The sequence below is a fragment of the Pseudomonadota bacterium genome (assembly GCA_039818985.1).
In the GTDB taxonomy this organism is placed as follows: domain Bacteria; phylum Pseudomonadota; class Alphaproteobacteria; order Sphingomonadales; family Sphingomonadaceae; genus Alterisphingorhabdus.
Genome location: JBCBSU010000001.1, coordinates 2,182,726 through 2,240,396, shown reverse-complemented (window position 1 = coordinate 2,240,396; position 57,671 = coordinate 2,182,726). Strand labels below are relative to the sequence as shown.

General features: G+C 60.0%; 50 protein-coding genes (2 of these 50 only partly in view). 16 read left to right on the top strand and 34 right to left on the bottom strand.

Features of this window, described 5'->3' with window-relative positions:
- The 3 genes in view from AAFX04_10640 to AAFX04_10630 are tightly spaced (each overlapping or abutting the next) and all read right to left on the bottom strand, a layout consistent with a single transcriptional unit that may run on beyond the window.
- Positions 1-411 carry the 5' end (the start) of an EscU/YscU/HrcU family type III secretion system export apparatus switch protein gene (locus AAFX04_10640; protein MEO1045887.1) on the bottom strand. 684 nt of this gene lie to the left of the window's left edge, so the window shows 411 of its 1,095 coding nt (coding positions 1-411); it begins with the start codon at positions 409-411; the stop codon falls past the left edge of the window.
- The gene (locus AAFX04_10635) at positions 411-1,172 is read right to left on the bottom strand and encodes a flagellar biosynthetic protein FliR (GenBank protein MEO1045886.1); all 762 of its coding nucleotides are present in this window, start codon (positions 1,170-1,172) and stop codon (positions 411-413) included. Before AAFX04_10635 ends, AAFX04_10640 begins: the two co-directional genes overlap by 1 nt.
- Positions 1,169-1,447 (bottom strand): flagellar biosynthetic protein FliQ, encoded by a 279-nt coding sequence (locus tag AAFX04_10630; protein ID MEO1045885.1) that lies wholly within the window; start codon positions 1,445-1,447, stop codon positions 1,169-1,171. The genes AAFX04_10635 and AAFX04_10630 overlap by 4 nt, the downstream gene beginning before the upstream one ends.
- A gap of 256 nt (positions 1,448-1,703) precedes the next feature.
- Between AAFX04_10630 and AAFX04_10625 the strand changes: the two genes are divergently transcribed.
- Positions 1,704-14,021, top strand: coding sequence for a hypothetical protein (locus AAFX04_10625; GenBank protein MEO1045884.1), 12,318 nt, complete (start codon positions 1,704-1,706; stop codon positions 14,019-14,021).
- Positions 14,022-14,024: 3 nt separating this feature from the next.
- Here the strand turns inward: AAFX04_10625 and AAFX04_10620 are convergent, their stop codons facing one another.
- The 5 genes from AAFX04_10620 to AAFX04_10600 form a co-directional block, all read right to left on the bottom strand.
- Entirely contained in the window at positions 14,025-15,539 is a 1,515-nt protein-coding gene (locus AAFX04_10620) for a TolC family protein (protein MEO1045883.1), read from the bottom strand.
- Complete coding sequence (locus tag AAFX04_10615) at positions 15,536-18,610, bottom strand: efflux RND transporter permease subunit (protein ID MEO1045882.1); 3,075 nt, start codon at positions 18,608-18,610, stop codon at positions 15,536-15,538. The genes AAFX04_10620 and AAFX04_10615 overlap by 4 nt, the downstream gene beginning before the upstream one ends.
- Before the next feature lie 11 nt (positions 18,611-18,621).
- The gene (locus tag AAFX04_10610) at positions 18,622-19,722 is read right to left on the bottom strand and encodes an efflux RND transporter periplasmic adaptor subunit (GenBank protein ID MEO1045881.1); all 1,101 of its coding nucleotides are present in this window, start codon (positions 19,720-19,722) and stop codon (positions 18,622-18,624) included.
- Between the two features lie 177 nt (positions 19,723-19,899).
- Positions 19,900-21,441 (bottom strand): DUF4403 family protein, encoded by a 1,542-nt coding sequence (locus tag AAFX04_10605; GenBank protein ID MEO1045880.1) that lies wholly within the window; start codon positions 21,439-21,441, stop codon positions 19,900-19,902.
- A 2-nt stretch (positions 21,442-21,443) separates the two neighbouring features.
- Complete coding sequence (locus AAFX04_10600; GenBank protein ID MEO1045879.1) at positions 21,444-22,460, bottom strand: BLUF domain-containing protein; 1,017 nt, start codon at positions 22,458-22,460, stop codon at positions 21,444-21,446.
- Positions 22,461-23,151: 691 nt separating this feature from the next.
- Here AAFX04_10600 and AAFX04_10595 point away from each other — a divergent pair.
- The gene (locus AAFX04_10595) at positions 23,152-24,300 is read left to right on the top strand and encodes a sigma-54 dependent transcriptional regulator (GenBank protein ID MEO1045878.1); all 1,149 of its coding nucleotides are present in this window, start codon (positions 23,152-23,154) and stop codon (positions 24,298-24,300) included.
- A 67-nt stretch (positions 24,301-24,367) separates the two neighbouring features.
- On the opposite strand, the gene AAFX04_10590 is transcribed toward AAFX04_10595, so the two are convergent.
- The 18 genes from AAFX04_10590 to AAFX04_10505 all read right to left on the bottom strand — a co-directional run bounded on the left by AAFX04_10590 (position 24,368) and on the right by AAFX04_10505 (position 40,003).
- Positions 24,368-24,781: a flagellar protein FliS gene (locus AAFX04_10590; GenBank protein ID MEO1045877.1), complete on the bottom strand. Its 414-nt coding sequence runs from the start codon at positions 24,779-24,781 to the stop codon at positions 24,368-24,370.
- A gap of 32 nt (positions 24,782-24,813) precedes the next feature.
- Positions 24,814-26,220 (bottom strand): flagellar filament capping protein FliD, encoded by a 1,407-nt coding sequence (gene fliD / locus AAFX04_10585; GenBank protein ID MEO1045876.1) that lies wholly within the window; start codon positions 26,218-26,220, stop codon positions 24,814-24,816.
- 50 nt (positions 26,221-26,270) lie between these two features.
- A complete protein-coding gene (locus AAFX04_10580) occupies positions 26,271-27,410 on the bottom strand; it encodes a flagellar type III secretion system protein FlhB (protein ID MEO1045875.1) in 1,140 nt (379 codons plus the stop codon).
- Positions 27,407-28,195, bottom strand: coding sequence for a flagellar biosynthetic protein FliR (gene fliR, locus AAFX04_10575; GenBank protein MEO1045874.1), 789 nt, complete (start codon positions 28,193-28,195; stop codon positions 27,407-27,409). Before fliR ends, AAFX04_10580 begins: the two co-directional genes overlap by 4 nt.
- A complete protein-coding gene (locus AAFX04_10570; protein ID MEO1045873.1) occupies positions 28,192-28,464 on the bottom strand; it encodes a flagellar biosynthetic protein FliQ in 273 nt (90 codons plus the stop codon). Before AAFX04_10570 ends, fliR begins: the two co-directional genes overlap by 4 nt.
- A gap of 14 nt (positions 28,465-28,478) precedes the next feature.
- The gene (fliP, locus tag AAFX04_10565; protein ID MEO1045872.1) at positions 28,479-29,246 is read right to left on the bottom strand and encodes a flagellar type III secretion system pore protein FliP; all 768 of its coding nucleotides are present in this window, start codon (positions 29,244-29,246) and stop codon (positions 28,479-28,481) included.
- Between the two features lie 6 nt (positions 29,247-29,252).
- On the bottom strand, positions 29,253-29,630 hold the full coding sequence (locus AAFX04_10560) for a flagellar biosynthetic protein FliO (protein ID MEO1045871.1): 378 nt from the start codon (positions 29,628-29,630) through the stop codon (positions 29,253-29,255).
- Positions 29,627-29,992, bottom strand: a complete 366-nt coding sequence (gene fliN / locus AAFX04_10555; GenBank protein MEO1045870.1) for a flagellar motor switch protein FliN — start codon at positions 29,990-29,992, stop codon at positions 29,627-29,629. The genes AAFX04_10560 and fliN overlap by 4 nt, the downstream gene beginning before the upstream one ends.
- A 4-nt stretch (positions 29,993-29,996) precedes the next feature.
- Positions 29,997-30,908: a FliM/FliN family flagellar motor switch protein gene (locus AAFX04_10550; protein MEO1045869.1), complete on the bottom strand. Its 912-nt coding sequence runs from the start codon at positions 30,906-30,908 to the stop codon at positions 29,997-29,999.
- Positions 30,909-30,930: 22 nt separating this feature from the next.
- Positions 30,931-31,479 (bottom strand): flagellar basal body-associated FliL family protein, encoded by a 549-nt coding sequence (locus AAFX04_10545; GenBank protein ID MEO1045868.1) that lies wholly within the window; start codon positions 31,477-31,479, stop codon positions 30,931-30,933.
- Between the two features lie 42 nt (positions 31,480-31,521).
- Complete coding sequence (locus tag AAFX04_10540; GenBank protein ID MEO1045867.1) at positions 31,522-33,051, bottom strand: flagellar hook-length control protein FliK; 1,530 nt, start codon at positions 33,049-33,051, stop codon at positions 31,522-31,524.
- Positions 33,052-33,125: 74 nt separating this feature from the next.
- Positions 33,126-33,548, bottom strand: coding sequence for a hypothetical protein (locus AAFX04_10535; GenBank protein MEO1045866.1), 423 nt, complete (start codon positions 33,546-33,548; stop codon positions 33,126-33,128).
- A complete protein-coding gene (locus AAFX04_10530; protein MEO1045865.1) occupies positions 33,545-34,906 on the bottom strand; it encodes a FliI/YscN family ATPase in 1,362 nt (453 codons plus the stop codon). Before AAFX04_10530 ends, AAFX04_10535 begins: the two co-directional genes overlap by 4 nt.
- Positions 34,903-35,559: a hypothetical protein gene (locus tag AAFX04_10525; GenBank protein ID MEO1045864.1), complete on the bottom strand. Its 657-nt coding sequence runs from the start codon at positions 35,557-35,559 to the stop codon at positions 34,903-34,905. The genes AAFX04_10530 and AAFX04_10525 overlap by 4 nt, the downstream gene beginning before the upstream one ends.
- Positions 35,552-36,604: a FliG C-terminal domain-containing protein gene (locus AAFX04_10520; GenBank protein MEO1045863.1), complete on the bottom strand. Its 1,053-nt coding sequence runs from the start codon at positions 36,602-36,604 to the stop codon at positions 35,552-35,554. The genes AAFX04_10525 and AAFX04_10520 overlap by 8 nt, the downstream gene beginning before the upstream one ends.
- The gene (fliF, locus tag AAFX04_10515) at positions 36,597-38,354 is read right to left on the bottom strand and encodes a flagellar basal-body MS-ring/collar protein FliF (protein MEO1045862.1); all 1,758 of its coding nucleotides are present in this window, start codon (positions 38,352-38,354) and stop codon (positions 36,597-36,599) included. Before fliF ends, AAFX04_10520 begins: the two co-directional genes overlap by 8 nt.
- A 6-nt stretch (positions 38,355-38,360) precedes the next feature.
- Positions 38,361-38,702, bottom strand: coding sequence for a flagellar hook-basal body complex protein FliE (fliE, locus tag AAFX04_10510; protein MEO1045861.1), 342 nt, complete (start codon positions 38,700-38,702; stop codon positions 38,361-38,363).
- An 11-nt stretch (positions 38,703-38,713) separates the two neighbouring features.
- Positions 38,714-40,003: a sigma 54-interacting transcriptional regulator gene (locus AAFX04_10505; GenBank protein ID MEO1045860.1), complete on the bottom strand. Its 1,290-nt coding sequence runs from the start codon at positions 40,001-40,003 to the stop codon at positions 38,714-38,716.
- A 390-nt stretch (positions 40,004-40,393) separates the two neighbouring features.
- Here AAFX04_10505 and AAFX04_10500 point away from each other — a divergent pair, with 390 nt between their 5' ends.
- Positions 40,394-41,209, top strand: a complete 816-nt coding sequence (locus AAFX04_10500; GenBank protein ID MEO1045859.1) for a flagellin — start codon at positions 40,394-40,396, stop codon at positions 41,207-41,209.
- A 263-nt stretch (positions 41,210-41,472) separates the two neighbouring features.
- Positions 41,473-41,748 (top strand): hypothetical protein, encoded by a 276-nt coding sequence (locus tag AAFX04_10495; GenBank protein ID MEO1045858.1) that lies wholly within the window; start codon positions 41,473-41,475, stop codon positions 41,746-41,748.
- 12 nt (positions 41,749-41,760) lie between these two features.
- Here AAFX04_10495 and fliA read toward each other — a convergent pair whose 3' ends face one another.
- The 8 genes from fliA to AAFX04_10455 form a co-directional block, all read right to left on the bottom strand.
- Entirely contained in the window at positions 41,761-42,486 is a 726-nt protein-coding gene (gene fliA / locus AAFX04_10490; GenBank protein MEO1045857.1) for an RNA polymerase sigma factor FliA, read from the bottom strand.
- A 13-nt stretch (positions 42,487-42,499) separates the two neighbouring features.
- Positions 42,500-44,629: a flagellar biosynthesis protein FlhA gene (flhA, locus tag AAFX04_10485; GenBank protein ID MEO1045856.1), complete on the bottom strand. Its 2,130-nt coding sequence runs from the start codon at positions 44,627-44,629 to the stop codon at positions 42,500-42,502.
- Positions 44,629-45,468, bottom strand: a complete 840-nt coding sequence (locus AAFX04_10480; GenBank protein MEO1045855.1) for a lytic transglycosylase domain-containing protein — start codon at positions 45,466-45,468, stop codon at positions 44,629-44,631. The genes flhA and AAFX04_10480 overlap by 1 nt, the downstream gene beginning before the upstream one ends.
- 188 nt (positions 45,469-45,656) lie before the next feature.
- A complete protein-coding gene (locus AAFX04_10475) occupies positions 45,657-45,977 on the bottom strand; it encodes a hypothetical protein (protein MEO1045854.1) in 321 nt (106 codons plus the stop codon).
- An 11-nt stretch (positions 45,978-45,988) separates the two neighbouring features.
- The gene (gene flgM / locus AAFX04_10470; GenBank protein MEO1045853.1) at positions 45,989-46,267 is read right to left on the bottom strand and encodes a flagellar biosynthesis anti-sigma factor FlgM; all 279 of its coding nucleotides are present in this window, start codon (positions 46,265-46,267) and stop codon (positions 45,989-45,991) included.
- 89 nt (positions 46,268-46,356) lie between these two features.
- The gene (locus AAFX04_10465; protein MEO1045852.1) at positions 46,357-46,911 is read right to left on the bottom strand and encodes a flagella basal body P-ring formation protein FlgA; all 555 of its coding nucleotides are present in this window, start codon (positions 46,909-46,911) and stop codon (positions 46,357-46,359) included.
- Between the two features lie 72 nt (positions 46,912-46,983).
- Positions 46,984-47,436 carry a hypothetical protein gene (locus AAFX04_10460; protein ID MEO1045851.1) on the bottom strand — a complete coding sequence of 151 codons (453 nt, stop codon included), beginning with the start codon at positions 47,434-47,436 and terminating at the stop codon, positions 46,984-46,986.
- Between the two features lie 20 nt (positions 47,437-47,456).
- A complete protein-coding gene (locus AAFX04_10455) occupies positions 47,457-48,194 on the bottom strand; it encodes a MotA/TolQ/ExbB proton channel family protein (GenBank protein ID MEO1045850.1) in 738 nt (245 codons plus the stop codon).
- 240 nt (positions 48,195-48,434) lie between these two features.
- On the opposite strand from AAFX04_10455, the gene flgB reads away from it, so the two are divergent.
- The 12 genes from flgB to motA all read left to right on the top strand — a co-directional run.
- Positions 48,435-48,785: a flagellar basal body rod protein FlgB gene (gene flgB, locus AAFX04_10450; protein MEO1045849.1), complete on the top strand. Its 351-nt coding sequence runs from the start codon at positions 48,435-48,437 to the stop codon at positions 48,783-48,785.
- Entirely contained in the window at positions 48,782-49,186 is a 405-nt protein-coding gene (gene flgC / locus AAFX04_10445) for a flagellar basal body rod protein FlgC (GenBank protein MEO1045848.1), read from the top strand. Before flgB ends, flgC begins: the two co-directional genes overlap by 4 nt.
- Positions 49,183-49,833, top strand: a complete 651-nt coding sequence (locus AAFX04_10440) for a flagellar hook capping FlgD N-terminal domain-containing protein (GenBank protein MEO1045847.1) — start codon at positions 49,183-49,185, stop codon at positions 49,831-49,833. The genes flgC and AAFX04_10440 overlap by 4 nt, the downstream gene beginning before the upstream one ends.
- A 37-nt stretch (positions 49,834-49,870) precedes the next feature.
- Positions 49,871-50,701 (top strand): flagellar hook-basal body complex protein, encoded by an 831-nt coding sequence (locus tag AAFX04_10435; protein MEO1045846.1) that lies wholly within the window; start codon positions 49,871-49,873, stop codon positions 50,699-50,701.
- Between the two features lie 75 nt (positions 50,702-50,776).
- Entirely contained in the window at positions 50,777-51,520 is a 744-nt protein-coding gene (locus AAFX04_10430) for a flagellar basal body rod protein FlgF (protein MEO1045845.1), read from the top strand.
- A gap of 36 nt (positions 51,521-51,556) precedes the next feature.
- Complete coding sequence (gene flgG, locus AAFX04_10425) at positions 51,557-52,345, top strand: flagellar basal-body rod protein FlgG (protein ID MEO1045844.1); 789 nt, start codon at positions 51,557-51,559, stop codon at positions 52,343-52,345.
- A 26-nt stretch (positions 52,346-52,371) separates the two neighbouring features.
- A complete protein-coding gene (locus AAFX04_10420) occupies positions 52,372-53,049 on the top strand; it encodes a flagellar basal body L-ring protein FlgH (protein ID MEO1045843.1) in 678 nt (225 codons plus the stop codon).
- Positions 53,050-53,065: 16 nt separating this feature from the next.
- Positions 53,066-54,190 (top strand): flagellar basal body P-ring protein FlgI, encoded by a 1,125-nt coding sequence (locus AAFX04_10415; protein MEO1045842.1) that lies wholly within the window; start codon positions 53,066-53,068, stop codon positions 54,188-54,190.
- Positions 54,191-54,270: 80 nt separating this feature from the next.
- A complete protein-coding gene (locus AAFX04_10410; GenBank protein ID MEO1045841.1) occupies positions 54,271-54,567 on the top strand; it encodes a rod-binding protein in 297 nt (98 codons plus the stop codon).
- Complete coding sequence (locus AAFX04_10405; protein MEO1045840.1) at positions 54,564-55,895, top strand: flagellar basal body rod C-terminal domain-containing protein; 1,332 nt, start codon at positions 54,564-54,566, stop codon at positions 55,893-55,895. Before AAFX04_10410 ends, AAFX04_10405 begins: the two co-directional genes overlap by 4 nt.
- A gap of 15 nt (positions 55,896-55,910) precedes the next feature.
- Positions 55,911-56,750: a flagellin gene (locus AAFX04_10400; protein ID MEO1045839.1), complete on the top strand. Its 840-nt coding sequence runs from the start codon at positions 55,911-55,913 to the stop codon at positions 56,748-56,750.
- Between the two features lie 125 nt (positions 56,751-56,875).
- On the top strand, positions 56,876-57,671 hold the 5' portion of the coding sequence (gene motA, locus AAFX04_10395; GenBank protein ID MEO1045838.1) for a flagellar motor stator protein MotA. 68 nt of this gene lie beyond the right edge of the window; the window shows 796 of its 864 coding nt (coding positions 1-796); its start codon is at positions 56,876-56,878; its stop codon lies off the right edge, out of view.

The window sequence follows — 57,671 nt, the reverse complement described above, 5'->3', positions numbered from 1 at the left end:
GAGTCGCTTCAGACCCTTAGCCGGGTTGAGCTTGGTGAAATCGGGTTTCAGCGGATGGGTGGAAAACAGAAAGCCGCGAAGCTGCACGATTTCGAAAAACACCACGATGGTGATGGTGATGGCGAATAGCGCGAGCAGCGGCCAGAAGAAACGCATTGTCATATTCTGCAGCAGATCGACCAGCGCCAGCGGGTCGCTATGGCTGTGCACCGGCAGGCTCAGTACATGGCGCGTGTTCATGGCCAGGGCTGTCATATAGGGGCCGCCAAAAACCATGAAAAAGCCTAGAAATGCAATGATGACCGAAAGAAAGCCAAGGTCCATGCCACGCGCGACCTGGCCTTTTTCGCGCGCCTTTCGCAGCTTGAACGGCGTTGGTTCTTCCGATTTGTCCTGCTCATTTTGCTCCATCAGCGTACCACCATGCCGGCATTGTCCAGCGCCAGCCGGATCAATCTGAGGAACAGCGTCGCACCGGAGGTAATGCTGATCGGCAGCATGATCAGCAGCAGCATTGCCTTGATCTGGAAACCGAGCAGCATGACATGCATTTGCGGCAGGGTCTTGGCCATTGCTGCAACCGTCATGTCGGTAAGGAAAAGCGCCAACAGAACCACGGCGGCCAATCCAAAGGCGATGGTGAAGCTGGTCGCGATATGGCCCATCAACAGACCGGGATCGGCTGTAAGTATGGCCGATCCAAGCGCGATATTGTTCAGTGATGCCGACCAGAGGGCGAGCATCTCCACCGGTCCGTTCATGGTAAAGAAGAAAATCCCGGCAATATAGGCGAACAGCGTTCCTATAAGCGGGGTGCGCGAGCGCGTCGCCGGTTCGATCAGCGTCGCCAAGCCGAAACCTGCCTGTACGTCTATGGTGCGTCCCGCAGTGTAGAGCGCTGCAAAAACAACCTGAAACGACAGGGCTATGGATGCGCCGAGCAAAAGCTCACCCGCAGCTGTCGCCAGGATGCCGTGTTCTGCGAATGGTGCGAGATAACTGTTTTGCGGATGCAGTCCGGTCAACCACATGCTGATCGCCAGACTGAGCACGAGGCGAACGCTGACCGGAATGCGCAACAGGGTGAATGGTGGCGCAAAGATGAAGAGTGGCCCGATACGCAGACCAAGCAACAACACCGTCATCACCCAGCTTTCGAAATGGTCGATCACAGGCCTGGCCTGCCTATGGACGGGATGGTCATGTACATAGAGATTGCGAACTGGGTGATCAGGCTGACCATCCACGGCCCCAGCGCGATCATGATCGCGGCGGCGACTATCAGCTTGGGCACGAAGCTAAGGGTTATTTCCTGAATTTGCGTCGCGACCTGCAAGATGCTGACCAGCAGTCCGACAAGCAAAATAGCGCCCAGTATCGGACCGCCGATTATGACTGCGTTCCACAGCAGTTCATTGATGAAACTCAACGCCCGATCAGCGGTCATTCCCTGCTTCCTCTGGTCGATCGCGCCGGTGCGGCGACAGCCCCTTTCGCTGCCTTTATCTTGACCGAAAAAGTAAAGGGAACAGCCACTGGACAGGGTTTAACCCTCTGGAAAATATATGAATATAATCAAAAATTAACCATGTTTCGAAAATTCTTTGCGCTTTGGGCTAAACTTTTTCCGACATCCACAGACCAATGATCACAGGTTCAACACAGCGTCGGCCGCGCCGGCGGATGGCAATGAGGTGATCACTATGGTGGCAATCTTTACCGGTTCGGCTACAGGCATGGAAACGGGATCCAGCGCGCTGCTGGGCAATGCCGGGTTTTTGGGGCAGACGGGCCTTGGACGGGCTGGCGAAAACCTGTTTCTCAACGCAGCCAATGGCAATTTGCTGGTGACCCGGCGCGACGAGTTTCTTGTCGGTCGCGGCCCCGATCTCGGCATATCGCGTACCTATAACAGCCAAGGCCAATGGGATGGTGACAATGGCGACAACTGGCAACAGAGCACGTCACGCCGGGTTCACGGGCTGACCGGAACGGTCAATACGGTGGGCAGTACGGTGCGCCGTACCGGTGCGGATGGCAGCGATATTGAATATGCCTGGGACGATAGCCGTCAGGCCTATGTCTCGACCGCCGGTGCAGGCGCACATGACACCATCACCTTTGCCAGCGACGTCTGGACCTGGACCGATGGCGACAGCCAGGTCGAGGAGCAATATGACAATCTCAATGGCGGCAGGATCACCAGCGCCGAAGACACCGACGGCAATACCCTGAGCTTCACCTATAGTGGCACCCAGCTGCAGCGCATCACAACCGCCGACGGCGATTATGTCGAATATGGCTATGACGCCAATGGCAACATTACCGAACTGACCACCTATTACAGCGACCATGCCAATGGCGGCGCGGCCGAAAGCCTGGTCCGCACCTATTATGAATATGACGCCAGCGACCGGCTGGAGAAGGTAATAACCGACCTGTCGCCGGAAGATTCGGTCAAGACCGACGGCAATGTTTACGAAACCAGCTACAGCTATGACGGCACCAGCAACCGGGTCGCCAGCATCAGCCAGACTGACGGGTCACAGCTGGATATCGCCTATGCCCTGATCGATGGCGATTATCGCGTCACCAGCCTGACCCAGACCGTCGCCAGCGGCGAAACCCGCCTTACCAGCATCGCCTATGATACGGCCAATAATGAGACGGTGATCACCGATGCCGCGGGCAACATCACCAGCATGACCTATGACGATGATGGCAGGCTGCTCCAGATCATCGCGCCGCCTGCCACTCCGGGAGAGCTGTCGCAGGTCCGGCAGTTCGAATATGATGCCGATGGCAATGTCATTCGCACCATCGAGACCGAAGGGGCCAGCTTCGCCTCTACAGGGCGTGGGGCCGATGCAACCGGCACTGCAGACACATGGCCCCCTTTTACCGACCCTCAGCCCGCGGCACAAACCGGACTGCCCGGCTGGTCGGCCTTCAACCTTGCCGAAACGCGGTGGGAAGCGTCCGACGTGCCGCATGGCGTTACCGGCCATGATGCTGGCTGGGCGCTGGAAATGGGGAATGGCGGTGGGTCGGCCACCAACAGCTTCACCGTCGATGAGGACCAGTCCTACGAATTTACCTATTATTTCAAGAAAACCGGTCCTGCCGATCACGACCTGCAGTTTTCCGTTGGCTATTCTTCCCAGGGGCATGCGTCTGTCATCGATAACACCAATGGCAATGTGAACGCCTTCCCGCAATTTGGCCGGCTGACCAAGGCGCAGCAGGACGGACTGCAGAGCGGCAAATGGTACAAGGCCGTGGGCTATGTCATGGGCAAGAACGCTGCCAATGCATCCCATGGCACGCATGGCGGCGTCTATGATCTCGAGACCGGCACCAAGGTTCAGGGCATCGATTTCAAGTCTTTCCGCTGGACCCCCGGTTCCGACAATCAGACATCAACCAGCCGGTTCTATACGATCTCTCCGACCAGTGGCACCTATGACACCACCCTCTATAGACCTGAAGTCCGCGCCATTGCCGATGCGGCTATCCTCGATGGCAACGACAGTCTCGATGTAACCGTTGACGAGATACTGAACGGCCCGCCTGTGTCTTTCGCCTCGTCGGGTCGTGGAGAGGACGAGATAGGCACTGACCCATGGCCCTCGGATCTGGCGACCACACCAGCCCAGAATGGCCTCCCAAGCTGGCAACCTTTCAATCTGACAGAGACCCAGTGGGAAAAAGGCGATGTACCCTATGGCATTGCTGGCCATGATGCTGGCTGGGGTCTGAAGCTCGGCAGCCAGGATGGGTCCGGGGCTGGTGGAGGTACAACAACCGGTCAATTCAATATCGACAAGAACAAGAGTTACGAATTCACCTATTATTTCAAAAAGACCGGTCCTGCGGGCCACGAACTCAGCTTCACACCAGGGAACAGCGATGACGGATCGCCGCAGGTCATCGACAACAGCAATGGCATCGCCACCAACTTCCCTTCCTTTCTGAGAATTTCGACCGCAGACCAGGACAGCAAGCTGACTATCGGCAAGTGGTACAAGGTTGTTGCCTATATACTCGACGATAGCCAGACAGCGACCGCGTCCGCCGGCACTCATGGCGGCGTCTACGATCTCGAAAGCGGTAACAAGGTCTCCGGTCTCGACGTCAAATCCTATCGCTGGGATCCGACGATGACCGACACCACTATCGGCAGCAAATTCTTTGCGATCGCTTCGACTGCTGCGACTTACGACACGACAATCTATAAGCCCGAGGTGCGTTCTGTCGCGAATGCAGCCATCCTCGACGGCAACGACACTCTCGATCTCACCATCGACGAGATACTGAACGGCCCGTCCCAGACCGTACCTGCAGGCTTCCTCTATGACGAGACCGGGCGGGCCACGGTCTATGAGCATGATGCCAACGGCAATGTCACGCTTGTCCGCGATCCGCTCGGCAATACGGTGGCGCGGACCTATGACGCGGTGACAAATGCACTGCGCACTGAAACCGTATATCGCACCCCCGATCCGGACGGTGCCGGCAGCCTGCAGCCCGCCGAGCCCGCCACAACGCGCTTCGTTTATGATGGCGAGAACCATCTGCGGTTCGTGATTTCGCCCGAAAACACCGTCACCGAATATAGCTATACCGGTTCCGGTCAGGTCAGCATCATATCGGTCTATCCCGAACATCCCTATGTCCATGTCGGGACACCGCTGGCCGAGGACGAGGCACCCAGTCTCGCCGAAATGACGACCTGGCGCGGCAGTCAGGGCGACCTCAGCCAGATCGATATCCTGGCCAATTTCTACGATTTGCGTGACAATCTGACCCGCACCATCAATTTCGCCCAAGCCGATAGTCAGGGCAATATCGACTGGACCAGCGGGGTGGACGCTTCGACCACCCATTATACCTATGACCAGGCCGGTCAGCTGCTCGAGCGGCGTACTGTAGGGATCACCAACACCGAGACATTTGTCTATGACGGTTTGGGTCGCGTCATCGTGTCGAATGATCTCAACAATAATGACACCAGCATCACCTTTGACGATGCCGCCAGCAAGACCATCACCACATTGGCCACCGGGCTGACCCGCACCGCGACGTTCAACCTGGCGGGCGAACTCATCAGCGAGGTGCTGTCGAGCACGGCCCAGACCGATCCGGCTACGGAATATGCCTATGACGATCTGGGCCGGTTGCGCATGGTGACCGATACGCTGGGTCACCACAGCCACCGCTTCTACGATGATGCTGGCCGCATGGTGGCGATGGTCAGTGCCGATGGTGCGATGAGCGAATATCGGTATGACAATCAGGGCCGCATGGTCGCCACAGTCAATTGGCATAATCGTCTCGATGCGGTGACACTGGCTTCGCTGGTCAACGGCAATGGTGAGCCGGTGGACATGGCGCTCGACACCATACGCCCGATGACGGATGCCGCCGATCAATGGCTATGGAATGTCTATGATGCCGCCGATCGGTTGATCCAGACCATCGACAGCGCCGGATCGGTGAGCGAATTCGCCTATAATGGCGTTGGAGAACTGATCCGCACCGTCAGCCATGTCGAAGCGCTGTCTGCGGCGGCGCTCGACGGGCTCAAGGCTGCGGCGCCCGATGCGCCGGTTGTGATGGTCGAAGACGCGGCGGTCGATGCCATCAGCCGCAGTTTCTACGACCTTGACGGGCGTCTGACCGCAAGCCTCGATGGCGAAGGCTATCTTACCGAGATGCGCTATGATTCCGCCGGGCGGGTTGTGGAAACCATTGCCTATGCCAATGCCACCAATGTCGCCGATCGCGCCGCCGGGACACTGGCCACGCTGCTCACCGGTCTCGCCGACCCGGCCGAGGATCGCCGCGAACATCGGGTCTTTGATGGCCTGGGCCGTTTGCGGTTCACCGCCAATCATAAAGGCCAGCTCACCGAATATGTCTATAATTCTCCTGGCGAGCAGATACGTGTCATCCGCTACGCCAATCCGCTGCCCGATCCTTCCAACGACTATAGCTTTGACAATATCGCGGCGATGGTTGCCGATCCGCAAAACAATCTTGCCGGTGATCCGGACAATCTCACCAGCTGGTCCTATCGCGACGCCGCTGACGGCACGCTCGCCTATACAGTGAATGATAACACGGTCACAGCATTTGCCTATGACAGCTTCGGACGCGAGATAAAGGCGACCGTCTATGAAGATACTCTGCAGCCAACCGAAACCGATAATGTCTACACCATCGGCAGTTGGGCGAATCAGAACCGGAACGACCCCGACAACCGCACGACGCGCAGCTATTATGATGATCGCAGCCAGCTGCGCTATAGCGTCGATGGCGAAGGCTATGTCAGCGAGAATGTCTATGACAGCGAGGGCCAGCTGATCGAAACCCGTCGCTGGGACGATGCGGTGACGGTCAGCGACACCACCGATATCGCTGCGCTCGAAGCGCTGTTGAACGGTACCAGCTACACCAGCACGCTGTTCAGCTACACGCCCGATAACCAGCTGTACGAAACCACCGACGCGACCGGGATGGTGACGCGCTATATCTATGACGGCCAGGGTCAGTTGCTGCGCGAAATCGCCGCGCTTGGCGCCGTGGACGGCCAGAGCAATTCGCTCGAGCGCATCACCGAATATGCCTATGACGGGGCTGGTCGGCTAATCAGCGAGACGCGCGCTATGGGCACGGCTGAAGCGGTTACCACCAGCTTTGCCTATAACGGCTTTGGCGATCTGGTCAGCCGCACCGATGCCAGCGGCACCGGCGACGCCGTGACGACGACTTACACCTATGACCGGCTCGGGCGCCAGCTCAGCGAAACCCGGGGCTATGGTGACCCGGAAGCGATCACCGTCTCGGCCAGCTATGATGCCTTCGACAATGTGACCCAGCGGGTCGATGCCCGCGGCAATATCAGCACTTACACACATGACTCGCTTGGCCGGATCATCAGCGTCGAGGAGGACACCGACGCGACAGTCGGCACCAACATCATCACCACCCTTTATGAATATGACCATATCGGCAATCTGGTGAAAACCGTCGATCCCGAGGGCAATAGCAGCTTCTATTATTACGATAATCGCGGCCGGGTGACGCTGAGCATCGACGCCGAAGGCTATGCCACGACAACGACGTATAACAGCTTTGGCGAGATGGTCAGCACGACGCGCTATGCCACCGCCACCAGCGGTGCGGCTGTCGGTGCCCCCCCGACGCCGACAGCTATAGCGGCTGAGGACAGCGTCACCAGCTATGTCTATAATCACCGTGGCGAGCAGATCGGCCAGACCCGCTCGGTTGATGCCAGCACCACGATCACTACCAGCTACAGCTATGATGCGCGCGGCAATATGGTGCAGGCGATCGATGGTGAGGCCAATGAGACTCACTATTACCATGATGCACTGGGCCGGGTGACGCTGATGGTTGACGCGGAAGGCTTTGCCACCGCCACCAGCTATAATGTGCATGGCGAAGTCCTGACCATGACGCGCCACTTCAACCCCACCAGCGGTGCGGTTATCGGCACACCACCGTCCATTACCCCCGATGCGGTCAAGGACAGCGTCACCGGCTATGCCTATGATGCCTGGGGCCGGATCACCGGCATGACCGATGCCGAAGGTGGCCAGACGCTTTACAGCTATGATTTGCGCGGCAACCAGCTGACGCTTACGGACGCCAATGGCAATGTCACCAGCTATGCCTATGACAGCCTTGACCGGATGATCAGCGAGACCCGTCCGGGCAGCACTGCGGTCCTTTATGCCTATGACAATGCCGGCAATGTCACCCAGATGACCGATGCCAATGGCGTCATCACCCTGTTCGAATATGACGGGCTGAACCGTGTCACCCGCCAGGTGGCCGCGTCCGGTCTGACAGAAGAGGCAGAGACGCTGTTTGCCTATGACAATAACGGCAATGTCGTTCAGACCACTGATGCCAATGGCAATCTTACACATAACTATTATGACGCGCTCGACCGGCTGACGCTTTCGGTTGACGCCGAAGGCTATGCCGTGCGGAACAGCTACAGCCATCTAGACGCAGTCGAAAGCGTCATCCGTTATGCGACTGCAGTGGATGTCGCTACGCTCACGACGGCGACCGAACCGACGATCACAGCCAATGCCACAGAAGACAGCACCACCCAGTTCACCTATGACGCGCTGGGACGTCTGACCGGCACCACCGATGCCGAAGGCCATGGCGAAAGCTATGTCCTCGACGCCAATGGCAACCGCGTCCAGATCACCAACCGGCTGGGCGGGGTGATCACCAATGTCTATGACGGTCGCAACCTGCTGTTGTCAGAGACGCTGCCGATGGAAAGCCGCGACAGCAATGGCACGCTGCTCGCCAGCATCGTCACCAACAGCTTTACCTATGATGCCAATGGCAACCGCCTGACCATGACCGAGGCTGCGGGCCTTTCGGAAGCGCGGACCACCAGCTATGCCTATGATGCCAATAAACGGTTGATAGAAACCCGTGGCGAGGCGGTGGATATCACCGATCCTGCAACCGGCGCGATCACCACCGGGCATATCCCGGTCGAGCAGGTCGCTTATGATGCCAATGGCAATGTCATCGAAACAATCGACGCTATGGACGCACGCACTCTGTCCTACTATGATGCGCGCAACCGCAAGATTGCCGAAGTCAATGCCGTCGGCACCTTCACTACATGGGGTTATGACGATAATGGCAATGTCACATCGACCAGGGTCTATGACGATGCGCTGATGCTGCCCGTCAATGCCGGCGGAACACCCCCGGCACCGGCACCGGGCGCAACCTATCGCGAAACCCTGTACAGCTATGACGGCCGCAACCTGCAGACTGAAACACGTGTCGCCAATGTGCAGCAGGGCTATCTCAACGGCAGCAACGTCTACGTCCACAGCATCGCCGATATTGTCACCACCAACCATTATGATGCCAATGGCAATCTGATCGAGGTTGTCGATGCCAATGGCGGGCATATCTTCAGCTATTATGACGCACTCGACCGGCGTGTCGCCCAGGTCGACCAGAGACAATTCCTCACCGAATGGACCTATGACGATGCCGGCAATGTGCTCAGCGAAATCCGCTATGCCACGCCGCTTGCCGCTACACCCGATCCTGCAATCCGGCCGACGCCGGTTATCAGTGCCGATGACCGCCAGACCGACTATAGCTATGACCGGGTCGGCAACCGGCTGAGCGAGACACGTCTTGGCGTTGCCCATGCTAGTGTCAACGCTGCTGGCGTGATGAGCGAAGCTACGGCCAGCGCCACCATCGCCTACAGCTATAACGGCCTCGGGCAGGTGACGCAGAAGACCCAGGCGACGGGGGAATCCATCAGCTATGCCTATGACCAGACCGGACGGCTGACAAGCGCCGTCACCAGCGCTTTTGCCGATCACACCGATACCAATGTGCAGCAGGAGACGGTCAATCGCTATGACGGTCTGAACAACCTGGTCAGCACCTCGATCAACGCCCTTGGCGGCACACCGGGCGATGCCCGGGTCACAAGCTACAGCTATGGCGCCGGCGGACGCCTTGACTCCGTCACCAATGCGGGCGGGGTGCAGACCAGCTATGCCTATGATGCCGCGGGCCGCACTGTCTCCGAGACGCTGGGCGGTCTCAACCGCGTGACCTGGACCGAATATGACGCGCTCGGGCGGGTGGTCGAAACCCGGATCGGCAGCGGTGACGTGCAGGGCTTTGTCTATAATAGCCATGGCGAGATGACCCAGCGCAGCCTCAACAGCGTGGTGCAGGACGAGAATGTCTATGACAATGCCGGTCGGCTGGTGAAGAGCAATGCCGGTGACGGCGTGTGGCGCGCCTTTGTGCATGATGCCAATGGTCAGACGACGATGACCATTGTCAGCCGTGGCACGGCGTCGCTCGCCACGGACAGCCAGGCGACATTGCTCGCCGCCGTCACCAGCGGCAGCACCGCGCTCGCCAATCTGGGTGACAATGATTTCGCCGTCATCGTCAGTGAATATGATGCGCGCGGTCAGCAGGTGGCAACGCATGCGCCGGACATCGCCATCGCCAATGGCAGCAATAGCGGCACCGTCGATATCGTCATCACTACCCGCCAGGCCTATAACGCCTTTGGCGAGGTCGAGAGCCAGACCGATGGCCGCAATTTCACCACGACATTCGCCTATAATAAAATGGGGCGGCAGATCAGCCAGACCAGCAACAGCGTGGAGATCACCCTTGCCAACGGCATCGATCAGACCGGCGCGCTCACCAGCTACAGCTATTATGATATTTCCGGCCGCGCCATCGCCAGCCGTGATGCCAATGGCCATCTGACCACCGCGCATCTGCTGGCGCATAGCGGCTATGAAGGCAGCGAGGCGATGATCACCGCCAGCTTCACCCCCGATGGCGCGGTCGAGCGGCGCGGCTATGACGTGTTCGGCGATGCGCGGCTGCTGACCGACCAGGTCGGGCGCGAGACCGAGCAGATTTTCGACGATCTCGGCCGGCTGACCCAGGTCACCAAGAATTCGGGCTTCCGCCATTATTACGCCTATGACGAAGCCGGCCAGCAGATCGAGGAGTGGAATGACTGGTCCACCGCTGCCAACAAGCAGACCACCAGCTATGACGATCAGGGCCGCGTCACCTCGGTCCGTGCCTTTGGCGGCGATATCACCAACACCAGCTATGTCTGGGACGCGACCATCGGCGACAGCGGCGGCTGGACCCAGACGGTCACCCATGTCGCGGCCAACAACATCACCGCGATCAGCGAGATTGACGGCTTTGGCCGCACCCATGAGACCACCGATCTCGGCGGCCGCGTCACCAGCTACAGCTATAATGAGGCGGGCCAGCTCGCCAGCCGCAGCTATACCCATGCCACGCTCGGCGCCTTTAGCCACAGCTACAGCTATGATGCACTGGGCCAGCTGGTATCGGAGAACCACAATACGCTCTCCGCCACCTATCGCTATGACGCCAGCGGCAACCGCGTTTATGAAGGGCTGACCGAGGTCGGCACCGGCGCCGATACGCTGAAAAACGCCACCGCCACCTATGACGCGCTGGGCCGGCTGACCGAATATCACGAGCGTGGCACCGCGATCATCGGCGCGGCGAAAGCGCCCGAAGCCACCATCAGCTATGCCTATGACGCCAATGGCAATGTCCGCCACACCAGCACGACGCACCGGATAATCGACGATCAGGGCGCAGTTGCGGGGCCGGTGCACACCCGTAACAGCTGGTTCCTCTATGATGCGATGAACCGGGTGACGACGCATGACGGCGAGCTGAATGGCGGCCAGATTGTGCGCGGGCTGCAGGGCGTTGATATCACCTACAACGCCGATGGCCGCCGCGCGACATCAACCCAGACCGGGGCCGATCTGGAAATCTCAACCGATCTGTGGACCTGGACGCCCAATAATGGCGGCTCTGTGCTCTTTTTCAACCCTGCTCCAGGCGGCGGGCAGCCGCAGGAAGACCTGACCGACGGCACTTGGACACATTATTCGCAATGGGGTTATACCGGCACGCGTCAGGAGCTTTTCAGCTATGATGATGACGGGTATTTGTCGCAAGTGCATGCTCGCCAGAGCACGTTGAGCATTGTCGATGGCGCCACCGCACTGACCTTCGACCATGTCAATCTGTCGTCACAGGCGCTGCAATCGGAGCACAGCCATGACGGCCTGGGCCGGCTGACCGACCAGAAGGATTACAATACCGGCGGCCATCTCGCCTATCACCGCCTCGCCAATTACAACGCCAAGGGCCAGCTTGCCACCGACACGGTGCACAATCGCCGGGTCGAGAACGGCACCGCCGTCACCTATAGCGCGACCTCGACCTATGATTATGGCAGCACCACCGGCCCTGATGCCAACTATGCGCTGGGCCAGGTGGTCAGCATCGTCACCGACAATAGCCGCAGCGGCGGCAGCGGTGATCAGCCCAAGGACACGCTGACCGTCCATGGCTATGACTGGCGCGACGGCGCGGTCCAGGCCTGGACCTCGTTCGATCCCGATGTCGCGGTTACCCCGACGCCGACACCCACGCCAACCCCGACACCCACGCCGACACCCACCCCGACACCGACACCGACACCCACGCCTCCGCCGGGCGGTGGCGGCAATCCGGAGCCGGATCCGATCACTGTCGTCGAGCAGAGCGGCAGCGGCATGACCGCGACCAGCGCCACCACCGGCGATGAGCATGAGTCGCTGTTCAGCTATGACATTGCCGGCAATCTGACCGAGGTGGATATCGATGACGGCAATGCGCGCACCATTGCCTATGTGAGCGATATCAACGGCCAGATCCTCCAGCGTGATCAGGATGATGGCGATACGCTGACCGGTGATCCGCGCGATATCTGGTATCGCTTTGGCGGCGGCGAGATGGGCCATATCGGCAATAACGGCACCCGCAATGTCGATTATGCCGTCTCGATCCGCAACCGCGAGGCCGGGGTAGAGGACGGCAATTTCGAGTTCGGCGCGACCAGCGGCAACCCGCATGCCGATTTTGCGCAAGGGTACGCCCAGATCAACAGCTATGACGGCGCCGGCTCGTCGCGCTCGAGCTACACCGTGCGCGCCGGGGATACGCTGGCCGGGGTGGCGCGCAGCCTGTGGGGCGATGCGGGGCTGTGGTACAAGCTGGCCGAGGCCAACCCTTCGGCGGCGGCCGCCGGTGGCAGCAATGGCGCGGGCACGCTCACCCCCGGCGCCCAGCTGCACATCCCCGCCGGGGTCCAGCGCGCGAGCTTCAACGCGTCCACCATCAAGGCCTATAACCCGGCCGAAGCGCTGGGCGACACCGCGCCGACCACACCCGAACCCCCCAAAGACCGCGACAATGGCTGCGCTGTCGTCGGGCAGATCTTCCTGGTTGCCATCGCCATTGCAGTGACCGTGGTCACCGCGGGCAAGGGCGCGCCGATCGGCAAGCAGATCGCCGCGGCAGCCTTGGGCAGCACGGTAAGCCAGGGCGTTGGTGTTGCCACCGGCATCCAGGACCGGTTCAGCTTCCGCCAGGTCGGGCTGGCGGCGCTGAGCGCCGGGGTCACGGGCGGTATCGGCCCTGATGGCGGTATCTTCAAGGATGGGCTGTTCGCCGGGATCAAGAGCAATGTCGTGCGCACCGCAGCCACCGCAGCAACGGCGAGCGTCATCACCCAGGGCGTTGCGGTGGCCACCGGGTTGCAGAAGAGCTTCTCGTTCGCCGGGGTGGCGGGCGCCGCGCTGGGCGCCGGGCTGGCGGTGGGCGTTGCCGAGAGGCTGAACCTTGGTGATCTCAACGCCGAGGGTGGCCAGAGCGCGCGCAACATTGCCGGGCACACACTGGCGGCGACCGGCTGGCTATTGCGGCGGAAAGCCTGCGAGGATGTTCTTCACGCCTGTATCGATGGCTTCGCCCGAACCGCTCAGCTCGTCGCGGCTCAATCGCTTGGTGCCCACCCCGTGCCAGACAGGAGCGCGGCGGCCGACGTCATAGATATCGATGGAGAGGCTGCCCTCGGTATAGTTGCTGACGACGGTTTCGGTGGCCATGCTGGGGTAATAGGCGGGGAAATAGCCGCGGCCCCAGCGCCAGTTCGCCCTTGTGCCGTAAAAGGGGTTGGCCACCGGGACCTCGCTGACGCTGGTCTTGTCGCGGGCACCGACGCTGTAGGATATGGCAAAATCGGCGCTGGCCGTGTCGGTGACATAGCGATAGCCGCGCGCTTCGAGCTCGGTCTTGATCGCGCTGGTGATCTTCTGTTGCTGCAGCGCGGAGACCGGATATTCGCCAAAGGCGGTATAGGGGTTTTCACCGACCCAGCCAAAGGTGCGATAGCCGGAAAAATCCTGCGCCGGGTCGCTGTCGGTAATGATCCGGCCCGTGGTGGCACAGGCGGTGAGGCTGAGCGCCAGCGCAATGGCGATGGCGGATGCAAATCGTCTCATATTTTCTCTCCTCTGCTTACCGGCAGCCATAACAGATCGCGGTTACAGCGTCTGTACAGGCCATGACCGCTATGGTGCTTTTGCGGTTGCGTCCGATGTTGCCGTTCCGGGCGAGAGTTGTGCCGAACCCGGGGTTCTCCAGTCGCCACCCAGCGCGAGGCTGAGATCGAGATACTGGTTGAGTTCGGCGCGGCGGATGGCGATCAGATTGCTTTGCGCGGCAAAGACACGCTGCTGCACCGACAGCACATCGATCAGATCGATCTCGCCTTCCTTATAGCGTAGCACCGACAGGCGATAGGCATTGTCGGTTTCCTGGTTGGCGCGTTCCAGCGCAGCCCGTTGCTTGCGCAACGCCACGCCGAGATCAAGCGCCCGTTCGACCTCGCCAAAGGCGTTGATCGCGGTGTCGGCATAGATCGCCACCGCCGCCTGGACATCGGCATCGGCCAGATCGACCGCAGCATCACGCGCGCCGCCATCGAAGATCGGCGCCAGAATGTTGCTGGCAACGGTCCACAGCACATTGGCCGGGTCGAGTACGTCTTCCAGCGCGTTGGAGGCACCGTTCAGGCCGGTGGTCAGCGAGAAACGCGGCAATTTGGCGGCCTCGGCGACCTTGCGGCTGTTGATCGCGGCGGCAATCTGGCGCTCGGCAGCGATGATGTCGGGGCGGCGCTCGAGCAGTTCGGAGGGCAGGCCGGCACCGGGCGGTGCCGGCAATGCGGGGAAGTCCCCCGATGTTTTCAGCCTGGCTGCGGGATAACGGCCGAGCAGCACCTCGAGCGAGCGTACCGCGATCAACCGGCTGTTCTTTGCCGCTTCCAGCGATTCCACCGCGGTCGCAAGATCGGATTCGGCCAGCGACACGTCGAAGGCCGATGCCATGCCATAGCGATAGCGTGCATTGACGACGCGCGAGATCTCGGTGAGGGCGTCGACAATGCCTTGCGCTACCGCAATCTGCTGGTCTGCTTCGATGACCAGGAAATAGGACTGCGCCACCGCTGCGGCGATGGAATATTGCGAGAAGACATAATCGGCTTCGGTGCTGCGCGCGCTTTCCACGGCGGACTGCTGTCCGGCGCGGATGCGGCCCCAGATATCGACTTCCCAGCTCGCCTGTACACCGACAGTAAAACGCTCAAAGCCGGGAATGGTGCTGAGGTTGAACGGCAAGCCGCCAGCACCGCCATTTTCCAGCCGTTCGACATTCTGGACGGTGCCACTGGCATCGATACTGGGCAGCAGTGGTGATCCGGCCTGGCGCGCCAATGCCCATGCCCGTTCAACATTGGCGGCGGCGGCGCGCAAATTGCGGTTATTGGCCTGTGCTTCGGCCACCAGCGCCGTCAGTAGCGGATCGTTATAGGCCTCGATCCAGCCGACCCGGACATCGCCGACACGTTCGCGTGCCGATGTCCATCCCGGCGGCACCGGTGGCAGGCTGGCAGCGGATTTCTCGCTGGTTTCCAGATCGGTTGCCGGCTTGATCGCGGCACAGCCCGAAAGCACCAGCGCCGCACCACTGAGCAGGGTAATGGCTGTCGCGCGATGACGGCAAAGGCGGGACAATGGCGTCATGTTGCTGTGCCCTCCTGCGTCTTGCTTTCATCCGGGCCGATGCGGAAGATCATGGCATAGAATATCGGCACCACCACCAGGGTCAGCAATGTCGCAAAGGTAAGGCCGAATACCAGCACCACCGCCATCGACTTGAAAAAGGCGTCGAGGAACAGCGGGATCACGCCCAGCACCGTGGTCATCGACCCCATCATCACCGGGCGTACACGGCTGGTGGCGGAGTCGATGATCGCGTCATAGCGCGGCTTGCCGTCGTGTATTTCCAGGTCCATCTGATCGACCAGTACGATGGCATTTTTGATCAGCAGTCCGGACAGCGACAGCAGCCCCAATATCGCCATGAACTCGAATGCGGTGTTGGTCAGCAACAGGCCGAGCACTACCCCGATGAGTGACAGCGGCACGACGAGCCAGATCACCAATGGCTGACGCAACGCATTGAACAATATTACCACCACCAGCACCATTGCGGAGAAGCCGAGCGGCAGGGTGCTGGCGAGGTTCTCATTGGCCTCACTGCTGTCGCCAAACTCACCATTCCATTTGAAGGAATAGCCTTCGGGCAGTTCGATGCCCTCAATGGCCGGAGCAATGCGCTCGCGCAGCACACCGGCCAGTTCGCCGGGTAGCGGATCGCACTGGGCATTGATCGCCCAGACGCGGTCGACACGGCGCAGCTTGGCATTGGTCCATACCGTCTCAAAGCTGTCGACCACCTCCAATATCGGTACCGAGACACCGGTGGCCGAGCTGACAATCTGTATCCCGCGCAGCGCCTCGGCATTGATCCGTTCGCGCTCCGGCGCGCGCGCGACGATCTGGATCAGTTGATCCTTTTCGCGATAGACACCGACGGCGCGGCCCGAGAAATTGGCGCGCAGCGCATTGGCCAGATCCTCGCGCGAGATGCCAAGGCGGCGGCCATTGTCTTCATTATAGACCGGCCGGATGATGCTGACCTGCTGGCTCCAGTCGTCCTTGACCGAGATGGCACCGCCATCGGCGACCATGATCGCCTTGGCCCTGTCCGCCAGTTCGCGCAGCACCACCGGGTCGGGGCCGGAAAATTCCGCCTCGATCTTCGATCCGCCGCCGGGGCCGAGCTGGAATTGCCACACCTTGGCCTGGGTATCGGGATAGTTGGCATCGATATATTCCTGAATCTGCGGCAGCATGTCCGCGATCATGCCATAGTCGGAGACCTTGATGAGGAACTGGCCATAAGCGGTGTTGGGCGATTCCGGGCCATAGACCAGCATGAAGCGCAGCGTGCCCTTGCCCACCAGTGCCTGCACCGTTTCCACGCCGTCCAGCTCTTCCAGATAGGTTTCCAGCTCGGTCATGGTCGCGTCGGTTACTGAAATGTCGGTGCCTTCGGGCAGGTTCAAGTCGACGACAATCTGCGGTGTGGTCGAGGGCGGGAAAAAGCCCGGCTTGATAAAGCCGAAGCCGAGAATGGCGGCAATGAATAGCCCGACGACCCCGAGCACTACCAGCTTCGACCGCGCCAGCATGGTACGCAGAAAAGCCTTGTAACGGATGAAAAACGGGTGCTCGGGTTTTTCCTCTATCTCGCCTTCCTTCGGTTCCTCGAACAGCATGTCGGCGAATAGCGGCACCGCCGTGATCGCGAAAATCCAGCTGTAGAGCAGTGACACCATCACCACCCAGAACAGGTCGCCGGTAAATTCGGCAGTGGAGCCGGGGGCAAAGCCGATCGGCGCGAAGGCGATGATCCCGACCAGTGTGCCGCCGAGCAGGGGCCATTTGGTCTTGCGCACAATATCCTTGGCGATGTCCAGCTTCTTCTGCCCCTGCTGGGTGCCGACCAATATCCCTTCGGTCACCACAATCGCATTGTCGACCAGCATGCCGAGCGCGATGATCAGTGCGCCCAGCGAGATGCGGTGCATCGGGATATTGATGACATACATGGTGCCGAGTGTGGCCGCGATAGTGAGGATCAGCACCGCGCCTATGATAACCGCCGAACGCAGCCCCATGAAGAAGAACAGAGTCACCAGCACGATCACCAGCGCCGCCAGCACGTTGATCGCAAAGTCGGAGACCGCGACCTCAACAATCTTGCCCTGATGATAGAATTCATGGACCTCGATGCCGACCGGGCGCAGCGCCTTGGTCTCTTCCAGCTTTGCATCGATGGCAGCCCCCATTTTGGCGACATTGGCACCGGAGATATTGGAGATGCCAAGACCGATGGCCGGCTTGCCATTGTGGCGGATGATGAAGTTCGGCGGATCGGCATAGCCACGCGTCACCGTTGCCACGTCGCGCAGGGTTACCAGCCGTCCCGAGGCCGCGGTCGATATAACCAGATTGCTGATCGCCTCGACCGAATCGATCTCGCCGCTCGGCTGGATCTCGAGGCGGCGGTCGCCGAGCCGGATATCACCGGCGGAAACCACCGAATTCTGTTCGGCCAGATCGGCGTAGATCTGCTCGACTGACAGCCCCAGCGCATTGGCCTGCTCGCGTGCAATCTCGACGTAAATAACCTCTTTCTGCATGCCCACCGGTTCGACTTTGGCAACATCATCGACCGACAGAAGGTCGGTGCGCAGCGACCGGATATATTCGTACAGTTCAGCATAGCTGAAACCGTCCCCGGTGATCAGATAATAGAGGCCATAGACATCGCCGAAATCATCAACCACGATTGATGGCTGCACCCCAGGCGGCAATTGCGACTGGGCGTCATTGACCTTGTTGCGCAGTTTGGTCCAGATCAGCTGCAGATCGGATTTCTCTGGTGAAAAACGGTAGAGAATATCGACACTGATTTCCGACCGGCCGGCAGAGGAGATTGAGCGTATCTCCTCGACCTCCTGCAATTGCTGCACCGCGCTTTCCAGAGCCTCGGTCACTTCATTCGCGACTTCTTCGGGCGTTGCTCCGGGATATTGGGTGATGATCTGCGCCGTGCGGATGGTGAATTCCGGGTCCTCGAACCGCGCAATATTCTCATAGCTGTACCAGCCCGACACCAGCGCAATGGCGATGACGATGAAACAGATCAGACGGTTCTTGATCGAGAATTCGGCCAGATCCATCGGGTCAGGGCCTATTCTTCATAGGCACGGATGGTCATGCCCTCATGCAGATAGGCGGCACCGGCAGCGACGATGGTCTCGCCTGGCTTGAGGCCGGACACGATGGCAATGTTTTCACCGGCACCGGTAGCGGTCTTCACCTTGCGTTTGGCCACCGCCATGGTCTTGGTATCGACGACCCAGACAAAGCGCTGCTTGCCATCGGAGAGAATGGCGCCGAGCGGCACGCTGAGACTGGAAGTTTTCTCGCCCTGGACCAGCGAACGGCTGCTGTAAACGGTCGCGGTCATGCCAGGAAGCACCACCATATTGTCGGGCGGTGTGAAGGCGAAATTGACCTTGAAAGTCTGTGACTGGGTATCGCCCTGAGTTGTCGCCGCGAGGAAACGACCGGGTATTTTGAGATCGGGCGCGCTGCTGAGGACGATGTAGGTCTCATAATCATCGCTGCTGGAGTTGTTGGTCCTGATGTCTTCGGGATCGGCGAGGCGCGCCACCAGACTGGCGGGGACGCTCACCGCCGCTTCGGCGGCACCGATGGTTTGCAGCGTGACGATGTCCTGATTGGGCTGGACATTCTCGAATTCGGTAATGTGCTTTTCCGCGACAAGACCGGAAAAGGGCGCGCGCAGGAGAGTGTCCGCCAGATCTTTCTGCGCGCTGTCAAGCTGCGCCAGCGCTGTGTCGCGCTGCGACTTGCGCTGTTCCACCACCAGCCTGGCTATGGCGTCCTGCTCCAACAGCCGCTCGGCGCTCTGATATTCGGCTTCCGCGGCCTCATATTGCGCCCGTGCTGATGTCACCGCGTTGCGATAGCGCCGCTGGTCCAGTCTGCCGATAACCTCGCCGCGGCGCACTGCCTGGCCGTTGCGCACGGGAAAATCCTGCAGGAAACCGCCAACCTGAAACGCCAGCGTAGAGGACTGGCTGGCCTCGATGATCGCCGGGAAGCTGTTGTCGAAGGTTTCGCTTGCCGCTTGCACCACATGCAGCTTGGCCGGACGGATGATTTCGGCCTCTTCCCCCTCACCACCCGAGCAGGCCGTAAGCAGCAATAATGCTGTTGCTGTTACGAAATGGATTATGGTCTTTCCGGAGAAAGTCGGCTGCATGATTCTTGCGCACTTCCTATGCCTGGGAATCTGTTTATCGGCCAATAGCGGGGAAAGTCCCGCAGGCACAAGCGGTTTCCTGCCTTTTTCCAGCGGATTTGCAGTGTTTGGTACAACAAAAATGGTTAGGCGATCATTTGCCATATTGGCAATGTCCGCCAGAGCGGAGGGCTGCGATTATCGGGTCTTGGCGGCGCTTTTGCGTTCGGCGCGTTCCGCGCGTCTTCTGGCGACCAGTCTTGCCGCCTCATCGGGGCGATAGACCATTTGTGCATCGCCTGTGGCTCTGGCCAGAATCACGAAACCATCCGGCGAAGGGTGGACTTCATCGATATCGGCGCTCTTCAGTGCGCCGCTGAAGACAAAGCCTTCCAGCGGCTGCGCCCTCAGCCAGGCATCGGCTTTCTCCAGACCTTCGTCATATTCCGGGGAAAAGTCATAGCGGATTTTCGCAATCAGCTCGTCATCAATGACTTCGGCAGCAATCGCACCGGTCACGGCATTGAAGATCGTGCTGTCAGTGCGGCTGATCACCGACAGGTCGGATACCGACAGCACCTTGTTGTCCGGGTCCAGTTCGGGTCGACCGACAATCCAGACATTGCCCTCAATCCTGTCCTGCCATGGCAACGGTGATATGATGGTCAGGTCAAAGCCGATGGCGAGCCGACCTTTTGCGGTGGCAAAGAACTGTACATCATTGAAACGCGCCTCGGTCTCCATGCCATTTGCCAGCGCCACGGTGCGGAACTCTCCGAAGCCCAGCGCCGTCTCCAGAGGTTCCTGCAAAACACTATAGGGGATATGGACCGGTACATGCACATCCACGCCCTTTGGTGGCAGCGTCTCCATCAGATCGGGGAGCGGCGTCACTTCGGGCTTGGCCGGACGTGCCCCGAATATTGTCTCATTCTGCGCTTCTGCCGCCAGATCGACGATCAGTTGGCGCTCTGAAACGCGATAGCCGGCAAAGCCGATGCGCTGCGGTGTGAAGCGTACCCATATGCCGGGATCGGTCTTTGCCCGCTCAACCGTAAATCCGGCGGCCCAGATTTGTTCGGCCTTCTGTCTGGCCTCGAGCTGACCAATCAGCTTTGGCAGGCGCTTTTCGATCTGGCCGGCAATCTTGCGGATTTCCAGGTCGACCCTGGAACCGAATGTGATGCGCTGGCCGAGCGCCTCAATGCCGATCTCCTCGCCCCATTGATAGTCAATGTCGACCTTGGCTGTCGGTTGCCAGTCCCGCTGCAACCCCAGCCTGGCGCGCATTGTTACCGTCATCGATCCGGTGGCGGTTTCGCGCTTGATGATGCCGCCGATATTGCGTGCCTGGATCATGGTGTTGACCGGCATGGTAAGGGTGATGGTCTCACCCGACCCGCCCAGACGGATCGGGCCGCGATCGATATGGCCGACCAGCTTGCATGATATGTCGGGCAGCAGCTTTGATTTGGTCGCGAAACAGATTTTTTCCGGTTCGTCTATAGTGACCAGCCGTCGCGGGATCTCGCGGTTCAATATGGCTTCGAAAACCGCAAGATCCCCGCTTACCGGTATGTGAATGGTCGAGGTCTTGTCGGGTATTGCCACCGGCGTATCGTTCGCCTGCGGATAGGCTCCCGGTCTTTGAAACCACAGCATGACCAACCCGATGGCGAGGATGATGCCGGCGACGACAAGGGCGACCTTTGGCCCTGATCCAAGCCGGGTGGTGGGCAAGCTCAGTGGCGCGTCTGCGATGGCGCAGCGAAAAGATTGGGCAGGTCGTTGGCCGAACAGCAACAGGCATCAAAACCGGTTGTCTGTGCAATATCCGGACGCGACAGCCCGAACTGGCCGCAGCTTATGATGCGCGTGTCGGACGCCATTTCCCCGCGCGCGGCAATTATCGCGCTATGCAATCGGTCCGCCCATTGTTCACGGGCAAAAACGCCGCTGGTCACGATTGTCAGCCCGCCATATTCCACATCGGCAAGCTGGCGGCACAGCGCATGGTTTGAAGACGGAAACTCTATGGTGACATCACGCCCGGCATCCATCAGCCGCTCCGCTGCCAGCGAAGCGCCGACGAGATGCGTCTCGCCCGGCAGTGTCACCACCAGCAAGGGACGACGACCAGGCTGGCTGGCGCAAATAGGCTCATTTCTGCGCCAGCGGCGAAAGGCCGATAGCAGTTGCGACAGGCCCAGGGTGATGTCCAGTTCGGAACAGATATCGCGCTTCCACATATGGTCATAATCGCGCATTACCCGGTCACACAGCGCTATCTCGTCGCAAAGCAGATGATTCTGCTGTGCCAGCAACGCGATAAAATCGCTGTCATCACCTTCATAAAGCCGCGTTGCCGCCTTGCGGATCGACCGCTCTCCATGCAGATTTGGCTGGCGTGGCGAGAAGCCATGCAGGGCGTTCTCAATCTGTCCGCGCCTGTTAAAAAGATGCATGTCCCAGTCAGCAAACATGCGATGATTTGTGAGGCCGTGGCAGACCATCTCCAGATCATTATGGCGCTTGTCATGGCCGATATCGTCATAAAGACGGTCCAAGGCAGCTATCGGCCCTTCGAGCCATTGCAGAAAGCGACCGTCCTCATAGAATACCGCGCCCGTTACGCCCAGTTGCCGGTTGCGCTTGCGCGCCTTGCTGACGAGCTTGCGAAGCTCTTCATCGTCAAAATCATGAGTTGCATGACTGGTATACAGCAACATGCCCAGCGTGTCGTTTTGCGGGCGTGCCATTTGCGCGATTTCCAACCAACTTCTCCTGCCATCCTTTTGGCCTGGCGCGCTGCGAAGAAGCTAGCGGCGGTTGTCGGCATCGCGCTCGATGCCCCGTCGGGAGTTCCACCAGCGCGCCGTGCGCCGGACTATTGACATTGTCTGGCCGCCCCCCACCGGTGAACCGGAAACCGTACAGGCCGCTGCAAGGAGCTGGCGGGTATCCGACACCGGGGCCGGTCAGGCTATGGCGATTCGCAGCCTATCGCGAGATGGGCGTACTGTAAACCTGACGCGACAGTCAGGCCGATGGCGTCAATGGTAATGGACGCAATGGCATTGGTTGTTGCAGCGCCTGGATCATTGCTCCGGTGCCCAATCTCTGACGCTTAGCGGCGTTAACATTTTCAGTAATTGTTATTGCACCATGCTGCTTCACGCTGTTTTCGGCACGAAAGGGTCAATTTTTTGACGCCAGCTATTCCTGGTTGATGACGCAGTTACCATATTGATTTATAATAATAAAAAACTTTCCTGTCACGAGAGCTGCCCGCACTCTTGCCATCGTGCAGGGGCTCTCGGCACGAAAATTAACTTCTTGTTTACCATGATCCTCTTAACTCATTCCAGCACGTGCCCGGCAGGCGTTGTGACATGAGGACACAATGATGCGGGGCAGCGCGGTACGGGGCAAAATGCCACAGGGGAAAGCATGAAACAGAGTGATCTGATCATCGACAAGGCCATTATCGGCAGCAGCCAGGCAATTCATGAAGTCCGCTGCTTTCTGAAATTCGCCGCTGCGACCAGTGCTTCGGTCCTGATTACCGGGCCTTCGGGTAGCGGTAAGGAAGTGGTGGCCAATACACTGCACCGGGTGTCGCCGCGTCGCGACCAGTCCTTTGTCGCGGTGAACAGCGGTGCGGTTCCCAAAGAGCTTATGGAAGCCGAGTTCTTCGGCTATGAGAAAGGCAGCTTTACCGGCGCCACCGGCCGCCATATGGGACATTTCGAACGGGCGCATAACGGCACGCTTTTCCTCGATGAAATTGGCGAAATGGCGCCGGATATGCAGGTGCGGTTGCTGCGCATTCTCGAGGACGGCAAGGTACGCCGTGTCGGCGGCAGCAGCGACATTGCGGTCGATGTCCGCATGATTGCAGCGACGCACCAGTCGCTCGAAGACCAGATCGCCCATGGTGCATTTCGCGAGGACCTTTATTATCGTCTGTGCGTGCTGCCGCTGCATATGCCGGCGTTGAAAGAGCGACGCGAGGATGTCGAACCGCTGGTCCGGCATTTTCTGCGCGATAAAAACGGCGATCAGGGCAGGGCCTGCTTTACCAAGGATGCGCTGCAGATGCTGATGGACCATGACTGGCCAGGCAATGTGCGCGAACTGCGCAATGTCGTGTTGCGCGCGAAGATCGTCTACCCTCAGGGATGGATTGGCGCTGAACAGCTGCAGAAGCTGATGTATGCAGTGCCAAAGTGTCAGACGGCCCAGATTACCCCGGCCGTCAGGAACCCGGTGCACGAAATGGTGGATGCGATACGGGAAAGTTTTGCCATGGATGCCGGCTGTGGTGCCTCTGCCGAACCGGCACCGGTGACGGTTGAGGCTGAACCCGCTGCTGAAGCCTCTGTAGTGGCGATATCGGGTCCCGAGGATGCGATACCGGAGGCCTTCTCGCTCAAGGCGCATCTGCAGCGGGAGGAACGCCGCTTGCTGACCATGGCATTGGAGCAGACCAATGGTGTGGTTGCCGCTGCGGCCCGGCTGTTGAAGCTGGAGCGGACAACCTTTGTCGAAAAAATGAAACGCTACAATATCGTACGCGACAACCGTCTGGCTGCCTGAGCGAAGCAAAGGTACGGATGATCAGGGAAATTAGCGGGGATGTATCGTTAAAGATACACGCAATGCGTCAAGACGGACTTTTGCCGCCTGAGGCCTTGCCGATATCCTTCCAGGCCGCGTAAATTTCCGAAACCATTTCATGCACGGATTGCAAAATATCTTTCGCTGCGGGACCATTTGCCTTGGCAATTCTTTCCGCTGCCTGGCGATATACTACGCCGAGCGCCACTGCGGTATCACCGCCACGTTCGAAATCCAGGCTCTCATCAAGTGCATTGACGATCGCCGCCGCGCGCGACTTCGCTTCCAGCATGGCCGGATTGTCGCCGCGTTCTGTGTGCTTAATTGAAGTGTCGAGCTGCAAAAGCAGCTCTTCGAACATAATCGATACCAGTTCATGCGGGCTGGCACCTTCGACACGGCTGGCCTGAGTATCCAGATAGCTTTTAGTGTAGCCGTTCGGGCGCTTGCGAAACGTCACGGTGCGTTCTCCAAGATTTTGCAGTCTTTATGTCAGTTTTCGGAATCATTCCAGATAGATATTTGTTGATCGAGGTAACTTTGTGTAGATCGGAGGACGGCGAGTTGCCGGTCCATATTGGCGAAAGTGCGTTCGAGTTGGGCCCGATAGCGGTCGATATCATCATCAAGTTCGGTTAACATCTCCCTAAGGTCCTCAGAAATCGCGTTAAAACGTTCCTGTGCCAAGGTTAACGGACCGTCTTCACCCTGAAGCGAATCACGCACGTCATTCATCACTCCGGCGAGGCCGGGATTGTTTTCATTGGGATTAATCGGGTCGAGCATGGCGCTGATTGCATCGAGATCATCCTCGAGCACAGCGTCGAGTCGGGCATCGTCAATACTCAGTGTGCCGTCATTATTTGTCCGGACGCCGATATCGGCAAGGGTGCGATATTGTCCTTCGGAAGCGAGCAGCGTCGAGCTCATCGCGCCCAGCCGACGCACCATGTCGCGAATGGCCGAGTTGCCGGCCAATGGGCCGCCACTGGCACCGTCAAGTCCGGGGCGCGTAGCATCGTTCAGCCCTTCGCGCAGGTCATTATAGGCTTCGACAAATTCGACAACGAGATCGCGCACGCCCGAGGCCGGGCGATCGCCGCTGATCGTGATCGGCTCGCCGGGTGCGGCGGCCAGCAGGTTAAGCTGGACGCCGGTAATCGCATTGTCGACGCTGTTGCTGCTGAGGTTGAGCTCAACACCATCGACGAAGATACGGCTGTTCTGCGCCGTCGATACCGCGGTCATGCCGCCATCGGCACCCGGCGGATAGGCGAAGTCGTTCAGCGTGCTGGGCGTACCCAGCAACGGCGTGGGTGGCGTCGTGATGGTGAAGCTTTCATCGGCACCTTCTGCGCCGGCGAGGACAAGCCGGGCACCATTGACGTCGGTCAATATCGTGGCGCTGACACCGCTATTGGCGTCGTTGATCGCATCGCGCAGGCCGGCAAGGCTGTTGTTGCTGGAATCGATAACGACATCGAAACTGCCGCCGCTGGTGCCGAGCGTCAGCGTACCTTCACCGACAGCGGCGTCGGTATCGGCAAAAACGCGCGAAACCGTGCGCTGTTCGGAGGCGAGCTGGTCGACTTCGACAGTGACCGGCAGGCCCTGTGGCGTCTGGCCCTCGATAAAGCCGACCGTGGCAATGGTGGCGTTGCTCGATATCAGATCACCCGAAAAGCGGCGGCCATCGAGCAGCGTGTCGAGCGCTTCGGCAAAGGTGCTGAGCGATGACGAGGCCGAGGCCATGGCCGAAATGCGGGCGCTGTTCAGTTCCTGGCGCTGCAGAATCTGGGCTTCGCGCGGCTCGCGCGTGACCTGCACGAGATCGCGTACCAGCTGCGCCGAATTGACACCGGTTTGCCCGCCAATAAGGCCTGATAGACTGTCAAACATGTTCTGCTGCCCTTTCTTCGGGAGAAGTAACGGCGCATTTGCCTGGTTGTTTAGCCATTTTGTTCACCCTTGCTGTCATAGTGCATGCCATCGGGTACGCTGATTTTCGGTCGGTCGGCGCGCGAAGCCATTTTCGCATCCAGCCGGTAGATAAACGCCAGCAATGTCGCGACGGCGAGATACAGCCGCTCATCGACCATCTCTCCGGCCCGGGAGGTGAAATAGATGGCGCGGGTCAGATCGGGGTAGCGCATCACCGGCACGTCCTTTTCCTCGGCGAGGCGGCGCATCGCCTGGGCGATGCCGTCGCGACCGCGGGCCAGCACTACCGGCGCGGCGTCATTTTCCTGGTCATAGCGCAGGGCGACGGCAAAATGGGTGGGGTTGACCAGCAGCACGGTCGCCTCCTCGACGCCCTTGCGCACCGACCCGCTCATCACTTCCTGCTGGCGCTGGCGGATCGCCTGTTTGAGCTCGGGAGAACCCTCGGTTTCCTTATGCTCGTCCTTGACCTCCTGCTTGGTCATTTTCAGCTTTTTCGTGTGCTGATAGATTTGTGCCGGGACGTCGATCATCGCGATCACCGCCAGCGCACCGGCCATGGCCAGCAGAGTGATATTGAACAGGCGACCATAGGCAATCAGATTGCCCGCCACATCGCCATGGCCCAGTTCCGCCATTTCCGGCAGATAGGTCATGATCACCATGGCGCCGATGGCACCCAGCAAGGTGACCTTCGCCAGCGACTTGCCCAGTTCGATCAGGCCATGGGTGCCGAACATGCGCTTGATCCCTGACAGCGGGTTCATTTTTGATGGCTTGGGCTTGACAGCCGCCCAGCGAAAGCCGGCCGAGCCGAGTAGGGCCGGGGTGGCGATTGCCGCCAGCATCAGCATCGCAAACAATCCACCAAAGGGCAGCAGCAAGGGGGTCAGCAGGGTCAATGTGCGGCCGCCCATGTCAAATGCGACAATATCGCGATTGTCGAAGCGCAGGGCCGCGCGCACCATGTCTCCCGAAGCCGCGATCAGGGCGTTGCCAAAGACCCATAGCACCAGCGCGCCGACCATGATGACCATCGCCGTGCCCAGCTCGCGCGATTGCAGTACCTGGCCTTTTTTGGCGCTGTCCTTGCGTTTCTTAGGGGTTGGCGCTTCGGTCTTTTCACCGCCGCCAGGGGACTGGCTCATGATCGTCCTCGCGTTACAACCATTTCCGATTGCTCAAGGCCACCGGTCAGGGCTTCGATGAGGGTTTCCGCCATCACCGGTGCGGTCGCCGCCAGCAGCACCAGTCCGGACAGCACCGCGACCGGCAGGCCGACGGCAAACAGGTTCATCGCCGGAGCCGAACGCGCCAGCATCGCCATCACCAGCTGCACCAGAATCAGCGCGGCACCGACAGGGAGCGCAATCAGCAGACCCATGGCAAATAGCGATCCGCCAAAGCCGATAATCCCTTCAATTGCGGCAAGGCTGAGAAAGGCATTGCCCGGCGGCAGCGTCTCATAGCTATGGACGATGATCGCGATCAGCATCAGATGCCCGTCCATCGCCAGCAACAGCAATGTTGCAATGATTGAGAGAAACTGGCCAACGACCGGGGTCGATACTCCGGTCTGCGGGTCGTTCATCGAGGCAAAGCCCAGACCCATGGCGTTGCTCAGCGTCTCACCCGCGACAAAGGCGGCCGCATAGCCGACCTGCAGCGCAAACCCCATGGCGAGGCCGGCCAGCACCTCGGCGATGATGAACATCACACCGGAAAAGCTGACCAGCGTATCGGTGGGTATGCTGACACCGGCGCCGCTGGTGGCGGCAACGCCGATCATCAGCGACAATATGATGCGCAGCTGAAGCGGCACCGAACCGGCACCGAAAACCGGCGCGATCAGCATCGCTGCGCCGGGCCGGATCATGGCCATCAACCACATCCACAGCTGCTCCTCGACACCGGCATAGGCGGGGGCGATCATTGCAGCAGGTCCGGTATCCGGTTGAAGGTTTCGATGGTGAAATCGGCGATCAGATAGATGATCGAACCGCCGAAAAGCGCCAGCATCACCGCCACGACAATCAGCTTGGGGACGAAGCTGAGCGTTGCTTCGTTGATCGACGTTGCCGCCTGGACCATGCCGAGCAATATGCCCACGGCCAGCGCCGGGATCAGCAGCGGAGCCGCCGCCAGCGCGGTGACCCACAATGTCTGTTGCGCAATGCCGATGAAGAAATCCGTCTGTTCCATGATTATGCTCCGCTTCAGGTCACGAACGATCCGGCCAGCGAGCCCATGGTCAGGGCCCAGCCATCGACCAGCACGAACAGCAACAGCTTGAACGGCATCGAGATGATCGTGGGCGACAGCATCATCATGCCGAGCGCCATCAGGGTCGAGGCGACGACCAGGTCGATGATCAGGAACGGCAGGTAGATCATGAAACCGATCTGGAACGCGGTTTTCAGCTCGCTGGTGACAAAGGCCGGCAGCAGGATCGAGAAAGGAATGTCCTCGGCGCTGGAAAAACCGTCTTCCTCGGCCAGGTCCATGAACAGCTTGATATCGGTTTCGCGGGTCTGCTTGACCATGAATTTGTGAAAGACCTCACCGGAAATCTCGATTGCCTGGTCGAGACTGACCTCTTCTTCGCCATAGGGCTCGACCGCACGGGTGTTGATCTCGGAAAATGTCGGCGCCATCACGAACAGCGACAGGAACAGCGACAGACCGATCAGCACCTGATTGGGCGGTGTCTGTTGCAGGCCCAGTGCCTGGCGCAGGATCGACAATACGATCAATATGCGGGTGAAGCTGGTCATCATCAGCAGCAGCGACGGCAGGATCGTCAGCAGGCTCATCAGGATGAGGATCTGCAGCGACAGCGTCAGTGGCTTGCCGTCTCCGGCAACATCGTCGAGCGCCTTGCCCAGTGCCTCTGAAGCCCCGACATCACCGGTCTGGGCGAAGGCGGGTTCGATCGCGAACAGCGTCGCCGCGACGATGGTTATGATGATGCAGACTATGCGCATACTGGTTCAGGCCTGTTTGTTGCGGGCGCCTTCGAGCGCGCGCTGCATGAGATTCTGGAAAGGCAGGCCTGCGGCAGGGCCGAGGCTACCCGTTTCAGCATCGTCCGCGATGGCATCCAGGGTTTCTGCATCGGCCTCGGCGGTGGCGATATGCTGGATCCCGCCACGGCTGGCCGAGAGCAGGATTTTCTGTCCAGCAAATTCGACAATGGCGAGCTTGCCCGAAGTGCCCATGGGCAGGGTCTCGACCAGTTTAAGGCCGCGCTTTTGCTGCACACCGGTCAGCATCCCGGGCTGATATTTGCGATACAGCCACAGCGCGCCGTAGATCATCGCCGCCATGATCGGCAGCATGATTACCAGCTTGAGAATATAATAGGTCATGATGCGCGCCGCTCGATCTTGCCGCCAGCCGATTGCTGGGTGACGACCTCGGCGACGCGGATGGCGAAACGGCCATCGACATTGATGATTTCGCCCTTGGCGACCAGTGCACCATTGACCTTGATATCGAGCAGCTCGTTGGCCGGACGTCCCAGTTCGACAACCGCGCCTTCTTCCAGATCCATGATCTCGGACAGCGACATCGTGACCTGACCGACTTCGACGGACAGGCGAACCGGAATATCGGCGAGAAACCGGTAGTGGTTGCTGGCCTCGTTATCGAGCCCCTGCACGACATTGGCGGCCACGGCGGCCTGCAGATCGGCTCCGCCCAGCTGGGGCGCTTCTTTCATATCACTCATCGGTTTATCCTTTTTCGATTTGGTCTATGCGGAATGCGGCCATCCCGTTCTGCTCACCCATGCTGCCGCGGGCGAAAATCTTGTCGCCGATCAGCAGGGGTAGGTTGCGGGCAGGAGGAATGGGGATGGTGTCGCCGGCTTTGAGCTGCGCGAGTTCGGGCAGGGTCATTTCCGGCCGGGCCAATACGCTGCGCACCGGCAGGTGGACATTGTTCAGGCTGCTGGCGAGCGCGCGGTCCCAGACCGGATCGCGATCCGCCGCGTCATTGTCCGATTGCACCGGAGTGGCGATTTCCTTGGCCGATTGCGCCATGTCCAGCGGATAGGCAATCTCCACGGTGAAGCGGATCTCCTCGCCATAGACAAGCACCAGGGGCTGGATAATCATCACCGCAGTCGGTGCGGCGGTCTGGGCATCTTCCGGATCGGTGCAGATACCCGCCATCGAGCAGCGAAATGCGCCCTGGGCGGCCCAGCTCTTGCCAAGTTCCTGCGAGAAAATGTCGGCCAGTCGGTGGATCAGCCGTAATTCGGTGCGCGAAAATTCACTGATCTCGCGCGTTGGCCGGGCAATGGCACCGCCGAAAAAGGTATCGACCAGAGCGGCCACCAGATCGGCATCGAGGCGCAATACTGCCGCGCCCTTGACCGGGGCCAGCTGATAAAGGCTGTAGGCACATGGCTCCGCTGCACCGTCAAACCATTCGGCGCTGGTGCTGGAATAGACATCACCGGCCTCTACGATCAGCTTGCCGGCACCCAGCGTTGCCATCGCGGCAGCGAGCGTCTTGCGCATCGGGCGGACGACGCGCTTGAGCATTGGCTGCACGTCGATCTGGGTGCGATCATGGGTGACAAAGCTGTGCTTGACCGGCTTTGTGGTCTTGGCTTTTTCTCTGGTCTTTTTTGCGGCCATGATGGTTGCTGCTTTCCGGAGCTTATTGCACGACGAATTTGGTGAAATAGACTTCATCGACGCCGCCAAAGCCTGTCTTGCCGCGCAGCGTTTCGTTGATCGTTTCCTTCAGCTGGGTTGCCATGGCCTGCTTTCCGGCCTGGGTCTGCAATGCTGCGGAATCGCCCGAGGCAAGCTGCATGACAATGGCCGAACGTATGGCGATGTCATGTTCCTTGATCGCCTCGATTACGCGGTCGTCATATGGTGTCGATATCGCCATTTCCGCCTGGGCAAAGCCGCCACCCAGCAGGTTGGTGGTGAACGCCTTTTCCATCTGGTGGTAAGTGACCTGAAAGTCGCGGGCATCAGGTGTTGCGCCGGGCTTGGCCTCGACATGCGTGCCGTCTTTAAGCACCAGCTTGGGAAGGTCCGGCTTCGCTTCCTGCTGCGGATTCATGCCACCAGCGATGTAAAAGCCACCCGCCGCACTGCCACCACCGACCAGCGCCGTGCCGAGTAGCAGCATGATGATTTTCTTCATCTTGCCGCCCTTTTTCGGCGTCTCTTCGCTATTCTCTTCATCAGCCACGAAATATCTCCAAAGCTATTGATAACGTTGAATTTTTAATGATCAGGCGTAGCGTATCCGACTGTCATTGCCGACGCTGTCCCTGCCAGCTTGCGTTGCGGTCGTGTCACCGGTTGCAGTGCCATAGGGTGGTTGCGGTTGATGCGCGCGACCCTGTTGTGCGGCTTCGCGCTGGGCGTCATCCTGACGCTGTCCGGAGCTGTTTGAGACACCGTCCCCGGCAACCTCGAAGCTGGCGATCTTCTGACCCGACTGGCGCATATCCTGTTCGATGCGGCTCTGCGTCTGGAGAATGATCTGGCGTACTTCCGCATCTTCGGCGGTGAGGCGCACAGTGTCGCCATTATCGCCGGGCATGATTTCGATATTGATGGTGCCCAGTCGCTCCGGTGTTACCTGCAGCGATATGCCCTGCGCGGTTTTGCTGATCATCGCAATCTCACGGGCGATGCGATCGGCAAACTGGCTGTCAAGGGCCACGGGCGTAGTGGCCTGAGGCAAAGGTGCCGGGCTGTTGTCCGCAGGGGTGGCGCCGGTGCCTATAGGCTGCGAGCCAGGCAGGGTGAAAGGTGCAGCAGGCACCGGCGCATGGGGTGTATGGGATGCCACGCTGTTACGCGGGACAGAGAATTCAGCGCCATTATCGGCGGTAATTTCGGATTGCGGCTGCGGTTCCGATTCCGATTGGACCATATCGGGTGTCTGAATGTCCGTTTCGGGGTCGGGTTTGATCAGGATATTGCCGCTCTGCACAGGTGCTTTGGCAGGTGCTGTTGCGGGTGCGGCCGAAACGATGTCCGTCGGCTTGATCCTGCCGCTGCCATCGCGGCTGGTGGTTGGCTGCCGCTGGATGCGGCTGGCATCGCCAGTGATCGGGATAATGACGGGATTGACGCCCTGTGCGGCAACGCTCTGTGTCGCGACGGTCTGCTGGGCAAGGTTCTGTGTGGTTATGGCCGTTGCCGTTGCCAGCGCGGCAGGCTGTGCAATGCTGGGCATTGCGCTGTCGGCCATGACGGCTTTTGCCGGTTTCGCAGCGGTCTCAATAGCGCCGCTTTTGGCGGACGGGGGCATCGCCTCAACCGCTGCGTCGGCATTATCGATGCTGGCCTTGGCTGGACTGTTGTCCAGTTCTGCGCGGTTGTCCTGTGCGGCGGTCGCGGTGCCCCGTTCAGCGATCACTGTCATCAGGTCGATGCGCGTGGGGAGGGGCACGCTCTCGGCGGAACCGATGGCTGATCCGGTTGGCAGAGCGCTGCTGTTGCTGACAACTGGCGCTGGATTGGTGACCGGCAGGAAGGCCATGGCCAGCACGTCTTCCTGCAGCTCGTCACCAATATCCTGCTGCTGGGGAAGGCTTGGCACTTTGCCGCGATTATTGTGGGTTTCATTGGTGATGAGCGCATCGGTTTCGCGTTTGCCGTTCTCTGCGATGGTATCGGCTGTGGCATCATCTGCGACGGTGTCGGTGAATATCCCGTCGATAGAGAAGGGCTTGGCGGCATCGACGCGCAGCGTTTTCGACGGCGCGGCGTCTGGCGCTTTTGCGAGAAAGAGATTTGCAAGTTCCATGCACAAAATTAAGCAGGAACCGTGCCAACTCTTTCAGGTGGCAGGTTTTACGGCACAATGATGGTTAAGAAAGCTTATAGATCACTGTTTGGCGTGCGCCGATGCCGCGGCATCATTGCCTGTTTGCGGATTTCTGCATCCTCGCTTTCGCGTTCTGCCTTCGCCATCAGCTTCTGTGCCGCTTCGCGATCGACACGGGCGGCAGTTCTTTGCCGCTCTGCCTCGGCAAGCTTTTGCCGGGCGGTATCCAGCGCCGTGTGCAGTGCGTCTTCGGCACGCAGCAGCCTTTGGCCCAACTCCATCTGGGCGTGCAGGCTGTGGCCCGTGTCGCAGTCCAGCGTCTCATAGGTCGAGGCGCAGAGCAGGCGCAGCCGGTCGCGGTTGCTGGTCAGTTCGGCCTCGTGATGTTGCGCCACAGCGGCATGCCCCATGGCCACGCGCATCTGTTTTTCGCGGACATCCAGTATCCGCTTGCGACTGGCACGGCGCCCGGTCACGCGATGACCTCATGATCGGGTTGCGCCACCGCGCCGAAACTCCGGGTCAGCGCAGCAACACTGTCCTGCATCGAAACCGCCTCATCCGGTCGCTGGCGGATGAAATCGAGCAGATCCGGGCGCCGTGCCACCGCCTCGTCAATATCGCTGTCGCTGCCGGCGCGATAGGCACCCATTAGCAGCAGGTCGCGATTCTCTTCATAGGCAGACCAGATGCGCCGATAATTGGTCTGCGCCATGCGTTGTTCTTCAGTGATGATGTCATTGGCGACCCGGCTCAGCGATTGCCCGATATCAATGGCAGGGAACACGCCCTGTTCCGACAATGTGCGTGACAGGATGATATGCCCGTCGACAATTGCGCGTGCGGTATCGACAATCGGGTCGTCCATATCACCGCCATCGGCGAGTACGGTATAGAGTGCGGTGATCGAGCCGCCACTGGCATGGTCATTGCCGGCGCGCTCGATCAGCTTCGGGATCAGCGCCAAAGAGGATGGCGGATAGCCTTTCATCGTCGGCGGTTCGCCAAGCGCCAGGCCGATTTCGCGTTGGGCATGGGCGATCCGGGTCAGGCTGTCGATCACCAGCAGCACCCTTTTGCCCTGGCTGCGAAAATATTCGGCGATGGCGGTGGCGCGATGCGCCGCGCGCAAGCGCAAGATCGGGGAATGGTCGGCAGGCACGGCGACGGTGACGATCTTGTCGCGTACCGGTCCGGTCATCCGGGTTGCGACGAAATCGCTGACTTCGCGTCCGCGCTCACCGATCAGGCCAACAACGATGACATCAGCATCGGCATTGTCGAGTATCTGCCCGATCAGCACCGATTTACCAACGCCGGAGCCGGCGGCAATGGCGATGCGCTGGCCATAACCGGCGGTCAGCAGCGCATTGATGGCGCGTACGCCCAGATCGATCGGTTTGGTGACGCCGCTGCGATTGAGCACATTGTCACGCTTGCCCATTAACGGCCAGTGGTCATTGGTGATGATCGGTCCGCGGCGGTCCAGCGGTTCGCCCATAGGGCCGATAACGCGCGACAGCAGCGTATCGCCGACAGCGGCAAGGCTGGACTGCATATTGGGTTCGACGCGCGTACCGTTTTTTAGCGCAGCATCGCTTTCCAGCGGAATCATCATCGCCCGCGATCCGCGGAAACCGGCAATCTCGGCGGTAATTCTGTGGCCATCGGCCGTGCGTAAATTGCCCCCGAAACCAATGGGATAGTTGAATCCGGTCACTTCCAGCATACCGCCATCATGCGCCACCAGCTTGCCGATGGCGCGCGGCCCGGTGCTGATCTGTGCGATACGATCGGTGAATTGGCTCAAAGCCTCTGCCTGGGCAGCAATCATCGGGTCAGCTCCAGCTCGTCAAGCATTGCGGCGAGTTCATCGAGCACCGGCTGGGTGCCCTGTTCGATAAACCCGTCATCATGCGCGATGCGCAGCGTACCCCGCATCATCTGCGGGTCGTCGACCAATGGCAGGCCGATATCGGTCTCGCCTATCAGCACCCGGTCCTCGGGGTGGACGAACAGCTGCGCCTTGCTGAGTTCGCGATGCGCAACCCGGGCCAGGGCTTCGCAGCGCTGACGCAGCAGATCGGCATCGGGCACCGCAAAGCTGGCGGTGCGTTCGAGCAGAGCCGATATGGCGAGGATGATGGCTTCACACAGCTGGTCGGACAGGACCGGTTTCAGCGTGCCGATCGACTCATGCAGCTTTTGTGAGATTTCGGTCAGTTCGGCATTGGCCTGGGCCGAAACCTTCTGCCCTTCGTCAAAGCCGCGCTGATAAGCCTCGTTGATCTGTCGCTGCAAAAGTTGCTGTTCCTGTTCGGCTGCCGACGGGCCGCTATCGGCTTCGCCCATAGCTGCAGTGCCGGCTGGAGAGGGGTTGTTGCCGGGATGAAAGGCATCACCGTCACGGTCCGACCAGATAGGCTGAAAATTATGCGGTTCGACACGCCATTGCCGGAAGCCGTCATCGGCCTGGCCTTCAGACATAATTGCCACCTCCGCGATCGATCAGAATATCGCCCTTGTCGGCCAGCTTCTTGGCCGCAGCGGCGATTGCCTTTTGCGCCGCCTTGACCTCGTCCATCGCCAGCGGACCCGATTCTTCCATTTCGTCGTTGAGCGACTGTGCCGCGCGGGTCGACATAGAGCCGAGTATGCGTTCGCGCAGTGTATCATCGGCACCTTTGAGTGCCGGGACCAGCAGGCTGTTATCGACCGAGCGGACGACGGTACCGATGCTCTTGATATCGAGCACGGCGAGGTCGGCAAAGGTGAACATCTCGTCCTCGATTGCGCTGGCCAGAATGCGGTCGCGCTTTGCCAGTGCCTTGAGCAGCCGCTGGCTGTCCTTCTTGTCGAGACCGTTCATGATTGCTGCGATATCCGAGGAATCATTGCTCTTGGTGGCTGTGGGTTTGCCGCTGCCGGGCGACTGGAAGCTGGTGAGCAGATCCTCGATCATGTCGATCGCGTCCTGACTGACTTCACCCAGAGTTGCTAGGCGATAGACAATCTCATCACGCTTTTCCTCGGGCAGCAGGCCCAGAACCTCTGCGGCATTGTCGGTACGCACGAAAGACAGCACCAGCGCCGCCACCTGTGGTGGCTCTTCCCTGACCATCGCGGCAATATCGCCGGGCTCCATCCATTTCAGCGGCTTGAGCGTGTCGACAGCCGTCACCGGAGCGATGCGGCTGATCATGGTTTCTGCCTGCTGCTCGCCAAAGGCGCGCTTCAGGACGCCTTCAATATGGCTGTCCGCCTTATATCCCACTGTGGTGCGGTGGCGGGCGCGTTCGATGAACAGGTCAAGCACATTGTTGATATCCTCGCCGCCGACATTGGCAACGCTGTACATGATGTCGCTGATATGGCGGACTTCGTCCGGTTCCAGTTCGGCGATCACATCGGCCGCTGCATCTTCCGAAAACAGCAGCATCAATATTGCCGCCGCCTGCGGATCGCTGATGCCCGGTTCGAGGGCTGCCTCTTCCTGGGCTTCATTGTCGATTGCGCTGGCTGCTTCAGACATTGGCTGCATCCTTTGCTGCTGTGTCGCTACGCAGCAGGTCGCGGACCACCAGAGCGGCATGTTCCGGGTTCTGCTTGACGAAATTCTGGATCAGCAGTGCGCGTTCCTGATAGCTTTGCGCTGCGGTAATCATATCGATGGTCACCGGTTCGGCCTGTGGCTGGCTTGCCAGCTGTGCCGCAGGCGCAGCGCCGAGCATCGGCGCGGGTGCAGTTGCTGCGACGTCGGGCGACGCGCCCTCCTCACCCTTGGCCTTGTCCTTGCCGCCAAAAATGCCGGCCTTGCGCAGCAGCGGACGGCCAATGCCGAAGATCAGAACCAGTGCAACCAGCAGCGCGGAGAGATTGCGCGCCAATATCGATACCCATCCGGCTTCATACCAGGGCGTCTCGATCTCGGCGATGTCCATGAAGTCACGTGTCGATACCGCAACCTGGTCGCCCCGCGCCTGATCAAAACCGATAGCGCCTTTGACCAGGTTCTCGATCTCGGCAAGGTCTTCCTGTGCCAGCGTCTTACCGTCCGGACCGCGTACGGCGACCGCAACCGACAGGCGGGTCACCTGACCGACCGCATCGCGTGTCACCGATACCTGGCGACCAAGTTCGAAGCTGCGGGTCACCTGTTCTTCGCGCCGATTACTGCCCACGGCGGCAGCGCCTTCTTCCGCAGGCGGATCGATGGTTTCGCCCAGTTCTCCATCGGCCGGCGGTTCTTCGGCAATGGCACCGGGGATGCCGACCGGGGTGACGGCGCCTTCATCGGTGGTCAGGCTGCGCTGTTCGCTGCGGACACGGGCTTCATCGGCGGGGAAAGTTTCGCTGGTGGCCTGGCGCTGGGTGAAATCGACTTCTGCCGAAACCTCGGCGACAAAATTGTCGGCACCCACCATCGGGGTCAGCAACGCAGCAAGCGAACGGCGATAGCGTTCCTCGATCCGTTCGCGCACTTTGAGCTGGTGCTCGGTCTCCGAAAAGGCACTGTCCTCGCCGTCGGAAGAGAGGAGCCTGCCATTCTGGTCGACCAGCGAGACATTTTCTGCAGTCAGTCCGGCGACAGAACTGGCAACCAGATGGGTGATGGCCTTGACCTGGGGCTGGCCGAGACTGCTGCCGGGGACAAGCTGCAGCACCACAGAGGCAGCCGGCGTGCGGCGGTCGCGGATAAAGATGCTGGGCGGTTCGACCGCGAGATGGACCCGCGCCGATAGAACTGAGTCAATCGCCTCGATGCTCCGCGCCAGATCGAGTTCGCGCGCAGTACGCAGCTTCTCGCCTTCAACGGCACGGCTGGCACCCATTGGCATGCTCGAGACGATACTGTCGCCATCGGGCGCGCTGCGCGGCAGTCCCTGAGCGGCGAGCCGCATCTTGGCGGTATGATAATCATCCTCGGATACGGTCAAAGCGCCGGTGGAGTCATCAATCTGGTACATGATGTTCGACGATTCCAGCGCTGCTGCGACCGCGGCCTTGTCATTTTCGGGCAGTCCGCGGAACAGGTCGCGCTGCGGCGGTTCGCGCAGCGCCAGCCAGGCAAATGCGGCAAGACCGAGCACGCCGATAATACCGATAAGCGGCAATGAGCGGGCGATGGCGGGCTGCGCTCTCAAGGCGTTGATCCGGTCGAGAAATGAACCGGACCCCAGGCCTGGGCTGCCGCGCAGCGGCGTACCGGCCTGCGGCGATGTCACTGCAAGGGCGGATGTGTCTCCGGCTTCACCGCCGGCGGGAATGATCTGGTTGGCCATGATAGATTACACCGGCATGTTCATAATGTCTTGATAGGCGGAGAGCAGCTTGTTGCGGACCTGCATTGTCGCCTCGAAGCCGACCGACGCTTTCTGTTTGGCCAGCATTACTGCAGCGATGTCCGTGGTCTCGCCCATTTCATAGGCGGTCGCTGCGGCGGCGGATTCCTGTTGCAGCGCATTGACGCTCTGCACCGCTTCCTGCATCGCGCCGACAAAGTCCGGGCCTTTTTCCGTCCCGCTCTTGGTCTCTGCGACCTTGTCCGTGTCATTGGTGACATTCTGGATTGCCTTGTTCTGCTGGATAATCGCATTGCGGGCGCTCATCAGGCTGTTGACGCTGTTCATGGCTCAACTCCTCACGCGGCTTCGGCCAATTCGCGCATATCCGCGAGGCGATAGCGCAATGTACGCTCGGAAATGCCGAGCATCCGGGCCGTAGCGCGGCGGTTGCCGTCATTTTCATCCAGCGCAGAGCGGATGGCGGCGAATTCGGCTTCGCGCGACAGGCTCTGAAGATCACGGCCCTGAACAATACGCCGGCCGGTGCTGGGCACAGGGTCATGGCGCGGAGCGGTCGCCGGTTTTGCGCTTTCCAGCTGCAGATCGGCGCTGCGCAGCCGCTTGCCGGTACGCAGGATCAGTGCCCGTTGCAGCATGTTGTTGAGCTCACGGGCATTTCCGGGGAAATCATGCTCGGCGAGCGCGCGCAACGCATTGGGGGTGGGCCAGGCAAAGCTGTCGCTCTTGGCCTGCATTTTGAGCAGCATGGCTGCGGCGATGGCGCGGATATCCTGACGGCGCTCACGCAACGGTTTGAGCGCAATCGGCACCACATTCAGACGCCAGTACAGATCTTCGCGGAAACGGCCTTCGGTGACCTCAGCCTCGAAATCGCGATTGGCGGCGGCGATGATGCGGACATCGATGCTGACAGGCCTGGTTTCGCCCACCGGCAGCACTTCGCCTTCCTGCAGCGCGCGCAGCAGCTTGGCCTGAAGCGGCAATGGCAGTTCGGTAATCTCGTCGAGGAACAGGCTGCCGCCATCGGCAGCGCGGAACAGGCCTTCGGCCTCGGTGCTCGCGCCGGTAAAGGCGCCGCGCTTGTGGCCGAACAAAATTGCTTCGACCATCGTTTCGGGCAGCGCAGCGCAGTTGACGGCGACAAAGGGCTTGTCAGCGCGCGGGCTGTTGTCGTGGATGAAGCGTGCCATGCCTTCCTTGCCGGTGCCGGTTTCGCCCTGGATCAGGGTGCTGGCATCGGTCATGGCAACACGATCGGCGAACATCATGGTTTCCGCGCTTGATGGCTCACCAACGGCCGGTCCTTCCTGCCGAATGGCTTCTGCGATCAGCGCATGGGCAAAGGCCATGTCGTTCATGCCGAAACGGATGCGCATCGGCATGCCCTTGGCAGGCTGGATCAGTTCGGCCTCACCATCGCACAGCTCGACAATGATGTCGCGATGGGTGGCTTCGCCGATTTCTGCGGCTGTCAATATGTGTACCGGCCAATCCTTGCGTGGTCCCCTGCTGTTTTCGGCGCAATTTTCGGCACTGATCGGTTCGAGCCAGGCTCCGCGCAGCCAATCGGTCAAAGTCGGCAGCATTTCGCGAACAGCTTCACTCACCACACATTGCTTTTTCATATTATTTCCCCGTCACATGTTTCCGACAAATACCTTTCGCTGTTCCCGCAGCGTCCGGCGTCGTGCTCCTCTTGGTCGACGGAAATGGTTAAGCAAGTCATGTGCCATTTTAACAGATTCGAGGATTATCTATATTTATGAATGGCTTGACATCAATTCCGATTGGTGTGATGGATAAGGGGTCTTCATTCCCCTACCGAAACGACAATAAATTGACGCCGGTTTATTGACGTTTTCGTCAGTTTTTTGACGCTTATCGCCCGGAACGTCATTTTTCCGTCGTTTCGGCGGGAGTGATTTCTTCGCTTAATCCTGTTTTGCGATCACCGTTACAGCTTTCATGGTCGCCCGAGCATTTCCTCTGGCTGCCGCAACTGAAAGGAATGAACCATGACTGTTATCGGGACAAATGTCTCTGCGATGCGGGCGGCCAACGCGTCCTCGCGCGCCGATATGGGTCTGCAGCAGGCGATCGAACGTCTTTCGACCGGTCAGCGCATCAACAGCGCTGCCGACGATGCGGCGGGCAATGCTGTTGCCACCCGGATGACCTCGGAAATCCGTGGCCTCAACATGGCGATGCGCAATGCCAATGACGGCATCTCGCTGGCCCAGACCGCAGAAGGCGGTATGAATGAAGTCACCAACATGCTGCAGCGTATGCGCGAACTGGCTGTCCAGTCCGCCAACGGTACGCTGTCTGGCGGTGACCGTACCAACCTCCAGGCCGAAGTTACCGCGCTGATCGGGCAGATTGGCGATGTTGCCTCGCGCACCGACTTTAACGGTGTTGGCCTGCTCGATGGCTCCAATGCCAGCGTCACCATTCAGACAGGATCGGGTGCCAGTGAGACCGTGGCCGTTTCCCTGGGTGATATGCGTGCCGCTACGCTTGGTGTTGCTACTGTCGATATCAGCACAGCCGGTGGTGCCAACACCGCTCTGACTGCGCTCGATACCGCTCTGAACACCGTGACCACGGCCCAGGCCAACCTTGGTGCGTCGCAAAACCGTCTGGAGACCACGGTGAGCAACATCACCGACCGCGTCACCAATCTGACGGAATCGCGCTCGCGCATTCAGGATGCGGATTTCTCGGCTGAATCAACCCAGCTGGCGAAATACCAGATCCTGAACCAGGCCTCGACTGCAATGCTGGCCCAGGCAAACCAGAGCCAGCAGGGCGTTCTCAGCCTGATCCGGTAACGGTGAACCTTATTTCATGACCGGGTCGTTCCCCGCAGGAGACATCCTGTGATCCGGTCATGATGCTGGGACAGGCCTTTTCTCTGGTCTGTATGGTCTGTCCTCCCCAACCAATGTGGCCGGGTCGGAATGTGTTTCCCCATAGGCATTCCGATCCGGCCCATTTTGTCTGGACTATCCCGCCCATGACACAACTGCCCACAGGCGCTTTGCCAGATGGTTCGCCGGAAAGCGGATCTGCCTTGCCGTCCTGGCTGTGGCGAATGGCTGTGATCGCACTGCTGATTTTCGGGCCACTGGCGATAACCGATGCCGCGCGATCGGAAGACAAAGCTTCCGGCGCCAGGGCGGTCAGCCAGGTGCGGATTACCAAGGGAATGCGCACAGGCAAGATCGGTGAGGTGAGCGGTTCGGCGATAATCGAGCAACGCCATGTGTGGCGACACAGGCTGGAACGTCCATGCCCCGGTCGTGGCAAAGCCGGTCAGCCCCAGCCTGGGGCAAAGCGCTGTGTCATGATCATTATCGATAATTACTGAAAGATCAGGCTGTCAGCGCGCATGCGCGGCCAGCCGTTTGCGCAGCGTATCGAGTGCGGCCTTTTTGATCTGGCACACCCGCGCCGCCGTGATGTCGAGAATCTTGCCGATTTCATCGAGATTCAGCTCTTCGATATAGTGCAGTTGCAGGATCATCTGCTCGCGTTCCTTGAGCTGACCGATATGCGCCGATAGCAAGGCACGCAACTGGTCTTTTTCGATGCGGACATCGATGCTTTCCTCCTCATCGGCGAACCACATGCTGTGCTCGGAATAGACTTCGTCCATCGACTCGATCTGCATCTGCTGCGCCTTGTCGGCACGGTCGCGATAGGTGGCGCTGTCCAGGCCCATGGCTTCGGCCATTTCCGCCTCGGTCGGCGCACGGCCCAGCTCCTGGGACAGTTTCTCCTCGGTGGCACGCATTGCCTTGCGCATATTCAGTGCCGACCGGCACAAATTGCTCGAGGCGCGCAAATGATCGATCAATGCGCCGCGAATACGGGTGCCGGCATAGGTCGAAAAATTATGCCCCATATCCTCATAGCGGTTGGCTGCTTCGACCAGCGCCACCATGCCGATCTGGATCAGATCCTCGATATCGATGGCCCCGGGTGCCATGCTGTGCACATGCCAGGCAATCTTCCGTACCAGCGGCAGATTCTGCTCAACCAGTTCACCCGGAGAGACTTGCTTCGGCTTGCGACCATACAGCGATGACTGTGGGGATTCATACATTTACGGGCTCCGTTCAAAGCTGCCTGAATTCGTGGCTTTCGGCCTTGGGACCGGGGTTGGGCAGGCTGCCCTGCTGGCTGCTGCCGATGGTAGCGATGACCTCCACCGGCTTCTCATCAGGCAGCTCGCGGAAGGACAGCACCGGGGTGTCGGGGAAACGCGGTCGCAGCAGATTGGCCAGCGGCTTGCGCGCGGCAGGCGAGGTGACCAGCGCATGGTTGCGCTGTTCCAGCATCAAGGGCCGGCTGGCCTCTTCGAGCGCCGAGAGAATGCGTTGGGCGAGGCCAGGCTCGATCGGATAGGCGGCGTCGCCGCTGACCTTGAGTGACTGCGCCAGTAATGTCTCCAGCTCGGCGTCGAGGGTAACCACCGGCAGTGGCATGCTGACCGGTACCAGCGACTGGATGATGATCGAACCGATGCGCGCGCGCACCCTCTCGGTAATGGTGGCGACATCGGTGGTACCATCGGATGCGGCCTCGACCATCGCCGAGCAGATACGGCGGAAATCGCGCAGCGGCACGCCTTCGCGCAGCAATTCGCAGCACACGGCCGAGATGATGAACAGCGACAGCGGCTGTGGCGTCAGGCCGTCGACCAGCTCGGGTGCGCTTTCCTGTAGCGTGTCGAGCAACTTTTTCGCTTCGTCCATACCGAATAGCTGGGCCGCATGCTGGCGGATCATGTGGTTGAGATGTGTCGCCATGACGGTCGAGGCATCGACCACCGTATAGCCGCGAACGATGGCATCGGCACGCTTGTCGGGACTGATCCACACCGCGTCCATGCCGAAGGTCGGATCCTTGCAGACACGGCCTTCCATGGTGCCGTCGGTCTCGCCGCTGTCGAGCGCCAGCATGTCCTCCGGCCAGATCTCGTCTTCGGCAATGACCGCACCGCCCATGGTGATGCGATAGCCATTGGGCTCGAGATTCATGTCATCCTTGATCCGCACCAGCGGGATGACGAACCCAAGCTCGCGCGAAATCTGCTTGCGGATGCCGGTGACGCGCTTGATCAGCGGCGCTTCCTTGCGTTCGTCTACCAACGGGGTCAGCGCATAGCCGACCTCGATGCCCAGCATCGCGTCATTGGAGACATCTTCCCAGTGGATGATATTGGGGTTGGGCGGGGCGACAGGTTCAGCGGATGCGTCATCATCCTGTCGCGGCCTTGCGCAATACCAGGCGAAGAACCCGGCCAGTGCCGCCGCCGGCAATATGATCGGCGAGGGCATACCGGGCAATATGCCCAGCACCGACAGGATCGCCGCCACCGGCAACCATGCCCGTGACAGGCTGAATTGCGAGGTAATCTGACCCTGCAGGTTCATCGGCGATGATACGCGGGTGACGATGGCCGCGGCGGCAATCGAAAGCAGCAGGGCAGGGACCTGCGCCACCAGCGCATCGCCAATGGCCAGCATGGTATAGGTCGAGGCGGCATCGGTGATGTCGAGGCCATGGCTGGCAATGCCGAGAATGATACCGCCGATGATGTTGATCGCCAGGATGAGGACCCCGGCAACGGCATCGCCTTTCACAAATTTCGAGGCACCGTCCATCGAGCCGTAAAAATCGGCTTCGGTGGCGACATCGGCACGACGCTGTTTGGCCTCTTCTGGGGAAATCAGTCCGGCGTTGAGATCAGCATCAATCGCCATCTGCTTGCCCGGCAATGCATCGAGTGTGAAGCGCGCCGATACCTCGGAGACCCGGCCTGCGCCTTTGGTGATCACCACCAGATTGATGATCATCAGGATCGCAAAGACGAACAGACCGACAATATAGTCGCCGCCGATCAGGAAGCTGCCAAAGGCTTCTATAACCTGACCGGCGGCGTCACCGCCTTCATGCCCGCTGACCAGAACAACACGGGTGGAGGCGACATTCAGGCCCAGTCTCAGAAGGGTGGCAAAGAGCAGGACCGTGGGGAAACTTGAAAAATCAAGCGGCTTGGTGGCGTTCAGCGCCACCATCAACACCGCCAGCGAAATCATGATGTTGGTGATGAAACCGACATCGAGAATGAATGCCGGAACCGGCAGCACCAGGAAGATAACAAGCAACAGCGTGGCAAAGGGCAGCAATGCGCCACCCAGGCCGCCGGCAATATCCTTGGATGAGAAATTCTTGAGGGGCATTAGCTGTCGGTTCCCATCGAAGCCAGGCGCATATAGGCGAGGCGGGCATGTTCATTGGCGCTGCGGCTCGCAGCTTCAGGCGTGTTCATATTGTGGCTGTCGGGCGCGCGGCGGCTGGCGATCCGGACATAATCGGCAGGCTGGACATAGCGTGCGGCCGCAACGGGACGCTTGTTGCCCGCTGGCATGATGTTGCCGCCCGGCGGCAAGGCGTTGCCGTTACCCAGCTTGGCGGCAAAGCGCTCGCGGATCTCGTCAAAGCTGCGCGCTTTGCCATTGTCGGCATAGAATATCGGCCGGTTGGCAGCGGCAGCCTTGGGGAAATGTTCTGCCGCCGCTGCACCGGGATTGGCGGCATGCTGTTTGAGGAATTTGTGTGCACCGGCAGGACCGAGGAAATGCGCGAGGTAAAGGTCGACGGGCGCCATTTCGCGGCCCAGCTTGCCTTCGAGATAATCGCGATTGTCGGCGGCGAATTCGCCGGCCATCAGTGCAGCAACTTCGGGGTTGGTGCGGAGCGCGAAAATCTGCGCCTTGCTGTTGCTATCGCTGACGCTGAGCCTGCCCTTGCCGTCGCGGTGAATGGCATCCGCAGCCCAGCCCAGGCCGTGCTTCTGGCCATGTTTCTCGACGACATCGAGCCAGCTCTGGTCGATAAACTGGTACAGCCCTGTGGCTGAAGAAGTACGTGCCCTGGCGTTGGGGTTCATGCCGCTTTCGATGCGGGCCTGGTTCATCAGATAGCCGAAATCGACACCGGTACGGCGCGCAGACTGGGCAATGGCGCGTGTGACGCGATTTACCCCCTGGCTCTGTACTGTATCGACTTGTGACGGCACCGGCCTGTCTCCACTCTGCTGTTCACCAGCGAATAAGCAAGTGGCGTGCCAGTTTTACATTGCATGACAATGTTTTGCGCTGTCTTGAATACAAGCGACCGGCCCTCTGCCTGATGCAGAGGCCGGTCGATTAAAACTCTGGAATATCAAATTTTTATGATGCGTCGGCTGCAGCGGCCAGCGCAGGCTCAGGCCTCTACGATCCGTGCAGCGGGGCGCGAATAGGTCTGGCTCTTGATCTTGTCCTGATCGTGCAACATTTCGAGCCGTCGGCGCGTCTGCTGCTGCAAAAGGGTGATGCGGTAGCTGGCGGCATCGGCCAGTTTTTCGAGCCGGTCGAAATCGGCTCTGATGTCCTGGTTGGCATAGATGGCACCGCTGGCACCAAGCTGTTCCACCGCTGCCGTCAGCGACTGGACAGCGGTCTCGATTGCCTGCGCATCATGCGCGTCCAGCGCTTCTATCAGCGCCAGCTGTGCCTGTTCGAGACCATGGGCGGGGGAGGACATGTGCTTATGCCTCAGTCTTTCGGCATCAGATCGAGTTCGATCATCTTTTCTGCCAGTTTCTCGGTATCGATGACATAGCTGCCATCGGCAATCGCGTTGCGGATGCTTTCGATACGCGCTTCATCAATGGGCGCGCCCTGGTCGGCGATACCATGCGAAGCAATCTGGCTGACTGCGCTTTCGCCATCGCGCGATACGGCGCGGGTGGCGGCGGTTGCCGAGACAGGCTGATTATCGCCGCGTACCTTGGAGGGCGTCACGGACTGAAGATTGGAACCTACCAGCTTCATAACAATTCACCTTACACTATGCCGTTTCTTGATACCTATCCGGAGTAACGGCACAATCCGGACGCTATTAAGCAATTATTTGCAATTTCTTAACGGGCCATCACGGTTGCCTCGCCCATATCAGTGACACGGGCCATAATGGGTTTGTCACGCCGGTCGGCACGGACGGGAATAAGTTCACCGATTTTGCCATTGCGGTCTGCAACCATCATTCGCGACAGTGAAAATCCGGGCCGCGAGATGGTCAGCCTGACCGGTTCACCCCTACGGATAGCGACCTCGCTATTGCCGGAATAGTAGCGTGACTGCGTTGCAGACGCTGTCGTCACAGGCTGTATCCTACTATTTTGTGCGCTGATATTGATCGGCACACGGATACGCCAGCCCAGTGATTCACAGCGGACAACTGCGCTGTCCATCATGCCGTTACTGACCTTCGGGGTCTCCGGGCATTGCGCCAGTTTCAAGCGGTGATCTATTGCGGCGCGGGCACCGCCGGGCTCGCCAATTTCGCTACCGAGTTTGGCTGCAACCAATGCGTCCAGAATCCTGGTATCCTGAAACTGCTTGGCCATTGCCGGAGCAGATAGCGCCATGGCAATGACTATGGTCGACGCTGCTATACTGGTCTTTCGCACTGTCATTGTGACACCTTTGCAATTTGCATTTGTTTACGGCAATGAGTGCAGCAATAACTGTGCCAACTCCCCAGGTGTCTATTTGTTCCGGTTTGGAAACGAACTGATGGTAACAGTTTCGTCCTCTTCGTCCATTATAGCCTCTGACCGCGTCACTTTTATGGCAGCGGTCTCGAGCTTCTCCTCGGCTATGCCATGGCGGTGCAAGGCGTGCAGAATAGACGCCATGCGCGCCGATGCCATCTCCCAGCCATTCAATCTGCCGCTGCTGCTGCCGGCCTGTTCTGCCGGGACATGTACCCTTACATTATCGTCACCGAGACGCGGAGCGAGTTCGGCCATTTCCTGCTGACCACCGGGTGACAGCCTGGCGTCATCCGGAGCAAACAGCTCTTCGAGAGCAAAGTGGAATTGCCTGGCATTCGTCTCGTCGCCTGCGAACGCCGCTGACTCGACCTGCCGCAGATTGACCTGCGCGACAAGTGCCGTGGCGCCGACCATGATCAACGCCAGGTCCAGAAAGCTGGTCATGCTGTGCCTTTTGTGGCGCATTATCCGGCGCTCTTCGGGGCTTTGGCTATATCGGGGGCCCGATCGAGACCGTTCTTCTTGGCTGAGGCATTATGGTTGGAAAGGTCGAGAACGACTCCGCGTTGCCCGAGATACCGCTCTGCCAGCTGCAGGAAGCGTGCTGTCACATCATCGTGCCACATATTTTGCTGTGCCGCATAGAGCTCGGCCCGGCGGGCAATCGGTCCGGCCACGACATGCGCCAGTAACAGCCCGTACAGGCTGGTCAGCAGGCAGATCGCCATGGCCTCGCCAATGGCATCGGCGCTTTCAATACCATCGAACATCCATATCAGGCCGACAACGGTGCCGATCATGCCGATGGCCGGTGCGGCCTCGGCGATATCGCTCCAAAAGCCGATAGCGGCGTCATGTCTGCGCTGCAGCTGTGTGCGATGGCGCGATACGGCCTCCGCAAAACTGGCTCGATCAGGAGCATTGGCCAGCATCTCCGCCAGCGTCGCGACAAAGGGTATATCGGCGATGATCCGGTCGGCATGCCAGGGACCGTTTTCCGTCACCTTCTGTTCGACACGAAGCAAGGCCAGCCGAGCGCGCTCGGCTTGATTGCCTGTATTGCCGGCCCAGAGCCGCGGTACGATGTGGATGGCGTGATAAATGGCTGCCGCGCCATTCTGTACCAGCGCTATCATCGCGCTGGTTGCAATCACCAACAGCAGTGAGAGTGGATCAAAGAACATCAGAAACACGCCCGGCACGGTTTTCTCCCTCGTCTGGAACCCCCGGCATGCACCACGGCAAATTCTTGCCGCCACCCCGGCAAAGCCTTGCCGAAACCCTGGAATGGCCTCTGCATACACAGCTGCGAAGTCCGTATAAACAAATGATATAAAACGTTTTTAACTATGTGGCACACCAATTGCTTTGAAAGGGACGACACAATCCGCTCACAGCCTGTAACGGCGATTTGGTGGCGGAGTTAAGCAAAGGAGTTTGCCATGGGTGCAGACAGGATTTTCGGAGTGCACGGCGCAGCGCTGCAGCTGAGATCGCAGCGCCTGGGCGTCCTTGCATCCAATATCGCCAATGCCGCGACGCCGAATTACAAGGCGCGCGATCTCGATTTCGATCGCGCCATGCAAATGGTGCAGCAGGGTGAAGATACCCGGCAGGCCATGAGCGAAACCATGGGCTATCGCATCCCGCTTCAGACCTCGATGGATGGCAACACCGTCGAACTGTCGACCGAGCAGACATTGTTTGCCGAAAATGCGGTGCAGTACAGCACCACCCTCTCATTTCTTGAAGCGCGGGTGAACTCGATCACCCGTGCGCTCAAGGGAGAATGACCATGCCGATGAATATCTTTGACATTAGCGGTCGGGCCATGTCGGCGCAGATGACGCGGATGAACACCACCGCGTCCAATCTCGCCAATGCGCGTACGACCTATTCCAGCGAGGCCGAGGCCTATCGTGCGCTGAAACCGGTATTTCGCGCGACTGAGGATGAAAATGGCATGGCTACCGTCGACGTCGACCGGGTGGTCCAGTCCGATACCCAGCCGACCCGGCGCTATGACCCGAATAACCCCATTGCCGATGCTGACGGCTATGTCTGGGAAGCCGGAGTCGACGAGGCCGCCGAACTGATCGACATGATGGAAACGGCGCGTCAGTATCAGAACAACGTTCAGGTGCTGCAGACCGCCAAGTCGCTGATCCTCGATACGGTGAGGATGGGCAAATGACCTCGATAAACAACGCACTTCCCAGCGGGCTGACCCGCGCACAGCCAGTGAACGCAACCGGCGGCGAGACGCTTGACCAGGCGGCTTTTCTGAAGCTGATGACGGCGCAGCTGCGCTATCAGGACCCGTTCGATCCGGTGGATAACCAGGCGATGGTGGCGCAGATGGCACAATTCTCGTCGGTGGCCGGAATTGCCGAGATGAATGTCTCGCTGCAGCAGATCGCCAATTCCTTCAACTCCATCGGCATGGCCGATGCAGCCCAGTTTATCGGTCGTTCGGCGCTGGTGCCGGGTGACATGGCGGCTATGGACCCCGAAGGCGTCTATGCCGGCGAGATTGTGATGGCCGGTCCGGTCGACGAACTGACCGTCGAACTGGTCGATGGCGCAGGCAATGTCGTGCACGCCGAGACAATGCGCAACGTCCCCGCCGGGGCCATGCCATTCCGCTTCGAGAGCGGGAGAGAGGATGGCAAACCGGTCGATTCCGGGCCGCTCAAGGTGCGCGTCGGTGGTGGCTATGCGTCACAGATTTCAACCTGGCTTCCGGTTTCGGCGGTGGCGGCATCGGGCGACAGCAATGGCGCTGCGCTGATCACGCCGATTGGCCAGATTCCCGCAAACCAGGCCCAGAGAATAGGCTGAACATTCATATCTCAGGATTTTTTAGAAGGAGAGTATCATGTCTTTCGTAACGTCACTTAGCGGCCTGAAAGCGGCCCAGACCGACCTGTCGGTGATTTCGAACAATATCGCCAACAGCAACTCCAATGGCTTCAAGAAAAGCCGCGCCATATTTGGTGATGTCTTTGCCGCATCGCCGACCCAGACCACGACCAAGCTGACCGGACAGGGTGTCCGTCTCAACGGCGTTAGCCAGCAATTCACCCAGGGCACGCTGCAGACAACCGATCGTACGCTCGATCTGGCCATTGCCGGTGACGGTTTCTTCACCGTGCGCAGCGACGCCGCCAACGCGACCACAACCTATACCCGTAACGGCGCGTTCGCCGTGAACACCGATCGCGTCGTTGTCGATACGCTGGGCAACAAGGTGCAGCTGCTGCCGGTCGATGCGACCGGACAGGTAACCGGTACCACCAATGCCGATCTCAGCGATTTCATGCTGCCTGAAGCCGACCCTGCCGACCCGACATCGTTGCTGGCGAATATCAGCATCGGTAATGATGGTGTCGTCACCGCGACCTTCGCCAATGGCAACCAGCAGCGTCTGGGTGCCCTGGCGCTGGCCAGCTTCCCGGCAGTCGAAGGCTTGCGACCGGTCGGAGACGCCCAGTGGCAGGCAACCGGAGATTCGGGTGTCGCGACCTTCGACCAGGCGGGCGAGGGCTCGCTGGGCAGCATCCGTTCGGGTTCGCTCGAAACCGCCAATATCGACATCACCGAAGAGCTGGTGTCGCTGATTTCGGCACAGCGAAACTTCCAGGCCAATGCCCAGGCGATCGAAACCGCCAACACGCTGACGCAGACGATCATCAACCTGCAGATCTAATCCGGTTGATCCGGTGATCTGCGCCCCATGTGCTGACAACAACGCGCTGACAATCGCGCCTTAGGAGATGCGATAATGGACAAGATGGTACGCACCAACCTGCGGGCTATGCAGGGTATCATGAACCGGCAGACGGTGATTGCCAACAATATGGCGAACGCCAGCACCACCGGTTTCCGTGGCGAGATTGTCAACGCGCAGGCGCTTTATATCAACGGCGATGGTCTTGACAGTCGCGCCACGGTCAAGGAAGAAGTGCTCGCCGCCGATATGAATCCGGGGCCGATAAAGACCACCGGTCGTCCGCTCGATATCGCCATGCAGGGCGACGCGCTGCTCGCGGTGCAGGCGCCCGATGGTGCCGAAGCCTATACCCGTCGCGGTGATTTGCAGCTTACCGAAAGCGGTCTGGTAACCACCGGCGATGGTTTCCCGGTGCTTGGCCGGAGTGGGCCATTGACGCTGCCGCCCGCGGATCAGCTGCGCATTGCCGATGATGGCGGCGTGTGGATCGTACCCCCAGGTGGTGATCCGCTGCAGCCGCAACAGGTCGACCAGCTGAAAATCGCCAGTCCCAAGGGCAGCGAGATCGTCAAATTTACGGACACGCTGTTCCATGTGCCTGACGATGGTGTGCTGCCGGCTGATCCCGATGCCCGGCTGGTCACTGGCGCGCTGGAGGGATCCAATGTCAACATGACGCAGGCGCTGGTCGACATGATCGAAACCAGCCGCGCCTGGGAGGCGCAGGTCAAGCTGATGACCTCGGCGCAGGAGCTCGATGAATCCGGTGCCCGCATCATGCAGATGCCCAACTGACCGGCACATGGCCGACCTATCACAGGAGATTGAACGATGAGTAATTCCGCCCTTCAGGTCGCCCGCACCGGGCTCGACGCACAGAATACCCGGATGCGGGTGATCGCCAACAACCTGGCCAATGTGAACACCACGGGTTTCAAGCGTGACCGGGCGCAGTTCCAGACGCTTGCCTATCAGCAGATCGTGCAGAAAGGGGCGCAGTCGGACCAGATCAACCAATATGCCGTTGGTCTGTCACTGGGCACCGGTGTCGAAGTCGCCGGCACCGCACGCATCGAGACCCAGGGATCGCTGCAGAATACCGGCAATGCGCTCGATCTGGCGATTGAAGGTGCCGGCTATTTTCAGCTGCAAATGCCCGATGGCACCATCGGTTTCACCCGCGCCGGCAATTTCAGCCTGACGCAGCAGGGCCAGATCGTAAACTCCGAAGGCCTGCCGCTCTTCCCCCAGATCCAGGTGCCGCAGGGCGTTACCGGCATCACCATCGGCAATGACGGCATCGTCTCGGCCACGCTTGCCGGACAGGCCGAGCCGAGCGAGCTGGGCCGCATCGAGATCGCCAATTTCGTCAACAATGCCGGACTGCAGCCACTTGGCAACAACCTGCTGCAGCAGACCGCAGCCAGCGGCCCGCCGCTGGTCGGCGCTGCCGGTATCGAAGGCCGTGGCGTGCTGCGCCAGGGCGCGCTTGAGGGCTCCAATGTCAATATCGTCGAGGAGCTGGTCGACATGATCGAGACCCAGCGTGCCTATGAGGTCAATTCGAAGATGATCTCGGCAACCGACGAGATGCTGCAGTTCGCCAACCAGAATATGTAATCCGCTTGAAACAGGAACCAGAAGCCATGCCCGTTAAGACACGCCTTTTCCCCAGAGCAGCCCTGCTCGCACCGCTGGCATTTTTGAGTGCCTGTATGGGAGGCGGTGAAGTCAGGCCCAGCCCGGCCTTTGCCCCGACTTTGCCGCCTCCTGTAGCGGTCGCCACGAACAATGGTGCAATCTTCCAGGCCAGTAACGGTTATGCCGCGCTGACCAGCGGGGCCAGGGCGGCACAGGTCGGCGATGTGCTGACCATCGCCCTGGTCGAGCGCACCCAGGCTGCCAAGTCGAACAGTGCTACCACTGATCGCAGCGGTGGTTTTGGCCTTAATCCGCCGACGACCGGTCCGTTAAGCCTTTTTGATCCGAGTGATGCCAGCGCCAGTGGCAATCTGACGTTCAATGGCGCGGGCAGCGCGGCGCAATCCAACTCGTTACAGGGACAGATAAGCGTGACCATAGCCGCCGTATATCCCAATGGCACCATGCTGGTGCAGGGCGAGAAGCTGATGCGGCTGAATCGTGGTGACGAGTTCGTCCAGTTCAGCGGCATTGTCCGTTCGGTGGATATCGGTCCGGAAAATATCGTGCCGTCGACCCGGGTTGCCAATGCCCGCATCAACTATAGCGGCGCCGGAGAGATCGCACAGGCGAGCCGTCAGGGCTGGCTGCAGCGCTTCTTCTCGGCGATCAGCCCGTTCTGAGCAGGGTGAGAATATCATGTACTTTTCCCGTTATTCCCGGCCGATCATCCGTTCGCTATGGCTGGTCCTGGCTGTGGTTTTCAGCTTTACCTCCAGCCCGGCACAGGCTGAGCGGATCAAGGATCTCGGCAGTTTTCAGGGACTGCGTGTCAACCAGCTCACCGGCTACGGCATTGTTGTCGGCCTTGCCGGCACCGGTGATGACAATCTGGAATATGCCACGCTCGGCGTGCGCGGCGTGGCCAATCGCTTTGGACTGGCGCTGCCGCCCGGCCTGAACCCGGCGACGCGCAACGCTGCAGCGGTGATGATCACCGCAGAACTCCCGGCTTTTGCAAAGCCCGGGCAACGCATCGATGTTACCGTCTCCGCACTTGGCCAGGCGCGTTCGCTGCGCGGCGGCACTTTGGTGCTGGCACCGCTGATCGGTGCCGATGGCCAGATCTACGCCATGGCCCAGGGCAACCTTGCCGTTGGCGGTCTGGGCGTTCAGGGCCGTGACGGCTCCACCACCACGGTCAATATCCCTTCGGTTGGTCGCATTGCCAGCGGTGCCACTGTCGAGCGTTCCGTCGCGACCGGATTTGAAAACTCCCCCTTTCTGTCGTTCAATCTCGACAGTGCCGACCTGACCACCGCGATGCGCGTTGCCGATGCCATCAATGCTGAATTCGGTGATGGCATGGCGCGCGCCGAAGATGCGGTGTCGATCCGCATTGCGGCGCCGCAGAGCCAGCCGCAGCGGGTAATGATGATGAGCACCATCGAAAATATTCCTGTGACCCCGGCTGAAGCGGCGGCACGGGTGATCGTCAATGCCCGCACCGGCACTGTCGTGATTAACGGTGCGGTTCGGATCAGCCCGGCCGCCGTCAGCCATGGCACGCTCACCGTACGGGTCGATGAGGCACCGACTGTGGTCCAGCCCGAACCGTTCAGCCGCGGTCGTACCGCGGTTGAGGAGAACAGCCAGATCGCTATTGACGAGCCACTGGCCAGCACCTCCATTGCGCGCGGCGCATCGCTGGCGGAGATTGTCGAATCGATCAACGCGCTCGGTGCCGCACCCAGCGACATTGTGGCGATACTCGAAGCGCTGAAACAGGCGGGCGCACTGACAGCCGAACTGGTGATCATATGACCGATATGCCCTCCCGCATTGCCGCTGCCGGCAAGACCGTCACACCCCCGGCCCGGGCCTCTGCGCCCGTCGCCGGGGGCATGCCGCTTTCGCAATCGCTGCCGGTGCAGAGCCAGGGTATCGACAAGGCCGCGCTGCGCGATGCGGCAGAGGCATTTGAGGCGCATTTCCTGCGCCAGATGATCGGTTCGATGCGTTCCGCATCGCTCGGCGAAGATCTGCTCGGCAGCAATGCCGGTGACCAGTTTCGTGATCTTGCCGATGACCGGATTGCCGAGAGCATGGCCGAACAGCAAAGCTTCGGCATTGCGGAACTGCTGTTGCAGCAATTCGGGGTCGATGACACACGTGATACGCCCTTCGGAGAACAGAAATGAGCTCGCTCCTCACCATTGGCAGATCCGGTCTTGCGGTTAACAGCCGCGCCATGGAGACCGTGTCCAACAACATCGCCAATGCGGAGAATCCGGATTATGTCCGGCGCACCACCCGGATTGCCGATCAGACGGTAACCGGAGCGCTGAACCCGCTTTATGTGTCGCAGACCGGTCTTGCTGGTGCGGCGGTGGTTGGTATTGCCCGCGCCGGTGACGAGTTTCTCGAAGCCTCGGCGCGCCTCAGCGGCGCGACACTGGTACGTGCGGAAACGGCTGCCAGCTGGCTGACTTCGGTGGAAACGGGTCTCGACAATGGCGGTCGCGATATCGGTGCGCGGCTGACTCAGGTTTATGCTCGTGGCGAGGAGCTGGCCGCTGCGCCGTTCGACGAAGCGCTGCGTGCAACGTTCCTCAGCGATATCGGGAACACCATTGGTGCCTTTCGCAGCACTGCAGGCAATATCGGCTTTTCCCTCGACCAGATGCGTGAGTCCGCCATGTCGCAGACTGCGGCGCTGAATCAGGGCCTGAACGAACTGGCGCGGATCAATGTCGACCTGCTGCGCAGCCGGCCCGGCAGCGATGGCGAAGCTGCTCTGCTCGACCAGCGCGATGCTTCGCTGGCGGCGATTACCGAACGCCTCGACGTCGATATCAGCTTTGGCGACAAGGGCATCGCTACGCTCCGCTATGGCGGCGAGGATGTCGTTGTGCGCGGTGATGCCGCGACGCTGTCACTCAACGAAAATGCAGATCGCAGCCTCCAGGTGCTGATCAATGGCACAGCCACCCGTACACCGGGCAATGGCCTGCTCGCCGGCCTCAGCGATGCGATGGTGCAGGCCGGGGCAAGGCTCGACAGTCTTGATGCACTGGCACAGCAATTCTCCAATGATATCAATGGCTGGCAGGCTGCGGGCCGCACGGATGCCGGTGCTGCTGGTGCTCCCCTGGTCGCGATCACCGCTGGTGCCGCCAGCCTGACCCTGCTGTCTGCTGATCCGGCGGCGCTGGCGCTGGCCTCGACCGATGGCACCGCCAATGGCAATATTCTCGGGCTTTCGGCGCAACGCGGCGCTGGCGGCACCGAACAGGGCTGGACCACCATCATGGCGACCCATGCCAATCTGCTCGCCACCGCGCGCAGCGAGGAGAGCACCGCCGCCGCGCTTGACCGCAATGCCCGTTCGGCACGCGATGAAAGCGCGGCTGTCGATATCGATCGTGAGACCGCCGACCTGATCCGCCTGCAACAGGCCTATGAAGCCTCGGCGCGGATCATCCAGGTGGCGCGCGAGACGATGCAGTCGATACTCGCGATATTCTAACGAAAAGGCCAAGCGATGGTAGAATCGATAAACCGTAACCGTCCGCCCGTGGCGGTCCAGACCCAGATCGAACTGGCCGAAGCGATTGCCGAGCAGCAACAGGCGATTGCGACCGGACGGCGGATCGACCAGGCCTCGGATGACCCGCAGGGCTGGATCGAGATTTCCAGCCTGTCGCGCCAGCAGAGCAATGAGCAGGCCTGGACCAACAATATCGGCCGGGCACAGACCCGGGCGAGTCTGGCCGAGTCCGCGCTCGACACCATGTCGTCGACCCTGATCAGGGCCAATGAGCTGTTGATTCAGGCGAATAGCGGGACGCTGAACGCCAATGACCGTGAGGGCATTGCACTCGAGCTGGAAGGAATATTGGCCACCCTGAATGATCTGGTTGCGCTGGGTGACGGCCATGGCGGAGCGCTTTTTCCGCAAGCGCCGCTGGCGATTCCGATCGGTGAAAATCGCGATATTGTCGCGGCCCCGTCGAGCGCGGAATTGCTCGAGAATATCGGCCCTGGCGGTGAAACGCTGCAACAGGTGATGACGCTGACAATTGATGCGGTGCGCAATGGCGATACCGTGGATAGAGAGGCGCGCTTTGCTCCGGTCGAAGCCGCTCTGGAGCGTGTCACCACGCTGATCGCGCGCCAGGGCGTTACCGGCAATGAGCTGGAGAGCGCACGCGTGCGATATGAGGATAACCAGCTGGCGCTTGCCGAGCGGCGTTCGGCGATTGAGGATACCGATGTTGCCGAAGCGATTACCCGACTGCAATCGCTGAGCACCAGCCTCGAAGCGGCACAGGCAATCTATGCCCGGATCGAACAGCGCAGCCTGCTCGACCTGCTGCGCTGATACCGCCAATTGGCGCGGCTTTTCGCTTAAGCCGCAACACTTTTCACCGTTACACCTTTGGTGAGACTGTATCCTGACATGTCAGGTCAGACGGGTGAGATAAACGCAAAGGGTGAGGCGGTATAATGCTGGTAGCTGTCGGTTTAGTGGTTCTGATCGTCATGGTATTTGGCGGTTTCATCATTTCAGGCGGCGATATCGGCCCGGTTCTGGCGGCACTGCCGCTGGAAATGATGATCATCGGCGGTGCCGGTGTTGCTGCCATCATAACCGGCAACTCCATACACCAGGTCAAGGCGTTGGGGGGCGGCTTTGTCCGCGTTTTTTCCGGTCCGAAATATAAGCGCGACGATTTCCTCAACTGTATCTTCCTGACCTCCAAGCTGATGAAGCTGTTGCGGACCGAGGGCCCTGTGGCGCTTGAACCGCATGTCGAAGAGCCGCAAAATTCCGCGATTTTTGCCGAGTATCCCCGATTGCTGGCCGATTCAGTGCTGGTCGCGCTGATCTGCGATTCACTGCGGCTGGTGGTGGTATCCTCGGGCGATCTCGACCCGCATTCGGTCGAGGAAGTGATCGACCAGCATCTCAAGACCCATCACAAAGAGGCCATGGGGCCGGCAGAGAATCTGCAATGGCTGGCCGATGCGCTGCCGGCGCTGGGTATTGTCGCCGCCGTTCTCGGTGTTGTGAAAACCATGGGTTCGATCGACAAGCCACCGGCCGTATTGGGCGGGATGATCGGCTCTGCGCTGGTCGGCACCTTTCTCGGCGTTTTGCTGGCTTACGGCATTGTCGGCCCGATGGCCAATCGCTGCAAGCACAGCATAGAAAGCGATCTGGCGATGTACGATATCGTCAAGCAGATCATCATCGCCAGCCTGCACGGCCACCCGCAGCCGCTGGTGATCGAGGCCGCGC

What these genes read in the sequence shown, in the direction of transcription:
- AAFX04_10630 (MEO1045885.1), bottom strand. Translation starts at nt 1,447, where the DNA reads ATGACCGCTGATCGGGCGTTGAGTTTCATCAATGAACTGCTGTGGAAC.
- AAFX04_10625 (MEO1045884.1), top strand. Translation starts at nt 1,704, where the DNA reads ATGGTGGCAATCTTTACCGGTTCGGCTACAGGCATGGAAACGGGATCC.
- AAFX04_10620 (MEO1045883.1), bottom strand. Translation starts at nt 15,539, where the DNA reads ATGACGCCATTGTCCCGCCTTTGCCGTCATCGCGCGACAGCCATTACC.
- AAFX04_10615 (MEO1045882.1), bottom strand. Translation starts at nt 18,610, where the DNA reads ATGGATCTGGCCGAATTCTCGATCAAGAACCGTCTGATCTGTTTCATC.
- AAFX04_10610 (MEO1045881.1), bottom strand. Translation starts at nt 19,722, where the DNA reads ATGCAGCCGACTTTCTCCGGAAAGACCATAATCCATTTCGTAACAGCA.
- AAFX04_10600 (MEO1045879.1), bottom strand. Translation starts at nt 22,460, where the DNA reads ATGGCACGCCCGCAAAACGACACGCTGGGCATGTTGCTGTATACCAGT.
- AAFX04_10595 (MEO1045878.1), top strand. Translation starts at nt 23,152, where the DNA reads ATGAAACAGAGTGATCTGATCATCGACAAGGCCATTATCGGCAGCAGC.
- fliD (MEO1045876.1), bottom strand. Translation starts at nt 26,220, where the DNA reads ATGTTTGACAGTCTATCAGGCCTTATTGGCGGGCAAACCGGTGTCAAT.
- AAFX04_10580 (MEO1045875.1), bottom strand. Translation starts at nt 27,410, where the DNA reads ATGAGCCAGTCCCCTGGCGGCGGTGAAAAGACCGAAGCGCCAACCCCT.
- fliR (MEO1045874.1), bottom strand. Translation starts at nt 28,195, where the DNA reads ATGATCGCCCCCGCCTATGCCGGTGTCGAGGAGCAGCTGTGGATGTGG.
- AAFX04_10570 (MEO1045873.1), bottom strand. Translation starts at nt 28,464, where the DNA reads ATGGAACAGACGGATTTCTTCATCGGCATTGCGCAACAGACATTGTGG.
- fliP (MEO1045872.1), bottom strand. Translation starts at nt 29,246, where the DNA reads ATGCGCATAGTCTGCATCATCATAACCATCGTCGCGGCGACGCTGTTC.
- AAFX04_10560 (MEO1045871.1), bottom strand. Translation starts at nt 29,630, where the DNA reads ATGACCTATTATATTCTCAAGCTGGTAATCATGCTGCCGATCATGGCG.
- fliN (MEO1045870.1), bottom strand. Translation starts at nt 29,992, where the DNA reads ATGAGTGATATGAAAGAAGCGCCCCAGCTGGGCGGAGCCGATCTGCAG.
- AAFX04_10550 (MEO1045869.1), bottom strand. Translation starts at nt 30,908, where the DNA reads ATGGCCGCAAAAAAGACCAGAGAAAAAGCCAAGACCACAAAGCCGGTC.
- AAFX04_10540 (MEO1045867.1), bottom strand. Translation starts at nt 33,051, where the DNA reads ATGGAACTTGCAAATCTCTTTCTCGCAAAAGCGCCAGACGCCGCGCCG.
- AAFX04_10530 (MEO1045865.1), bottom strand. Translation starts at nt 34,906, where the DNA reads ATGATTGCTGCCCAGGCAGAGGCTTTGAGCCAATTCACCGATCGTATC.
- AAFX04_10525 (MEO1045864.1), bottom strand. Translation starts at nt 35,559, where the DNA reads ATGTCTGAAGGCCAGGCCGATGACGGCTTCCGGCAATGGCGTGTCGAA.
- AAFX04_10520 (MEO1045863.1), bottom strand. Translation starts at nt 36,604, where the DNA reads ATGTCTGAAGCAGCCAGCGCAATCGACAATGAAGCCCAGGAAGAGGCA.
- fliF (MEO1045862.1), bottom strand. Translation starts at nt 38,354, where the DNA reads ATGGCCAACCAGATCATTCCCGCCGGCGGTGAAGCCGGAGACACATCC.
- fliE (MEO1045861.1), bottom strand. Translation starts at nt 38,702, where the DNA reads ATGAACAGCGTCAACAGCCTGATGAGCGCCCGCAATGCGATTATCCAG.
- AAFX04_10505 (MEO1045860.1), bottom strand. Translation starts at nt 40,003, where the DNA reads ATGAAAAAGCAATGTGTGGTGAGTGAAGCTGTTCGCGAAATGCTGCCG.
- AAFX04_10500 (MEO1045859.1), top strand. Translation starts at nt 40,394, where the DNA reads ATGACTGTTATCGGGACAAATGTCTCTGCGATGCGGGCGGCCAACGCG.
- AAFX04_10495 (MEO1045858.1), top strand. Translation starts at nt 41,473, where the DNA reads ATGGCTGTGATCGCACTGCTGATTTTCGGGCCACTGGCGATAACCGAT.
- fliA (MEO1045857.1), bottom strand. Translation starts at nt 42,486, where the DNA reads ATGTATGAATCCCCACAGTCATCGCTGTATGGTCGCAAGCCGAAGCAA.
- flhA (MEO1045856.1), bottom strand. Translation starts at nt 44,629, where the DNA reads ATGCCCCTCAAGAATTTCTCATCCAAGGATATTGCCGGCGGCCTGGGT.
- AAFX04_10475 (MEO1045854.1), bottom strand. Translation starts at nt 45,977, where the DNA reads ATGTCCTCCCCCGCCCATGGTCTCGAACAGGCACAGCTGGCGCTGATA.
- flgM (MEO1045853.1), bottom strand. Translation starts at nt 46,267, where the DNA reads ATGAAGCTGGTAGGTTCCAATCTTCAGTCCGTGACGCCCTCCAAGGTA.
- AAFX04_10465 (MEO1045852.1), bottom strand. Translation starts at nt 46,911, where the DNA reads ATGACAGTGCGAAAGACCAGTATAGCAGCGTCGACCATAGTCATTGCC.
- AAFX04_10460 (MEO1045851.1), bottom strand. Translation starts at nt 47,436, where the DNA reads ATGACCAGCTTTCTGGACCTGGCGTTGATCATGGTCGGCGCCACGGCA.
- flgB (MEO1045849.1), top strand. Translation starts at nt 48,435, where the DNA reads ATGGGTGCAGACAGGATTTTCGGAGTGCACGGCGCAGCGCTGCAGCTG.
- flgC (MEO1045848.1), top strand. Translation starts at nt 48,782, where the DNA reads ATGACCATGCCGATGAATATCTTTGACATTAGCGGTCGGGCCATGTCG.
- AAFX04_10440 (MEO1045847.1), top strand. Translation starts at nt 49,183, where the DNA reads ATGACCTCGATAAACAACGCACTTCCCAGCGGGCTGACCCGCGCACAG.
- AAFX04_10435 (MEO1045846.1), top strand. Translation starts at nt 49,871, where the DNA reads ATGTCTTTCGTAACGTCACTTAGCGGCCTGAAAGCGGCCCAGACCGAC.
- AAFX04_10430 (MEO1045845.1), top strand. Translation starts at nt 50,777, where the DNA reads ATGGACAAGATGGTACGCACCAACCTGCGGGCTATGCAGGGTATCATG.
- flgG (MEO1045844.1), top strand. Translation starts at nt 51,557, where the DNA reads ATGAGTAATTCCGCCCTTCAGGTCGCCCGCACCGGGCTCGACGCACAG.
- AAFX04_10420 (MEO1045843.1), top strand. Translation starts at nt 52,372, where the DNA reads ATGCCCGTTAAGACACGCCTTTTCCCCAGAGCAGCCCTGCTCGCACCG.
- AAFX04_10415 (MEO1045842.1), top strand. Translation starts at nt 53,066, where the DNA reads ATGTACTTTTCCCGTTATTCCCGGCCGATCATCCGTTCGCTATGGCTG.
- AAFX04_10410 (MEO1045841.1), top strand. Translation starts at nt 54,271, where the DNA reads ATGCCGCTTTCGCAATCGCTGCCGGTGCAGAGCCAGGGTATCGACAAG.
- AAFX04_10405 (MEO1045840.1), top strand. Translation starts at nt 54,564, where the DNA reads ATGAGCTCGCTCCTCACCATTGGCAGATCCGGTCTTGCGGTTAACAGC.
- AAFX04_10400 (MEO1045839.1), top strand. Translation starts at nt 55,911, where the DNA reads ATGGTAGAATCGATAAACCGTAACCGTCCGCCCGTGGCGGTCCAGACC.